53 protein-coding genes and 2 riboswitches (2 of these 55 only partly in view) are annotated in these 57,671 nt (G+C 36.9%); of the genes, 14 read left to right on the forward strand and 39 right to left on the reverse strand.

Annotated features, from left to right (window positions below; all coding sequences use genetic code 11):
- Positions 1 to 222, reverse strand: the beginning of a protein-coding gene (locus tag AC1DS7_RS14885; protein WP_016103218.1) for a M20 peptidase aminoacylase family protein. The gene continues 894 nt to the left of window position 1, outside the view; 222 of the gene's 1,116 nt are visible here — the first part of the coding sequence; its start codon is at positions 220 to 222; its stop codon lies beyond the left edge, outside the window.
- A 289-nt stretch (positions 223 to 511) separates the two neighbouring features.
- Here AC1DS7_RS14885 and nhaC point away from each other — a divergent pair, with 289 nt between their 5' ends.
- Entirely contained in the window at positions 512 to 1,933 is a 1,422-nt protein-coding gene (gene nhaC / locus AC1DS7_RS14890) for a Na+/H+ antiporter NhaC (protein ID WP_016103217.1), read from the forward strand.
- Here the strand turns inward: nhaC and AC1DS7_RS14895 are convergent.
- Positions 1,930 to 3,207 (reverse strand): hypothetical protein, encoded by a 1,278-nt coding sequence (locus AC1DS7_RS14895; RefSeq protein WP_016103216.1) that lies wholly within the window; start codon positions 3,205 to 3,207, stop codon positions 1,930 to 1,932. The genes nhaC and AC1DS7_RS14895 overlap by 4 nt on opposite strands.
- A 93-nt stretch (positions 3,208 to 3,300) precedes the next feature.
- Between AC1DS7_RS14895 and AC1DS7_RS14900 the strand changes: the two genes are divergently transcribed.
- Together AC1DS7_RS14900 and AC1DS7_RS14905 are read left to right on the forward strand one after the other, a co-directional pair.
- Positions 3,301 to 4,410 (forward strand): mandelate racemase/muconate lactonizing enzyme family protein, encoded by a 1,110-nt coding sequence (locus AC1DS7_RS14900; RefSeq protein WP_016103215.1) that lies wholly within the window; start codon positions 3,301 to 3,303, stop codon positions 4,408 to 4,410.
- 14 nt (positions 4,411 to 4,424) lie between these two features.
- Complete coding sequence (locus tag AC1DS7_RS14905) at positions 4,425 to 5,120, forward strand: hypothetical protein (protein WP_016103214.1); 696 nt, start codon at positions 4,425 to 4,427, stop codon at positions 5,118 to 5,120.
- Between the two features lie 69 nt (positions 5,121 to 5,189).
- Here the strand turns inward: AC1DS7_RS14905 and AC1DS7_RS14910 are convergent, their stop codons facing one another.
- From AC1DS7_RS14910 to rlmD, 5 genes are all read right to left on the reverse strand, one after another.
- Positions 5,190 to 5,897, reverse strand: coding sequence for a M48 family metallopeptidase (locus AC1DS7_RS14910; protein ID WP_016103213.1), 708 nt, complete (start codon positions 5,895 to 5,897; stop codon positions 5,190 to 5,192).
- 94 nt (positions 5,898 to 5,991) lie between these two features.
- Entirely contained in the window at positions 5,992 to 6,510 is a 519-nt protein-coding gene (locus AC1DS7_RS14915; protein WP_002029506.1) for a YehS family protein, read from the reverse strand.
- A gap of 375 nt (positions 6,511 to 6,885) precedes the next feature.
- Positions 6,886 to 8,892 (reverse strand): GAF domain-containing sensor histidine kinase, encoded by a 2,007-nt coding sequence (locus AC1DS7_RS14920; RefSeq protein ID WP_215588692.1) that lies wholly within the window; start codon positions 8,890 to 8,892, stop codon positions 6,886 to 6,888.
- A gap of 214 nt (positions 8,893 to 9,106) precedes the next feature.
- Positions 9,107 to 10,096, reverse strand: a complete 990-nt coding sequence (locus tag AC1DS7_RS14925; RefSeq protein WP_002091313.1) for a tRNA dihydrouridine synthase — start codon at positions 10,094 to 10,096, stop codon at positions 9,107 to 9,109.
- Between the two features lie 202 nt (positions 10,097 to 10,298).
- The gene (gene rlmD / locus AC1DS7_RS14930) at positions 10,299 to 11,675 is read right to left on the reverse strand and encodes a 23S rRNA (uracil(1939)-C(5))-methyltransferase RlmD (protein ID WP_002140209.1); all 1,377 of its coding nucleotides are present in this window, start codon (positions 11,673 to 11,675) and stop codon (positions 10,299 to 10,301) included.
- Between the two features lie 121 nt (positions 11,676 to 11,796).
- Positions 11,797 to 11,898: riboswitch (purine riboswitch) on the forward strand.
- Between the two features lie 197 nt (positions 11,899 to 12,095).
- Between rlmD and AC1DS7_RS14935 the strand changes: the two genes are divergently transcribed.
- Complete coding sequence (locus AC1DS7_RS14935; RefSeq protein WP_002010061.1) at positions 12,096 to 13,292, forward strand: NupC/NupG family nucleoside CNT transporter; 1,197 nt, start codon at positions 12,096 to 12,098, stop codon at positions 13,290 to 13,292.
- 45 nt (positions 13,293 to 13,337) lie between these two features.
- Here the strand turns inward: AC1DS7_RS14935 and AC1DS7_RS14940 are convergent, their stop codons facing one another.
- The gene (locus AC1DS7_RS14940; RefSeq protein ID WP_002124912.1) at positions 13,338 to 14,045 is read right to left on the reverse strand and encodes a hypothetical protein; all 708 of its coding nucleotides are present in this window, start codon (positions 14,043 to 14,045) and stop codon (positions 13,338 to 13,340) included.
- A gap of 504 nt (positions 14,046 to 14,549) precedes the next feature.
- On the opposite strand from AC1DS7_RS14940, the gene AC1DS7_RS14945 reads away from it, so the two are divergent.
- Together AC1DS7_RS14945 and AC1DS7_RS14950 are read left to right on the forward strand one after the other, a co-directional pair.
- A complete protein-coding gene (locus AC1DS7_RS14945; protein WP_016103211.1) occupies positions 14,550 to 15,626 on the forward strand; it encodes a polysaccharide deacetylase family protein in 1,077 nt (358 codons plus the stop codon).
- 116 nt (positions 15,627 to 15,742) lie between these two features.
- Positions 15,743 to 16,972 carry an aminopeptidase gene (locus tag AC1DS7_RS14950; RefSeq protein WP_002029496.1) on the forward strand — a complete coding sequence of 410 codons (1,230 nt, stop codon included), beginning with the start codon at positions 15,743 to 15,745 and terminating at the stop codon, positions 16,970 to 16,972.
- 40 nt (positions 16,973 to 17,012) lie between these two features.
- Here AC1DS7_RS14950 and AC1DS7_RS14955 read toward each other — a convergent pair whose 3' ends face one another.
- The 11 genes from AC1DS7_RS14955 to AC1DS7_RS15005 all read right to left on the reverse strand — a co-directional run bounded on the left by AC1DS7_RS14955 (position 17,013) and on the right by AC1DS7_RS15005 (position 27,972).
- Positions 17,013 to 17,336, reverse strand: a complete 324-nt coding sequence (locus AC1DS7_RS14955) for a DMT family transporter (RefSeq protein WP_002029495.1) — start codon at positions 17,334 to 17,336, stop codon at positions 17,013 to 17,015.
- Between the two features lie 47 nt (positions 17,337 to 17,383).
- Positions 17,384 to 18,835: an NADP-dependent succinate-semialdehyde dehydrogenase gene (gabD, locus tag AC1DS7_RS14960; RefSeq protein WP_002191777.1), complete on the reverse strand. Its 1,452-nt coding sequence runs from the start codon at positions 18,833 to 18,835 to the stop codon at positions 17,384 to 17,386.
- Positions 18,828 to 20,195: a sigma-54 interaction domain-containing protein gene (locus AC1DS7_RS14965; RefSeq protein WP_016103210.1), complete on the reverse strand. Its 1,368-nt coding sequence runs from the start codon at positions 20,193 to 20,195 to the stop codon at positions 18,828 to 18,830. Before AC1DS7_RS14965 ends, gabD begins: the two co-directional genes overlap by 8 nt.
- Before the next feature lie 118 nt (positions 20,196 to 20,313).
- Entirely contained in the window at positions 20,314 to 20,481 is a 168-nt protein-coding gene (locus tag AC1DS7_RS14970) for a hypothetical protein (protein ID WP_154214165.1), read from the reverse strand.
- A 20-nt stretch (positions 20,482 to 20,501) separates the two neighbouring features.
- Positions 20,502 to 21,866: a 4-aminobutyrate--2-oxoglutarate transaminase gene (gene gabT / locus AC1DS7_RS14975; RefSeq protein WP_016103209.1), complete on the reverse strand. Its 1,365-nt coding sequence runs from the start codon at positions 21,864 to 21,866 to the stop codon at positions 20,502 to 20,504.
- A gap of 155 nt (positions 21,867 to 22,021) precedes the next feature.
- Entirely contained in the window at positions 22,022 to 22,768 is a 747-nt protein-coding gene (locus AC1DS7_RS14980) for an HAD family hydrolase (protein WP_016103208.1), read from the reverse strand.
- Between the two features lie 194 nt (positions 22,769 to 22,962).
- Complete coding sequence (locus AC1DS7_RS14985; protein ID WP_002010051.1) at positions 22,963 to 23,868, reverse strand: diacylglycerol kinase; 906 nt, start codon at positions 23,866 to 23,868, stop codon at positions 22,963 to 22,965.
- Between the two features lie 521 nt (positions 23,869 to 24,389).
- Positions 24,390 to 25,817, reverse strand: coding sequence for an Asp-tRNA(Asn)/Glu-tRNA(Gln) amidotransferase subunit GatB (gene gatB, locus AC1DS7_RS14990; RefSeq protein ID WP_002010050.1), 1,428 nt, complete (start codon positions 25,815 to 25,817; stop codon positions 24,390 to 24,392).
- Between the two features lie 14 nt (positions 25,818 to 25,831).
- Positions 25,832 to 27,289: an Asp-tRNA(Asn)/Glu-tRNA(Gln) amidotransferase subunit GatA gene (gene gatA / locus AC1DS7_RS14995; protein WP_002010048.1), complete on the reverse strand. Its 1,458-nt coding sequence runs from the start codon at positions 27,287 to 27,289 to the stop codon at positions 25,832 to 25,834.
- 14 nt (positions 27,290 to 27,303) lie between these two features.
- The gene (gene gatC, locus AC1DS7_RS15000; protein WP_000086999.1) at positions 27,304 to 27,594 is read right to left on the reverse strand and encodes an Asp-tRNA(Asn)/Glu-tRNA(Gln) amidotransferase subunit GatC; all 291 of its coding nucleotides are present in this window, start codon (positions 27,592 to 27,594) and stop codon (positions 27,304 to 27,306) included.
- Between the two features lie 141 nt (positions 27,595 to 27,735).
- Entirely contained in the window at positions 27,736 to 27,972 is a 237-nt protein-coding gene (locus AC1DS7_RS15005) for a YiaA/YiaB family inner membrane protein (protein ID WP_002029490.1), read from the reverse strand.
- Positions 27,973 to 28,202: 230 nt separating this feature from the next.
- On the opposite strand from AC1DS7_RS15005, the gene AC1DS7_RS15010 reads away from it, so the two are divergent.
- The 4 genes from AC1DS7_RS15010 to AC1DS7_RS15025 all read left to right on the forward strand — a co-directional run bounded on the left by AC1DS7_RS15010 (position 28,203) and on the right by AC1DS7_RS15025 (position 30,825).
- Entirely contained in the window at positions 28,203 to 28,685 is a 483-nt protein-coding gene (locus tag AC1DS7_RS15010) for a MarR family winged helix-turn-helix transcriptional regulator (RefSeq protein WP_002140201.1), read from the forward strand.
- Positions 28,686 to 28,913: 228 nt separating this feature from the next.
- On the forward strand, positions 28,914 to 30,095 hold the full coding sequence (locus tag AC1DS7_RS15015; protein ID WP_002140199.1) for an ArsA family ATPase: 1,182 nt from the start codon (positions 28,914 to 28,916) through the stop codon (positions 30,093 to 30,095).
- Complete coding sequence (locus AC1DS7_RS15020; RefSeq protein ID WP_002091335.1) at positions 30,088 to 30,279, forward strand: DUF3926 domain-containing protein; 192 nt, start codon at positions 30,088 to 30,090, stop codon at positions 30,277 to 30,279. Before AC1DS7_RS15015 ends, AC1DS7_RS15020 begins: the two co-directional genes overlap by 8 nt.
- Before the next feature lie 63 nt (positions 30,280 to 30,342).
- On the forward strand, positions 30,343 to 30,825 hold the full coding sequence (locus tag AC1DS7_RS15025; protein ID WP_002091337.1) for an HXXEE domain-containing protein: 483 nt from the start codon (positions 30,343 to 30,345) through the stop codon (positions 30,823 to 30,825).
- 167 nt (positions 30,826 to 30,992) lie between these two features.
- Here the strand turns inward: AC1DS7_RS15025 and AC1DS7_RS15030 are convergent, their stop codons facing one another.
- From AC1DS7_RS15030 to AC1DS7_RS15040, 3 genes are read right to left on the reverse strand one after another with little or no spacing between them, the layout of a single operon-like run.
- Complete coding sequence (locus AC1DS7_RS15030) at positions 30,993 to 31,847, reverse strand: MetQ/NlpA family ABC transporter substrate-binding protein (RefSeq protein ID WP_002029488.1); 855 nt, start codon at positions 31,845 to 31,847, stop codon at positions 30,993 to 30,995.
- Positions 31,848 to 31,868: 21 nt separating this feature from the next.
- Positions 31,869 to 32,534 carry a methionine ABC transporter permease gene (locus tag AC1DS7_RS15035; RefSeq protein WP_002091343.1) on the reverse strand — a complete coding sequence of 222 codons (666 nt, stop codon included), beginning with the start codon at positions 32,532 to 32,534 and terminating at the stop codon, positions 31,869 to 31,871.
- Complete coding sequence (locus AC1DS7_RS15040) at positions 32,524 to 33,543, reverse strand: methionine ABC transporter ATP-binding protein (RefSeq protein ID WP_002029486.1); 1,020 nt, start codon at positions 33,541 to 33,543, stop codon at positions 32,524 to 32,526. Before AC1DS7_RS15040 ends, AC1DS7_RS15035 begins: the two co-directional genes overlap by 11 nt.
- Before the next feature lie 125 nt (positions 33,544 to 33,668).
- Positions 33,669 to 33,773: riboswitch (SAM riboswitch) on the reverse strand.
- Between the two features lie 241 nt (positions 33,774 to 34,014).
- Here AC1DS7_RS15040 and AC1DS7_RS15045 point away from each other — a divergent pair.
- Complete coding sequence (locus AC1DS7_RS15045; RefSeq protein ID WP_002091344.1) at positions 34,015 to 34,560, forward strand: cysteine hydrolase family protein; 546 nt, start codon at positions 34,015 to 34,017, stop codon at positions 34,558 to 34,560.
- A 312-nt stretch (positions 34,561 to 34,872) separates the two neighbouring features.
- Here the strand turns inward: AC1DS7_RS15045 and pruA are convergent, their stop codons facing one another.
- From pruA to pcrB, 6 genes are all read right to left on the reverse strand, one after another.
- The gene (gene pruA / locus AC1DS7_RS15050) at positions 34,873 to 36,420 is read right to left on the reverse strand and encodes an L-glutamate gamma-semialdehyde dehydrogenase (protein ID WP_002029484.1); all 1,548 of its coding nucleotides are present in this window, start codon (positions 36,418 to 36,420) and stop codon (positions 34,873 to 34,875) included.
- Between the two features lie 153 nt (positions 36,421 to 36,573).
- Positions 36,574 to 37,344 carry a TSUP family transporter gene (locus AC1DS7_RS15055; protein WP_002029466.1) on the reverse strand — a complete coding sequence of 257 codons (771 nt, stop codon included), beginning with the start codon at positions 37,342 to 37,344 and terminating at the stop codon, positions 36,574 to 36,576.
- 94 nt (positions 37,345 to 37,438) lie between these two features.
- Positions 37,439 to 38,635, reverse strand: coding sequence for a CamS family sex pheromone protein (locus tag AC1DS7_RS15060; protein ID WP_002029467.1), 1,197 nt, complete (start codon positions 38,633 to 38,635; stop codon positions 37,439 to 37,441).
- Positions 38,636 to 38,651: 16 nt separating this feature from the next.
- Positions 38,652 to 40,661, reverse strand: coding sequence for an NAD-dependent DNA ligase LigA (ligA, locus tag AC1DS7_RS15065; protein WP_002010032.1), 2,010 nt, complete (start codon positions 40,659 to 40,661; stop codon positions 38,652 to 38,654).
- A gap of 15 nt (positions 40,662 to 40,676) precedes the next feature.
- The gene (pcrA, locus tag AC1DS7_RS15070; protein ID WP_002010031.1) at positions 40,677 to 42,908 is read right to left on the reverse strand and encodes a DNA helicase PcrA; all 2,232 of its coding nucleotides are present in this window, start codon (positions 42,906 to 42,908) and stop codon (positions 40,677 to 40,679) included.
- A gap of 12 nt (positions 42,909 to 42,920) precedes the next feature.
- Positions 42,921 to 43,610 carry a heptaprenylglyceryl phosphate synthase gene (gene pcrB / locus AC1DS7_RS15075; protein WP_002029470.1) on the reverse strand — a complete coding sequence of 230 codons (690 nt, stop codon included), beginning with the start codon at positions 43,608 to 43,610 and terminating at the stop codon, positions 42,921 to 42,923.
- Between the two features lie 482 nt (positions 43,611 to 44,092).
- Here pcrB and AC1DS7_RS15080 point away from each other — a divergent pair, with 482 nt between their 5' ends.
- From AC1DS7_RS15080 to AC1DS7_RS15090, 3 genes are all read left to right on the forward strand, one after another.
- Complete coding sequence (locus AC1DS7_RS15080) at positions 44,093 to 44,476, forward strand: YgaP family membrane protein (protein ID WP_002140195.1); 384 nt, start codon at positions 44,093 to 44,095, stop codon at positions 44,474 to 44,476.
- 220 nt (positions 44,477 to 44,696) lie between these two features.
- Complete coding sequence (locus AC1DS7_RS15085; protein WP_002063557.1) at positions 44,697 to 45,542, forward strand: SPFH domain-containing protein; 846 nt, start codon at positions 44,697 to 44,699, stop codon at positions 45,540 to 45,542.
- A gap of 15 nt (positions 45,543 to 45,557) precedes the next feature.
- Positions 45,558 to 45,722, forward strand: coding sequence for a type II toxin-antitoxin system antitoxin (locus AC1DS7_RS15090; protein WP_001085171.1), 165 nt, complete (start codon positions 45,558 to 45,560; stop codon positions 45,720 to 45,722).
- 37 nt (positions 45,723 to 45,759) lie between these two features.
- Here the strand turns inward: AC1DS7_RS15090 and purD are convergent, their stop codons facing one another.
- The 11 genes from purD to purK all read right to left on the reverse strand — a co-directional run.
- Entirely contained in the window at positions 45,760 to 47,031 is a 1,272-nt protein-coding gene (purD, locus tag AC1DS7_RS15095; RefSeq protein ID WP_002140194.1) for a phosphoribosylamine--glycine ligase, read from the reverse strand.
- 378 nt (positions 47,032 to 47,409) lie between these two features.
- Complete coding sequence (gene purH / locus AC1DS7_RS15100; RefSeq protein WP_002140193.1) at positions 47,410 to 48,945, reverse strand: bifunctional phosphoribosylaminoimidazolecarboxamide formyltransferase/IMP cyclohydrolase; 1,536 nt, start codon at positions 48,943 to 48,945, stop codon at positions 47,410 to 47,412.
- A gap of 24 nt (positions 48,946 to 48,969) precedes the next feature.
- Positions 48,970 to 49,557, reverse strand: a complete 588-nt coding sequence (gene purN / locus AC1DS7_RS15105; RefSeq protein WP_012260224.1) for a phosphoribosylglycinamide formyltransferase — start codon at positions 49,555 to 49,557, stop codon at positions 48,970 to 48,972.
- The gene (gene purM / locus AC1DS7_RS15110; RefSeq protein ID WP_002010019.1) at positions 49,554 to 50,594 is read right to left on the reverse strand and encodes a phosphoribosylformylglycinamidine cyclo-ligase; all 1,041 of its coding nucleotides are present in this window, start codon (positions 50,592 to 50,594) and stop codon (positions 49,554 to 49,556) included. Before purM ends, purN begins: the two co-directional genes overlap by 4 nt.
- 107 nt (positions 50,595 to 50,701) lie before the next feature.
- Positions 50,702 to 52,117 (reverse strand): amidophosphoribosyltransferase, encoded by a 1,416-nt coding sequence (purF, locus tag AC1DS7_RS15115; protein ID WP_002124870.1) that lies wholly within the window; start codon positions 52,115 to 52,117, stop codon positions 50,702 to 50,704.
- Entirely contained in the window at positions 52,102 to 54,321 is a 2,220-nt protein-coding gene (purL, locus tag AC1DS7_RS15120) for a phosphoribosylformylglycinamidine synthase II (protein WP_002140190.1), read from the reverse strand. The genes purF and purL overlap by 16 nt, the downstream gene beginning before the upstream one ends.
- Positions 54,305 to 54,988: a phosphoribosylformylglycinamidine synthase subunit PurQ gene (gene purQ, locus AC1DS7_RS15125; RefSeq protein ID WP_002140189.1), complete on the reverse strand. Its 684-nt coding sequence runs from the start codon at positions 54,986 to 54,988 to the stop codon at positions 54,305 to 54,307. Before purQ ends, purL begins: the two co-directional genes overlap by 17 nt.
- Positions 54,985 to 55,239, reverse strand: a complete 255-nt coding sequence (gene purS, locus AC1DS7_RS15130; RefSeq protein WP_000278823.1) for a phosphoribosylformylglycinamidine synthase subunit PurS — start codon at positions 55,237 to 55,239, stop codon at positions 54,985 to 54,987. Before purS ends, purQ begins: the two co-directional genes overlap by 4 nt.
- Positions 55,232 to 55,951 (reverse strand): phosphoribosylaminoimidazolesuccinocarboxamide synthase, encoded by a 720-nt coding sequence (gene purC, locus AC1DS7_RS15135; protein WP_002010014.1) that lies wholly within the window; start codon positions 55,949 to 55,951, stop codon positions 55,232 to 55,234. Before purC ends, purS begins: the two co-directional genes overlap by 8 nt.
- An 88-nt stretch (positions 55,952 to 56,039) precedes the next feature.
- Positions 56,040 to 57,347, reverse strand: coding sequence for an adenylosuccinate lyase (gene purB / locus AC1DS7_RS15140; protein ID WP_002139387.1), 1,308 nt, complete (start codon positions 57,345 to 57,347; stop codon positions 56,040 to 56,042).
- Positions 57,344 to 57,671, reverse strand: the end of a protein-coding gene (gene purK / locus AC1DS7_RS15145) for a 5-(carboxyamino)imidazole ribonucleotide synthase (protein ID WP_002140188.1). 824 nt of this gene lie beyond the right edge of the window; 328 of the gene's 1,152 nt are visible here — the last part of the coding sequence; the start codon falls outside the window, past its right edge; its stop codon occupies positions 57,344 to 57,346. The genes purB and purK overlap by 4 nt, the downstream gene beginning before the upstream one ends.

Consider the following 57,671-nt stretch of genomic DNA (forward strand, 5'->3'; position numbering starts at 1 on the left):
TAGTGCATCCATATCAGCACGAATCGCGATAACTGGATTCCCTCTTCCGATTTCAGCAATCACGCCAGGGCAATCATCAAATATTTTATATGAAATTCCTTCTTCTTTTAGAAAGTTAGTAATATAAGCTGTCGTTTCATATTCCTTCCAGCTTACTTCAGGGTTTTCATGTAAATGCTGAAAAATTTCAGTTAAACGCTCTTGTAGTTCTAATGTTTTCAAAGCTTCATTCTCCTTCCCCTAATTACAAACCATTCAGATTAATTATACTTATGAAAAACAGATGTTTTTATGAACATATTGAATTTTAAGAAAAAAGTCAATTGTTTATTTTTAAATACCGTTAATACCCGATTTCAACTCATCTTATAAAGATATCCATACAAATAGAAGATTCGATATTTTCTGTTTTTATATTGACGCTTACATCTATTTTTAGTTATTATAACTTAATAACGTCTATTTTGCGACAATTCTAAAAATACAAACATACATAATGAGGAGGCAGTTTATGAAAAGAGAAATACCTTTTGGCATAGCAATAGTCCCTATTATCATTACAGTTGCAGTTATGATGGTTACAATTGTTGTATTAGAACAAAGCCCTCACGTCCCACTTATTATCGGTACAACCGTTGCTTCGATCGTCGCTTGGCGATACGGTTACAAATGGAATGACATTGAAGAATCGATGTATAAAGGAATTCGCCTTGCATTACCCGCTATCGTTATCATTATTCTTGTAGGTTTAACGATCGGTGCTTGGATTGGCGGCGGAATCGTCGCTACTATGATTTATTACGGCTTAAAACTTTTAACTCCATCACTATTTTTAGTTTCAATTACAATTATTTGTTCTATCGTTGCATTAGCAATCGGTAGCTCTTGGTCTACAATGGGAACAATCGGTGTTGCTGGAATGGGAATTGGCCTAAGTATGGGAATCCCAGCTCCAATGGTTGCTGGCGCTATAATTTCCGGTTCTTATTTTGGCGATAAAATGTCACCGCTTTCAGACACGACAAACTTAGCAGCGGGATTAACAAATACAGATTTATTCACACATATTCGTCATATGTTATTTACTACAATTCCAGGTTTAATTATTACTCTTATCGTCTATGCTTTCTTAGGAAGAAGCTTCGGCGATAACAATATCGATGCAAAAAGCATCGATCAAACGTTACAAGTATTGCAACAAAACTTTGTTATTTCGCCTTTCCTATTAATTATACCCGTAGTCGTTATGGTATTGGTCGCTAAAAAAGTCCCTGCTATACCAGCTATTCTCGTAGGTGTTATTTTAGGATTCTTATCACAAGTCTTTATTCAAGGTGGCTCTGTCTCATCAGCTGTCGGTGCACTCCAAAGTGGATTTGTCATAGACACTGGAAACAAGCTAGTAGATGAACTATTTAACCGTGGTGGCTTAAGCTCTATGATGAATACAGTTTCTATGACAATTGTCGCTATGACTTTCGGCGGAGTACTAGAACATACTGGCATTCTTCGCTCAATTGTAAATCAAATTTTAAAATTAGCGACATCATCAAAAGGACTTATCGCTTCTACCATCGCATCTTGCTTTGCAACGAATCTTACTTGCTCTGAACAATATATTTCGATTGTTGTTCCTTCAAGAATGTATGCAAATGCGTACACAGAAAAAGGACTACATTCTAAAAATTTATCCAGAGCATTAGAAGATGGTGGAACATTAACTTCTGTTTTCGTACCTTGGAATACATGTGGTGTATTTATACTCGCAACACTTGGAGTCGGTGCATTCGAATATGCTCCTTATGCTATATTGAATTTCATCGTACCTATTATCTCAATCATTTATGGTATAACTGGCTTCACAATTACGAAGCTATCTGATATTGAAAAAGCAGACCTACTGAAAAAACAAAAAGCACAACTAGAAGCTTAAAATTTTTGAAACGAATACAACGGTAAACTTAGCTCATATATTGCACGAGGGCGCCCTTGTTGATAGGGCATTTCCTCGCCGCAAATATTGGCATATCTGTAATCAACTAATTTCTTTAACAGCCTTTCCGTCGATCGCCGAGTCACTTGTAAGTACTCAGAAAGATCCGCCGCTGTAAATTTCAATGATGGATGCGATTGACTAAACTGAATAATTTTTGACAAGTTTGCAGGACTAAGCTTCGTTTCCTTCGCTATTTTCATTAATTCAGGATTATCGTTTTTTAAACTTTGTACTCTCTGTTCTTTCGGGAACGGACCAAATAATTCTTTATCACTTGTTAGTATATAAAAGCAGCTTTCTATCGGATTATTCTTTGCGAAACCTCGAGCAATTTTTGCATTTTGTTCCGCTTCATTTACTGTTTTTCCGTAACCAAATCCAATAGATACTGCGCCTTCTATATTCATAAATAAACGATCTATCGTATTTGTTTTTATACTCAATTCAATATCACCACGAGTTGTATACAAAATAAAAGTCATTTCATCAACTTGTTTAAATGAACCACGTAATTCTTTTGAAATTACATTTAATTGTTCAAGCGAGCTTTCTTGTAACTCTATAAAGGATATAATACAAGCACCAACAGTAGCTGAATGGCTTTTTGCTAACTCAGCTTTTATTTTTGCATCTTTTAACCCATGTATAATTGATTGCGTTGGATCTATCATACGCTCTGAAGGAATCCCTATTTTTTGAAGTTCATCGTAGACAGCGTGAATACTAGTTAAAGCTAAATCAACCTCTCCAGATTGATATTTAGCTAAATGAAAATCAATGATTCTCTTAATTTCATCATTACTCCATAACATATTTTCATAATCCATCACTTGCGGCGTTTCTTTTAGACCGATGTCATGGAACACATTTGTAATAAACGAACGATCTACTAAATCAATTGAAATTTTATGAGGTTGAATACTTTGATGGTATATTATAGAAAGGAGTGAAGATGCGACAGTTGTCTCGTCTTGCTGCAAATATACACTTGGAATTGGTAATTGTTCTCTTATTTCTTTTGCCATATAATAAGGTAGGGCACCCGAGAAAAAGATAGCATCACAAGGTTTTAAACGCTTTAATAGTTCAGAAGATTCTGCCGGATGAAGGTAAATATATGGATCAATCTCTATTTCTTCTAGTTTATGAGCAATAGGTAAAAGATTCTCCATAAACTCTTTTGAACCGACAACTGCAATTTTTATCATCATTTTCTCTAACTCCTTATCATTAATTAACGACTATTTAACGTCAACTATATCAAATGTACAAAACCATTGTAAACAGGAAGGGGTCTTTATTCAATGAAAATTACAGCTATTCATCTTTACGCAATTCGTTTACCACTTCGCGATCCGTTTGTTATTAGTTATGGTTCTTATTCTGATATGCCTTCTATTATCGTCAAAATGGAAACAGATGAAGGCATTATCGGTTACGGTGAAGGCGTTGCTGATGATCACGTTACAGGTGAATCATGGGAAAGTACTTTCCATGTTTTAAAACATACACTAGCTCCTGCTCTAATTGGGAAAAATCCAATGAATATCGAGAAAATACACGATATGATGGACAATACGATTTACAGTGTTCCTACAGCGAAAGCTGCGATTGATATCGCTTGTTTTGATATAATGGGCAAAAAATTAAATCAACCTGTATATCAATTAATTGGCGGACGCTATCATGAAGAGTTTCCTGTCACTCACGTCTTAAGTATTGCAGATCCAGAAGACATGGCTGAAGAAGCTGCCTCTATGATTCTAAAAGGTTACCAATCTTTCAAAATGAAAGTCGGTACAAATGTAAAAGAAGATGTAAAACGAATTGAAGCTGTACGTGAACGTGTAGGAAATGATATCGCGATTCGTGTTGATGTAAACCAAGGATGGAAAAATAGCGCAAACACATTAACAGCACTTCGTTCATTAGGTCATTTAAACATCGACTGGATTGAACAACCTGTTGTAGCGGATGATATTGATGCAATGGCTCATATTCGTTCGAAAACAGATCTTCCGCTTATGATTGATGAAGGACTAAAAGGCTCTCGTGAAATGCGCCAAATTATTAAATTAGACGCAGCTGATAAAGTGAATATAAAACTAATGAAATGCGGCGGCATATATCCAGCTGTAAAACTCGCTCATCAAGCTGAAATGGCAGGCATTGAATGCCAAGTTGGATCCATGGTCGAATCATCTGTTGCCTCTTCCGCAGGATTCCATGTCGCTTTCTCAAAAAAAATCATTACTAGCGTCGAGCTAACGGGACCATTAAAATTCACGAAAGACATCGGAAACTTACATTACGACGTACCATTTATTCGCTTAAACGAAAAGCCGGGACTCGGCATTGAAATAAACGAAAATACATTACAAGAATTAACCGTCTTTCAAGACGTTGTACGCTAAAGGAGGACTAACGCATGACGATTCTTTACGAAGGAAAATTAAAACAAAACAACGATTCATTTCACGTTACATTACTATCTTTAGAACATATGGAACAAATTTTATCATTACAAAACGTTATAGTTGAAGTGCTAGAAGATAAAGGTCGTTTACAACCACTCTCGCTAGAAGAATTTCAATACATTCTAGAAGGAAACGGCATGATGATCGGTGCGTTTATACAAAACGAGCTCATCGCATTTCGTGCCCTACTATTCCCTCCTATCGACGATGAACATTTAGGGCTTGATATTGGTCTACCAGAAAGTCAGCTACACCGCGTCATCTATCAAGAAATCTCAAACGTTCATCCAAACTGCCGAGGAAATGGCATGCAAAAAATATTAGCGACAGTCATCATGGATGAATTACAAAAAGAAGACAGCCAGTACGACTATGTTTGCTGCACCGTTGCACCTTTCAACATCCCTAGTTTAAAAGATAAGTTTGCGCAAGGGATGGAAATTGCTGCGCTGAAGGAGAAGTATGGTGGGAGTATGCGGTATGTTTTTATGAAGGAGTTGCGTGGGGATAAGGAAAGAGATTGGTCCGATGTTAAGAGCGTTCCGATGAGTGATGCTGGTGGACAGCAGGCGTTGCTTTCGGAGGGGTATCGTGGGTGTGCGATGGAGAGAATAGACGATACTTTCACTGTGAAGTTTGGACGATAATCTATGTACAAAGAGAACCCTAATTCATTAGGGTTCTACTTTATTTCATTCCACAATCTAAAGTAATAACTAAACCGTCATCTTCCAACTAGATAACGCTAACCAGTTTTCCATTTCCTTATAATCAGGCATTATCTTGCCAACAAGACGCCAAAAAGATCGGTCATGATTTAGATGAACCATATGACACATTTCATGAACAACTACATAATCAATTACTCGCTGTGGTGCCATCGCTAACTTCCAATTGAATGTTAGCTGTAAATTTGAATCACACGTTCCCCATGTGCGGCTACTATCTGTAATACGAATAGAACGCGGCTTTGTTTTGAAGTTACTTTGATGCACTTTAATACTCTTCTCTACTAATGACTTACACTGCTTATAGTAAAATCGTTTTAACGCTTGTTGTATTTTCTCATCCTTAAGTTCATTCACATAAATGTGTAGCTTATCCCCTTCAAAAACTGCATTATCTTGCGTAATACTTGCATCTTGAGAAATCTGTATCGGATACGTATTCCCTAAATACAGAAAGCCCTCTCCTTGATCATAACCCTTTTCCTGTGGTCCAAGCGCTCGCTCCTGCATTTCCTTACGTGTTGCCTGAATCCAATCCCATTTCTCCTCTAACAATTGGACTAAGTATTCAACAGGTGTCCCTTTCGGAGCCTGCACTTCCACATTCCCATACGAATCTACAAAAAGACGCGCCGTCTTTTTCTTCTTATAAGTTATATGAAAATTAATTGTCTCACCTAAATATGTATGTACCATTTCATCACCTAGTGTATTATTTTACAAATAAAAAAGAATAGGACACAAACGCCCTACTCTATCTATTATATCATTTACTGTTTCACCGAACTTATTATCCTCTGTACTTTACACCTAATCCCTTAATGAAATTCCTTGCGTATCTATCGCCGCACTCTTTGTAATGCTTATGGCCTTTCTTTCTTAATAAAGCGCCTAACTCTCCTTTTGTTACGATGACGCCTACGCTATCTAATATATCAAGCACATCTTCACTCGTTAAAGATAGTGCTATTTTCATTTTCTTTAAAAGAAGGTTATTGGCACTCTCCTTGCTCTGTACAGGTGCCGGTTGGCCTGGTTTCGGATCTTGCTTCCCTCTTTTTAAAGTAATAAATCCATTTAAAAATGCCTCTAGCATCATCATGTTGCATGTTAATACGTACTCATCTTCGATTACATCATCATCTTCCGCTTCATGTTGTGGACTTCTCTTTACTTTTGTAAGCATATCAAGTACGTCCTCTTTCGTTACTTCCATCCCGCCAAGTTCAAAGATTTCTACCATATCTATATCTCTTATATCTAAAGCGTATCTTACTCTTTTTAATATATCGTTGTTGCTCATTGCCATTGTATTTCCTCCTGAAATGTTGATTATAGTAATGCTTTTAGCATGTGTAAATTAATATCGTTAAGTTACTACTTTAACATTTTAGAGGTAGGTTTTGTAGTCTTAGGTGGATTAATGCTTTTGGGGATGATTTTAAAACAGCAAAAAGGATGGGATAATCGCGCAAAATTACGGATGGGGATTTACTATTAATTAACACACTTAAAAATGGACTAACCTGATATAGGTTAGTCCATTTCTTTTTATGCAACTCTAATTTAGTGGGCAACTCAAACATGAATGTTACGCAAAATTCAGGTGAAATATATTGATTGTGTTTACTTAGGTTTTCCTTTTTATTTGTGGTACGGTTCACCGTAACTAATCTAAATGAGGTTATTGTTCATTATTTTCATAATTAAATTTAACAAAAAAGGTAGTACCTTCCGAGCCTGTTTGAATTTCTATTTTCGCATTATGCCGGGCAGCAATGGCATAACATATGCCTAATCCCAATCCAGTTCCATTATCTTTGGTCGTGTAAAATGGGGTACCCAGTTTCTCTAATACTTCAGGCCTGATACCTTTTCCTTGATCCCGCACTGCAAGCACCACACAATTTTGACATTCCTTGTAGGTGCTAATGGTTAGAACTTTCCCTGTGCTCATCGCTTCTAAGCCATTACGGTATAGGTTTATTAATAATTGTCGTATCTCATTACGATTTAAAAATAATTCCGGAATGTCATTTGTATCGACTTGAATAGATTTATTTTGATTATACGTATCAATCTTTATTAAAGGAATAATATCGTGGATAATTGAATTTAAATCTAACATCTGCAAATCCGATTTCCTTGTATTACCGATTGAGAGAAATTCAGTAATAATAGAATTGGCACGATCAAGTTCTTCAATCATTAAATTAAAGTACTTATTATGTTTCTCATAGGTGCGCTCTTCTTTTAATAACTGCAAAAATCCTCTTACTGTTGTCATTGGATTTCTAATCTCATGGCTGATACCTGCTGCCATTTGCCCTATTAAATCTATGTTGGATAACCTTTTCAATTCCTGCTCATATTGCTTTTTTTCCGTTATGTTTTTAAAAATACAACAAATACCATCATCATACGGATATGCAATAACTTCGTGCCAATATTCATCAGAGATAGAAAAAAATTCGAAATGAACTGTAATTCGCCCTGACATTGCACGATGAAATTCCTTATACATAACTGCGTCGACGCTACTCGGGAAGACCTCCCATATATTCTTACCTAATACATCTTTTGCTGTTTTTCTTTGTGGAAAATATTGATGCTTATTTACGTACGTGAATTCCCATTTATTATTCAAAGTAAAGAATCCATCCGTAATAATTTCAATCACACTTGTAACTTTTTCATTAGCAGCAGCTAGTTCTCTCGTTCGCTCTTCCACCATGCTTTCAAGTTGATCCATATATAACAAGTTTGAAAACGTAGGAGCTGTGGCATCAACGATAGATTTTGCCAGTTGAATTTGGGAATTATCGTAATTGTGAGCTTTTCCCTCTTTGCCAACGACGATTACCCCTAATACTTCTCCCATTGAAACCAATGGAATCATCAGTAGACCCTTACTATCTATATTTTTTGTTTGAATAACCTCTTGGATCTTGGCTTCATAGCTTTTCTCCATCCAATCCGCTTCTGTCCAATCACAGTCCTTGCTTAACTTCGTTGTTTTGTCTAGCGGGTCTAAAAGGTGGGCAGCCATGTTTTTACTCTCTAAAATCTGTCCTAAGTAAAAAAAACATTTATCAAAACTCTCCTGTATCGAGGAACACATTGATAAATCACGGGTAACATCTAGTAACAGCTGCTTCTCGGCAATAAGGTTTTCCTTTTGTGTTAAATTATTTGCGTTTTGAATTGCGACCGCAGCCATATTTACATAAGCTTCAACACTTTGAATCTCTGAATCTGTTAAGTTCATTGGAACTCCATAATCAAATAAAAAAACCAGACCAAATAACTCTTGTCCAAATGAGATAGGCAGGGCTAATAAGGACTTAATTTTGAACGCATCAACTGGTCTTGGATCCGGCCGATGATCCTTTGAGGTATCAGGGATATAGATGTTTTTTTTTGTTTCAATAACTTCTTTTGCCAGTAAGTCTATTTCAGGATCAATTACCTGAGTATCGAGCGTTACGCCATTTATGGTCTCTGGTTTCCCTGCAAACCCTCTAAATGTTCCATCTTCCTGGGGTAAATAAATTCCAACAGCGTTGCACCTAACAATCTCCTCTGATATCGCCATTGTTACACGCTGCAATACTTCACGTAGTTCTAATTTTGTATTTATTATTTTTGTTATATTCGCGAGCCTAGAATATCTCGTCTGATCACTTAACATTCACATAGCCTCCAAGTTATAGGCATAATAAAATAAACATGATAATATCAGTGAAAATCAAGACCAACCTGCCATTTTCAATTTTCTCCTGTATTCTTTTCTTACCCTTGTTTTACATAGAATACCTCACTTACTTATGATACGGTTCACCTTAATTAAAATGAAACAAACACTCATAAAATTGCTACACCCTATCCCCTCTAACTTTCAAAAGTTACACTGTTTCACTATCTCCATCCTTATCAACACTCGCCTCAAACTTATCAAGCAACGCACGCACTTCATCAGTTGATTTCGTGTTCATCAATTGATTTCTTAGTTCAGCAGCTCCAGGGAATCCTTTTACATAAATTTTGAAAAAGCGATGAAGCCCTGTGATTGAGCGTGGTAGTACTTCTGCATATTGATCTTGAAGATCAAGCTGTAGTCTTAGAAGATCAAGGTGTTCTTTACTGCTATGTTCTCTTGGCTCTTTTTCAAAAGCAAATGGATTTTTAAAGATACCTCGTCCAATCATAACGCCATCAATACCGTATTTTTCAGCAAGTTCCATTCCAGTTTGACGATCAGGAATGTCTCCATTGATTGTTATTAGCGTATTTGGTGCGATACGGTCACGTAATTTTTTAATTTCCGGAATTAGTTCCCAGTGCGCATCTACTTGACTCATTTCTTCTCTTGTACGTAAGTGAATAGAAAGGTTCGCAATATCTTGTTTGAAAATGTGCGTTAGCCAATCCTCCCACTCACTTAACTCTTTAAAGCCAAGTCGTGTTTTTACACTGACAGGTAGTCCACCCGCTTTTGCTGCTTGAATAAGTTCTGCCGCAACGTCTGGACGTAGAATAAGACCACTACCTTTTCCTCTTGATGCTACGTTCGGTACAGGGCAGCCCATATTAATATCGATACCTTTAAATCCTAGCTCTGCCATACCAATACTCATTTGGCGGAAATATTCAGGAGTATCTCCCCAAATATGTGCGACTATCGGCTGTTCATCTTCTGTAAAAATTAAACGGCCACGTACACTTTTCATACCTTCTGGATGACAATAGCTATCCGAGTTTGTAAACTCTGTGAAAAATACATCTGGGCAACCAGCTTCACTTACTACGTGACGAAAAACAACATCTGTCACATCTTCCATCGGTGCAAGTACAAAAAACGGTCGTGGTAAATCATTCCAAAAATTATCTATCATTTCAAATTCAAATCCTCTCACTATGAATACATCTTCAAACTCTCAATTAAAAAATATAAATCCAAATAACACCAGTACATTTGGGCATTTATAATTTGTGAAAATCAGTAATATTTATTTTAACTAAAATCGTTGCTGAATGGTATTTTTATAAACCAAAAAGCAGATGGTATAGATTTTTTCTATATCAACTGCTTTTTTATTATACCAACTTAAGCCAAGCCACACACTCCACATGCGTAGTATGCGGGAACATATCAACAGGTTGTACTTCCTGCGTTTTATATCCGCCTTCTTCTAGCACTTTTAAGTCGCGTGCTAATGTTGCTGGGTTACACGATACGTATACGACGCGCTTTGGCTTCATGTCGATGATTGTGTTTAGTAATGCTTCGTCACAGCCTTTACGCGGTGGGTCTACGACCATTGTGTCGGCGATTACGCCTTCTTTGTACCATTTTGGAATGACTACTTCTGCTTCTCCTACGCCAAATTCAGCGTTTGTCATGTTGTTTAGTGCTGCGTTTCGGTTTGCGTCTTCGATTGCTTCTGGGACGATTTCAACGCCGTACACTTTTTTCGCTTTTTGTGCTAGGAATAAGGAGATTGATCCAATTCCGCAATAGGCATCAATTACTGTTTCGTTACCATTTAATTTTGCGTATTCTAACGTTTTATCGTATAGCACTTTCGTTTGTTCTGGGTTTACTTGATAGAATGAACGTGCTGAAATCGCAAATTTAATGTCACCGATAAAGTCATAAATATATTCTGATCCGTACAGTACTGTCGTTTTGTCTCCGAAAATAACGTTTGTACGTTTCGTGTTTACGTTTTGAACGATTGATTTTACTTCTGGGAATTTCGCTGCGATTTCTTCAATGATTGCTTCTTTATTTGGCAATTCAGCTGTACGTGTAATGAAGACAAGCATAATTTCCCCTGTTACTTGTCCGTAGCGAGCCATTACGTGGCGAAGTGTTCCTTTGTTACGCTCTTCATTGTAAGCCGAAATACCGTGCTTTTCACAAATACGTTTTACTTCTTGAATTAATGTATCGTTTTCTTCCGCCTGAATTAAGCATGATTCCATATTAATGATGTCATGCGTTCCTTGACGATAGAAACCAGCTACAAGTCCACCTTCACGTTCTCCAATTGGCACTTGTGCTTTATTGCGGTATACCCACGGGTTTTTCATGCCAAGTACAGGATGAACAGGAACATCACTTAATCCACCGATGCGCTGCATAACGTCACGTACTTGTTTTTCTTTCGCTTTTAATTGTCCTTCATATGTTAAGTGCTGAAGTTGACAACCTCCGCACTCGTTGTACACGGGGCATTCTGCATCTTTACGATATGGACTTTCTTGATGAAGCTTCATTAAACGACCGAACGCGAAGTTTTTCTTCACTTTAATAATTTTAATTTGCGCTTCTTCACCTGGTAATCCGTTTTTTACGAAAATAGGATATCCCTTCACTTTCGCAACACCGGCACCATCATGTGTTAAATCTTCAAACACTACATCTATAAACTCGTTTTTTTCAACTGGTGGCGTCATTTTTATACTCATTTTCCGACCTCTCTTTTTCATAACACTGCGTTACATTTTATCATACTTATATGGTCTATTTCTATTGGAAGAAAAAAAGCTATTGACGATAGTTCTCTAGTAATGTTACGCTACTACTAATTTAATACGGACGATGTTACCTCATATATAGTCGATAATATGGATCGAGAGTTTCTACCCGGCAACCTTAAATTGCTGGACTATGGGGAAAACTAATGAATATTAGCCTATGTATAAAAAAGACTCCTATTGATTAGCTTTCTCTCATAGATGAAAGTGAATCCATAGGGGTATTTTTTTTATTTTTCAAAAAGGTCAGACATCTTACGTATGACATGAAACTTCCATTACTTTATTTTTAGTAATATAACGAGCGTTTTATGTAAAAACTTTATACGAACTTCTGAAAGGGGCAACTACATGCAATATGTAATGAGCATTATCGGTATTCTTGTCGTTTTAGGTTTATGCTTTGCTTTGTCAAACAATAGAAGTAAAATCAACTTCCGTGCAATTGCTATTATGATTAGTTTCCAAATTTTAATCGGTTGGTTTATGTTTGGCACAAAGATCGGACAGCAAATTATCATCTTCATTAGTAAAGTTTTCAACAAACTAATTAAACTTGGTACGACAGGTGTCGATTTTCTCTTTAATGGAATTCAAAGAGATTTTGTTTTTTTCTTAAACGTATTACTAATTATCGTATTTTTCTCAGCACTACTTTCTATCTTTAGTTATTTAGGTGTTTTACCATTCATCGTTCGTATTGTCGGCGGTGCACTTTCAAAAATTACTGGTTTACCACGCGTTGAATCATTCCACGCAGTAAATTCTGTATTCTTTGGTTCAAGTGAAGCGTTAATCGTTATTAAAAATGATTTACAACATTTTAATAAAAACCGTATGTTTATCATTTGTTGTTCTGCAATGAGCTCAGTTTCTGCCTCTGTAACAGCATCATACGTTATGATGTTAGATGCGAAATATGTATTAGCGGCTCTTCCGCTAAACTTATTCTCAAGCTTAATCGTTTGTTCATTATTAACACCAGTTGATACGAAAAAAGAAGACGAAGTGGTTCAAAAATTTGATAGAAACCTATTCGGAGATAGCCTTATCGGCGCTATGATTAACGGTGCGCTTGATGGTTTAAAAGTAGCTGGTATCGTTGCTGCGTTAATGATTGCCTTCATTGGTGTTATGGAAGTTGTAAACTACGTAATTAGCGCTGCTTCAGGTGCAATGGGATATGCTGTTACTTTACAACAAATCTTCGGTTATATACTTTCTCCATTCGCATTCTTAATGGGTATTCCAACTCAAGATATTATCCCAGCTGGTGGTATTATGGGTACGAAGATTGTATTAAACGAGTTTGTAGCAATCCTTGATTTAAAAGGCGCTACTGCAACATTAGCTCCACGTACAGTTGGAATCGTTACAGTATTCTTAATTAGCTTCGCAAGTATTAGCCAAATTGGTGCGATTGTTGGTACAATCCGTGCCCTTTCTGAAAAACAAGGAAGCATCGTATCAAAATTTGGTTGGAAAATGCTATTTGCATCAACACTTGCTTCTATTTTATCTGCAACAATCGCTGGATTGTTTATTTAATAAAAAATCACCTTACTTGTTTAAGTAAGGTGATTTTTTGATTCTTTATGAAACCGAGTGAAATTCGACCGCTTCTTCTGTATTGATAATCCTATCTTTATATATACCTTTTATTGAAATATAAATGATAGATTTGTTTATGTTTTTTAACTTTCCTAATGAAAAATGATAAAGTAATCCATCGCTTTTTAAGGTCCACATCTTCCCACTCCATGGCCCAGTAGCTTTTTGTTCATCCGATGCCTTTATTTCACCTTCATATTCACACTCTCCAAAAGGAGTTTTAATTGTATTCTTCTCTGTATCAATTCGAATATTTTTAATTAGTTTCAAATTCTCATCAGAGAGAATTTGAATTTCATGGTCTTTCTTTTTAAAAAAGAGTTTTCCGTCTTTTGTATTTATATATTCTGCATTATTCATTTCATCTATCATAAAATCATATTCTTCTTTTGTAATACCCAAGTTTTGATGATAAGGAAAAGTTTTTTTCGGGATAATTTCTTCTTCTGCATACTTCAAATACCAATCTAAATTATTTGTAATGCTAGCGCTCATCTTATTTCCGATTTTCTCCAATTTCTCTTTTATCCCATAAGGAAATTCTAGCGTCATAATATCCGCCGTAACTTCCGCATTCATAAGGCGTGATGGAATATACTCCTCCACACTATTCGCTTTACTCACTTCACTTTGACAACCGACTATGAATAGCGATATGAAAAGGATATATACTAGTTTTTTATATTTCATTTCTGTTCTCCACTCCGTACATCATTCTTACTTACATTTATAGCGGTTCTTATTATAGTCCAAGATCCTGATATTTTAATAGAAACTACTCTAAATATGCAAAATTGCATATTAATAAACCTTTCTCTTACTTTAAAATTAACTTAAATTATTTACCAAAATATACAAATTGCAAATTTAAAATGTTATAATTTGTAAAAATATATTGGAGGATATTATGAAAGCTCACGCCCTTTTCGACTTCTTACACTTACTAGTTTTAAGCATGAAAAGCTATTATGTATGGGGAATGCCAATCTATGTATTCATTATCCCTCTTATTTTTGTAGTAGGTTATATCATTATCAAATCAAATAAGAAACGCAAGAATACCTCTATTCAAAGTCACTAACCTACCATTCACCTAAAAATGATATGATGAGCAAGGGTAAATCCCCACCTCTCTTATAGCGGTGGGGATTTTAATGTAAGCATGCAACATAATACACAATAGAAGGTGATTTTATGAGAAAATACGCAGCGATTGCTTTATGTACATCTGCCATTCTAGCAGGATGTAATACTAGCAATGTAGAGCCTAAAAAAGAAAAACAGGTTCAAGAGGTTAAGAAACAAGAAGAGACGGTGCGGGAACAAGGTAAAATTTCTTATAATCCAATTACGCACGAATCTACAAACGCAAATATTCATATTACAGACATAAAAGATTCTTTAACCGAAGTACAATATAAAATTTGGCGCACTGCTGATGGAAAGGAAAGTGCTAAATCTTTTTCTTCTAAAGAGAAAGATCAACAATTTACACTTCCCTTTGATATAAAAGAATTTGAAGGAAAACGCGGTGAATATCAAATTGAAGCTACAGGAACAACAGAGGGCGGAAAAACTATTCCACTTACGAAATCTACTATTACTTTCGAGCAAAAAGTTCCTGTTCTTATGTACCACGCAATTGATGATTATCATGGACAAGGTATTAAAGATTTATTCGTATCGCCTGCTAACTTTGAAGCACAAATGAAGTATTTAAAAGAAAATGGTTATACTTTGTTAACGTTTGAACGCTGGGGCGATATAAATAAAGTAAACAAGCCGATTTTCGTTACATTTGATGACGGTATGAAAAATAATATGAATGCATTTCATGTTTTACAAAAACTAAAAGACGATACATTTAAACCAGCGGCAACAGAATATATGATTGTTGATAACGTTGATGTAGAAGGAGCTCTTTCTACATCTGAAATAAAAGAAATGGTTGATTCAGGTATTTTTTCTGTACAATCTCACACAGCAACACACGCAGACTTGCCGAAAATTACAAACTATGATGAAGAGTTAAAAGGATCAAAAGAAAAGCTAGAGAAAATAACAGGTAAGCCTGTTATCGCAATTGCTTATCCATTCGGTCATGTAGATGATAAAGTTGTCGCAGAAACAAAGAAACACTATCAATTTGCAACAACAACGAAGCCTGGACAATTCATTACGAAAGGTGAACCTGATGAGTTGTTAAAAATGAAGCGTGTTCGCATACACCATACGACGACTGTAGAACAATTTGCTTCTTCGATTAAATAACTATTAGAGCTCAATACATTTTGAGCTCTCTTTTTACGTTATATTTATATATATTTTTAGAATTTTCTTGTATTATATATAGTAAGAAATCTTTCAAACTAAAGGAGATTATACATATGTCATTTGAACAAACGTTAGAGAAATATGCTGCCCTTGCAGTCAATGTTGGTGTTAATATTCAACCCGGACAAACTTTATCAATCAGTGCACCTCTTGAGGCTGTACAGTTTGTACGCCTAGTTACAGAAAAAGCATATAAATCTGGTGCAAAACACGTATATGTTGATTGGAATGATGAGACGTTAACACGCTTAAAGTTTGATCTAGCTCCTGAAGAAGCTTTCTCTGAATTCCCTTCTTGGAAAGCAAATGCTCGTGAAGAATTAGCAAAAGAAGGCGCTGCATTTATGTCCATCTATGCAGAGAATCCTGATCTATTAAAAGGTGTAGAACCAAAGAAAATTGCAACAGCTCATAAAGTAGCTGGAGAAGCGATGAAAGTATACCGTGATTATGTACAAGCAGATAAAGTAAGCTGGTGCGTAATTTCTGTTCCTACGAAAGAATGGGCTGCAAAAGTATTCCCTGACGTAGCGCCAGAAGAACAAGAAACAAAGCTATGGGATGCTATCTTCAAAGCTACTCGTGCTGATTTAGAAAATCCTGTGGAAGCATGGAAAGAACATGATGAAACACTACATACAAAAGTAGATTACTTAAACGAAAAACATTATAAAGCTCTTCACTATACAGGCCCTGGAACAGACTTAACAATCGAACTTCCAGAGAAGCATGTATGGGCTGGTGCTGGTAGCTTAAATGAAAAGAACGTAGCATTTATGGCTAACATTCCAACTGAAGAAGTATTTACAATGCCTCTTAAAACAGGTGTGAACGGCCAAGTATCTAGCACAAAACCGTTAGCATTTGCAGGTAACATTATTGATAACTTCACGTTAACATTTGAAAACGGACGTATCGTAGACTATAAAGCTGAATCTGGTGAAGAGGCTTTAAAACATTTAGTAGAAACAGATGAAGGTTCTCACTTCTTAGGCGAAGTAGCTTTAGTACCTCATGATTCACCAATTTCAAACACAAATATTTTATTCTACAATACGCTATTTGATGAAAATGCATCTTGCCACCTTGCAATCGGAAATGCTTATGCATTTAACTTAGTTGGCGGAAAAACAATGTCTAAAGAAGAACTTGCTGAAAATGGCGCAAACGCTAGTATTACACACGAAGACTTCATGATTGGATCAGCTGAGCTTGATATCGACGGCATTACAGCTGATGGAAGACATGAGCCGATCTTCCGTAAAGGTAACTGGGCGTTTTAATAAAAATAAAAGGCTATCTTCCACGCTGGAAGATAGCCTTTTATGATGCTGATGACACTTTCAGTCCAATTACTCCTAAAACAATAAAGAGAATACAAAATGCTTGGAATAAATTAATATGCTCTTTAAAAAAGTACACACTAATGATTGTAATAAGTAGCGTTCCCACACCAGACCAAATTGCATAAGCAATGCTTAAATTAATCTTTTTAACAACGATAGCAAACACGCTGAAACAAATTCCATAGAATACGAAAATAAGTACACTTGGAACAAGCTTTGTTAAACCGTTCGATAACTTCATCGCAATCGTTCCAGCTACTTCAAAAATAATTGTTACGAGTAATAATAGCCAATATACCATACTAGAATCTCCTTCTCTGTTACCTTATAGAGATTCTAGTATACTACTTATAGTCCTAACGAAATATATTTAATTTCTAAATATTCCTCGATACCGAAATGGCCTCCTTCACGGCCGATACCACTTTCTTTAAAGCCTCCAAATGGTGCTTGTGCAACTGATGGAAGGCCATCGTTTAAGCCGATAATTCCGTACTCTAACGCTTCACTAATTTGGAATGCTTGGCTAATATCTTTTGTAAAAATATAAGCAGCCAAGCCATATGGTGTATTATTTGCTCGTTCGATTACTTCTTCAACTGTTTTAAATTTCGCAACTGGTGCAACCGGTCCAAATGTTTCTTCATTCATACAAAGCATCTTGTCATTTGCCAATCCAATTACTGTTGGCTGAATGAAATAACCATCTAACTCTGCAAATTTATGGCCACCATATAAAACTTCTCCGCCCTTTTGAATTGCATCTTCAATATGTTCTTGTACTTTCGAAACTGCATTCGCATCAATAAGTGGACCTACCGTTGTTCCTTCGCCGAATCCATCTCCGACTTTAAGCTGCTCTACAGCTGTTGTGAACTTCCCTGCAAATTCTTCATACACTTCTTCTTGAACAAAGATGCGGTTTGTACATATACACGTTTGTCCTGCGTTACGGAATTTCGAACCAATTACCGCTTCTACCGCCTTATCTAAATCAGCATCATTCATAACAATAAATGGAGCGTGACCACCTAATTCAAGCGAAACCTTTTTCATCGTTTGCGCAGCGCTAGCCATTAATTCTTTTCCAATTTCAGTTGATCCTGTAAAGGAAACTTTTCGAACGCGCTCATCTTCCATCCACGTATCAGCAATTGCTTTTGCACTACCTGTTACAATATTTATTACACCTTTTGGAATATCTGCTTCATGTGCTAATTCAACTAACTTCAATGCAGTTAATGGCGTTTGACTCGCTGGTTTCACAACTGCCGTACAGCCTGCTGCAAGTGCTGGAGCTACCTTTCTCGTAATCATAGCAGCCGGAAAATTCCAAGGCGTAATAGCTGCCATAACCCCAACTGGTTGCTTCATAACTAAAATACGCTTATTCGGATGAGAAGCAGGAATCATTTCACCGTATATTCTCTTTCCTTCTTCTGCGTACCATTCAACAAAACTATTTGCATAATTCACTTCACCAAGTGCTTCTGCAAACGGCTTCCCTTGCTCTCTCGTCATGATTGCTGCAATTTCTTCTTTATTTTCATCAATGAGCGTGAACCATTTTTTTAACTTTACTGCGCGATCCGCTGCCGTTAATTTTGACCATAATTTAAAAGCTTCATGTGCAGCATCAACTGCTTGCTTTGCCTCTGTAATCCCGCCCTTTGGTACGGTTGCAAATACTTCCTTTGTCGCTGGATTATTCACTTCGATTTGTTCTTGCAGTGTAATCCACTCACCATTTATATACATCGCTTTTTTCTCTAAGTTTACGAACGTCGCTTTTTTATCCAATGTTTTCTTCCTCCTCTATGAACTTCTTAATCTTCCTAGTGGCAGCAGATTGACTTATTTGTAAAAACTCAGCCACTTTATAACTTGATCCATACGTTTTATACGCTTTAAGAATAATATTTCTCTCTACCTCTTCCAGCATTCTATAAAGACTTTGTCCGGATTGTTCAACTGTGGCCTCTTGCATAGATAGTGGCAAATCTTCTACCGTTACAAAATCATCTGCAGTGATAACAATTCGTTCAATTACATTTTCAATCTCTCTATTATTTCCTTCCCAAGGGTACCCTACAAATATTTGTAACGTACTAGGAGCTAACTTTACATCACGTCCGTACTTTTTATTAAAATGCTGTAAATAATGATAGATGAGCGGCAATATATCTTCTGTTCTCTCCCGAAGTGGCGGAATTGAAATTGGAATGACATTCAGACGATAGTATAAATCTTTCCGGAATGTTCCTTGTTTCACCATCGTACTTAAATCTCTATTTGTTGCCGCTACAATTCTAACGTCCACCTTTTTTAATTCTCTTCCACCTATAGGACGAAACGTTTTTTCTTGCAATACTTGCAAAAGCTTCGCTTGAATTTCAAGCGGCATTTCACCAATTTCATCTAAGAAAAGAGTTCCTTTATGCGCTGATTCTAATAGCCCCTTTTTCCCTTCACGATTTGCACCTGTAAAAGACCCACCTGAATATCCAAAAAGCTCAGATTCGATTAAATTCGTCGGCAATGCCGCACAATTAATTTCATAGAAACTTTCATTCTTCCGGTGACTCACTTCATGCAAATGGCGTACTAATCGGCTTTTTCCCACTCCAGTCTCACCTAATACGAGAACAGTACTATCTACTACTGATACTTTTTTTATTGTTTCGATTATTTTTTGCATAGCGATACTTTTAAAAATAAGTCCTTCGTGTTCATATGTTTCTCTTAATTCTTTTTTATATGTTTTTAACTGATTATCCATTTCCTCTACCTTTTGACGTAATTGATAGAGTTCTGTAAGATCACGAGAATAACTAATCACTCTTCTTAAATTTCCCTCATCATCAAAAACAGGCCTTGTACGAACATGCAAATACTCTCCTGATTTCGTTGTTTGAACAAGTTCAACTGGCCTTTTCTTTTCAATTACTTCTAACGTTGCAGACGGATAAAAAATCCCTTCTTTTTGTAGTTCTTTTACATGCTTTCCTACTAATTCCTTAGCAGAGAGCTGGTAATGTCTTTCACACATGCTATTTACACGTACAACGATTCCTTTATCATCCGTAACAAAAATTTCGTCAAATGCATATTCAAATACATCTTGTAAATCCATCAACACTCGTTCCTTTTCTGCAACCATCCTAGCCACCCCTTACTTTAAATCCATCGATTCACTTCACTATCTTTATTATAAAGTGAATTTTCTGCATTTTATATAGAGTAAGCTAGAATGTTTTCAATTTGTTATTTATACAAATCTATTTATATTTTTCAACACATAATTCGCTGCCTTGAAAAATACAGAATGCCATCGCAACCACACCCTCACTTTGTTTTAGCTTGGCATGGGGCAGGAAAAGGGGCTGATCGATTATATATATGACCAGATGCTCTCTTCCGCCTAAAAAGAAAAGCTTTATGCCCATTTTTAAGTTATCCCAATTCTTTAAACACGAGCGATATTTGCTTGCTCATAACAAGCTTGCAATGATTCTTCAATTATTGTTAAACCTTCCTCAAGTTGCTCATCTGTAATCACTAATGGCATTAAAACACGAATAACATTTCCATATGTTCCTGCTGATAGTAGAAGTAATCCATGCTTATTTGCTTCTGCACATAAATTAGACGCTAATGTTTTATCAGGCGCTTTCGTCTTGCGATCTTGAACGAGCTCGAATGCACACATTGCCCCTAAGCCGCGCACATCACCGATGCAATTATATTTGTTTTTCATCTCTTGGAATCGGTTCATTACGACTTTCCCTACTTCTATCGCTCTATCATTTAATTTCTCTTTTTCTATTACATCAAGCACAGCTAATGCAGCCGCACATCCTAGTGGGCTTCCTGCATACGTTCCGCCCAGTTCTCCCGGTGCAGACTCATTCATAATTTCTTTACGTCCAATCACGCCACTTATCGGTACACCAGCACCTAATGATTTAGATACCGTAATTAAGTCTGGAACGACATCATAATGATCAATTGCAAAGTATTTTCCGGTACGACTAAAGCCTGTTTGAATTTCATCAGCTACAAATAAAATACCGTGCTCTGAACAAATGCTGCGTACTTCTTGAACGAATTTCTTACTTGGAACGATAAATCCGCCTTCCCCTTGAACAGGTTCCATTACAACTGCTGCAATTGTTTCTGGTGCTACTTCTGATATGAAGAAGTTCTTAAACTCTTCAATGATAAAGTCATCATACTGCTCTTCTGTTAACCCCTCTGGGCGACGGTATTCATATGGGAATGGCGCTTTATATACTTCTGGAGCAAATGGGCCAAATCCAAATTTATATGGTTTTACTTTACTTGTCATCGTCATTGTCATTAATGTGCGCCCATGAAATCCTTTAGAAAATGCGATAATTCCAGGTCTCTTCGTATATTTACGAGCAATCTTCACTGCATTTTCAACCGCTTCTGCCCCACTATTTAAAAACAGCACTTGTTTATCGAAATTACCTGGTGCTACTGCGGCAAGCTTTTCCGCTAATTCAATATATGGCTCATACATCATCACATTAAATCCAGTATGAATATATTGATCTACTTGTTTATGAAGCGCTTCTTTAACGGCTGGATGACAGTGTCCTACATTAATTGTCCCAATTGCTCCTGCGAAATCAATGTACTGATTTCCATCCACATCTGTTACGAGTGCACCATTTGCAGACTGTACAAATGTTGGAATACCATTACTTACTCCTTTTGGTACTATATTTTGGCGGCGTTCTAATAAAGACGCTGCTTTCGGTCCTGGAATTTGTTCATTTACTTTAGCAAATTTTTTTGTGTTCATTGTGTACCCCATCCTTTTCTATACAATGTTTTCTCTTTATATTGCAAGATGTATGCCAACTTCCTCTTTCTAGTACTCATCCCATTCTCTTACTATCTCGGCATAAAAAAATAAGTCTATAAAGACTCATATAGAGTCCTTATAGACTTATTCATTTATACATTAGACTTTCCTTGTTCCCAAATAAACTCACCTGAATGAGAAATTAAATCTTCAACAGATTGTAATACTAAATCTGCAAGTGGTTCTAACGTTTGACGATCACCCGTACCAGATAGTACGCCAATCGCATAACAGTCGCCACCATTTTTCGCTAAATGTAAATCCGTCGGTGTATCCCCGACGACTGCTACTTCACATGTCTCTAAATTAAATCTCTCACAAAACGACTCTACAATTTTTTTATCTGGCTTCTGTGCTGGAAATGTATCTGAAGCTATAACACAATCAAAAAAAGCTTCCAATTGATATTGCTTTAAAAATAATTCTGTCGGCGCGAAATCATCAGCTGTAACGACACCTAGAATAAACCCTCTATCCTTTAACGCTTGTAAAACTTTCGGTAAATCTGCCGTCATTCTCATATGTGAACGATGCTCGTACATAAGAGCAAACAACTTTTCACTCACCCATTGATGCATCTCTTCTTCTCTAGATGATGCAATATACTTACAAAGCCCCTTGGCCACATCAAGACTCGTTCCAGCAGCGAGCGCACTACGCGGGTGAACAAATGCTCCATCTACGCCAATCTCTTTTAATAAAGCCTGCTGCATTGACTGTGGGAGTTGATATAATTTTATACATTCAGCGACAAGCTCTTCAGCTACTTTTATCCAAATTGAATGAAAATCCATTAATGTCCCGTCTTTATCAAATAATATTGCTTTTACCTTCTCCATAGCATCCTACCTCTCATTTCTTATCTCTTCCAGTGTAGCAATAAAATATGGATATAAAATAAACGAATTGTAAAAATACCATAAAAATCAAACTAACTTACAATTTACAATTCATCTGCACATAGAGAAACTTTAATCAGTGGGGGAATCTTATTGCTCGCAAATAGTGAGGTGAAAGCAAAAAAAAGATGCCTTTACAGGGCATCCTCTTGATGTTCAGGAACAAATAGTTCCAGACAATGATATATATTTTCAAATTCCATTGGTGCATCTCCGCCATATTCACCATCTAAGTTGATCATTAATTTATCAGGTGAATGCACTTTAATACGATTCGCTTGTGTATATAGTACTTTCGGATTGTTAATATGTTCCCCACGCTGCGCTTGTGTTGCTGCTTTAATTAAATCAGCGATAGAACCTTTTTTCAGTACTAATAAATCAAATAATCCATCGTTAATAGATGCATATGGTGCTACTTTTTCGAATCCACCAACTGAACGAGTATTCGTAATTAAAAACATCGTAATTTCTTCTTGTAGCAACTTCCCATCATACTCAATTTCAACATATGTTGGATGTAATGATGGTAACATTTCGATTCCTTTTAAATAGTAAGCAAGTTGGCCTAATACCGTTTTTAGCTTGCTTGGTACTTCATATGTTAATTCTGTAATACGACCGCCACCAGCGATATTAATGAAATATGTATCATTCGCTCTACCAAGATCTAACGGTACCGTTGTTCCTTCACAAATAATATCCGCAGCCTCTTCAATAACACGAGGTACACCGATCGCACGCGCAAAATCATTTGTCGTTCCAACTGGAATAATTCCAAACTTTGGACGATGCTCATGTCCTACTAAACCGTTCACTACTTCATTTAACGTACCATCACCACCAGCTGCGATAACAACATCAAACTTACGATCCGCAGCTTGCCTCGCTGCCACAGTCGCATCTCCAGGACCAGTTGTCGCATGACAAGACGCTTCATATCCAGCTTGTTCTAATTTTTGTAATACTTCTGGTAAGCTCTTCTTAAATAGCTCGCGCCCAGAAGTAGGATTATAAATAATTCTTGCTCGCTTCATCATTTATTAGCACAGGAAATTCCTTATTCATTGAAAAACGAATACACCGAACCCTTATTCAGTATCCCTATGCTTACCTCCTCTCATCTTCCTATCCTTCTTTAATTCCGCTCAAACAGGCAGTAAGAACCCGATTCGTGTAGCCCATCAAAAGTAACTATTCACTCCTGATAGTTTTTCTTTATTTAACCAAGAAATTTATCCCGCTATTTACGGGCAGTAAAACTCTCACATCAATTTACATATAATGAATAATAATTATCTATTATTTCATGAGATGAAAAAACTCTCTATGTCTAGATTTATCATTATTCCCACCTTTTTGCAACTATCATACCATAGTTGCTATACAAACATTTTTTCACTTTTGACAGTTAATCAAACGTTTGTTTAAATTATTTTTCACCATTTAAACAAACGTTTGATTAACTCAGAAAAAACACCCAAATACGGGTGTTTTTTCTGTTTAATCTTTAAGAATCTATACTATTTTAGCGTTCAAAAATAAGAATTCTTCTCTTTTTTTAGCGCTTATTAATCTCTTCAAGTAAGATTTTATTAACAAGCGGTGGATTTGCTTGTCCTTTTGTAGCTTTCATAATTTGACCAACTAAGAAGCCAATTGCACGGTCTTTACCGTTTTTAAAGTCTTCAATAGATTGCTCATTATTATCAAGAATTTCTGTTACAACCTTACGAAGTGTTCCTTCGTCAGAAATTTGAACAAGACCTTTCGCTTTAACGATTTCTTCTGGGTCTCCACCTTTTTCAATTAATTCATTAAATACTTTCTTCGCGATTTTAGAAGAAATTGTACCTTTTTCAATTAATTGAACCATTTTAGCTAAGCCAGCTGGCGTTAATGCAACGTCTTTTAATTCTTTTTGTTGTTTGTTTAAGTATGCAAGTACTTCACCCATTAACCAGTTTGATGTTAATTTCGCATCAGCACCGTCTGCAACTGTTGCTTCAAAGAAATCAGACATCTCTTTCGTTAATGTCAATACATGCGCATCATAAGCTGGTAAGCCAACTTCTTCAACATAGCGAGCTTTACGTGCATCTGGAAGTTCTGGAATAGAAGCACGAATTTCTTCTTTCCACTCATCGTCGATGTAAAGTTCAACTAAGTCTGGCTCTGGGAAGTAACGGTAATCGTCAGATCCTTCTTTTATACGCATTAAGATTGTTTTCTTCGTTGCTTCATCATAACGACGTGTTTCTTGTTGGATGATACCACCAGATAATAATTCTTTTTCTTGGCGCACTTGCTCATGCTCAAGACCTTTTTGCACGTAAGTGAAAGAGTTTAAGTTTTTCAGTTCTGCTTTTGTACCGAACTTCTCTTGTCCAACTGGACGAAGTGAAATATTCGCATCACAACGAAGAGAACCTTCTTCCATCTTACAATCAGATACACCTGTATATTGAATGATTGATTTTAACTTCTCTAAGTACGCATATGCTTCTTCTGGAGTACGCATATCTGGCTCAGATACGATCTCGATTAAAGGCATACCTTGACGGTTGTAGTCTACTAATGAACCGTCAGCTGCATGCGTTGATTTACCAGCATCTTCTTCTAAATGAAGACGTGTAATACCGATACGTTTCTTTTTACCGTCTACTTCGATTTCAATCCAACCATTTTCACCAATTGGCTTATCAAATTGAGAGATTTGGTAAGCTTTCGGATTATCTGGGTAGAAATAGTTTTTACGGTCGAACTTCGTTTCCGTTGCGATTTCACAGTTTAATGCCATTGCGGCTTTCATTGCAAAGTTAACTGCTTCCTTATTTAAAGTAGGAAGTACCCCCGGGTATCCTAAGTCAATTACACTTGTTTGTGTATTTGGCTCCGCTCCGAATTCTGTTGGACTCGCAGAGAAAATTTTCGAATTTGTTTTTAACTCAACGTGAACCTCTAAACCAATAATTGTTTCTAAATTCATCTATGCTCGCCTCCTTACAGACTTGCTTTTTTTGTATGATAGTCTGTTGCTTGCTCAAACGCATGTGCAACGCGGTAAATCGTCGTTTCATCGAAGTGTTTACCAATGATTTGTAGACCAAGTGGCATGTTGTTAGCACCGAATCCACATGGAACAGAAATCGCTGGAACACCCGCTAAGTTTACTGGAATTGTTAAAATGTCATTTGCATACATTGTCATTGGATCGTCCACTTTTTCGCCCACTTTAAATGCTGGAGTTGGCGTTGTTGGTCCAATAATAACATCGTAGTTAGCAAATACATTTTCAAAGTCATTTTTAATTAATGTACGTACTTGTTGTGCTTTTTTGTAATATGCATCATAGTAACCAGAGCTAAGAGCAAATGTACCAAGCATAATACGACGTTTTACTTCATCACCGAAACCTTCGCTACGTGTGTTTTTGTAAAGATCTAATAAGTTATTTACATTATCAGAACGAACACCGTAACGTACGCCATCAAAGCGTGAAAGGTTCGCAGATGCTTCAGAAGAAGATAATAAGTAATACGTTGCTAGAGCGTATTTAGAGTGCGGAAGAGATACTTCCTCCCAAGTTGCGCCCATACCTTCTAACACTTTTAAAGCAGCTAGTACTGACTCACGAGCTTCTTCGCCAACACCTTCGCCTAAGTATTCTTTCGGTACAGCAATACGTAAACCTTTAACATCGCCTGTTAAACCAGCTAAGTAGTTTCCTACTTCAACGTTTGCAGAAGTTGCATCCATACGGTCAATACCTGAAATAGCTTGTAATAAGTATGCATTGTCTTCTACTGTACGTGTAATCGGTCCGATTTGGTCAAGTGAAGATGCGAATGCTACTAATCCGTAACGAGATACGCGTCCGTAAGTTGGTTTTAAACCTACAACGCCGCAATATGCAGCTGGCTGACGGATAGAACCACCCGTATCAGAACCTAGAGAGAATAATACTTCTCCTGCTGCTACTGCTGCTGCAGAACCACCACTAGATCCGCCTGGAACGTAATCTAAGTTCCATGGATTTTTTGTAGCGTAGAAGCCTGAGTTTTCATTTGAAGAACCCATTGCGAACTCGTCCATATTTAATTTACCGATTGTAACTGTGTCAGCAGCTTTTAGCTTTTGTACAACTGTCGCATCGTAAATTGGATCGAAGTTTGCTAATATTTTGCTCGCACAAGTTGTACGAAGACCGTTAGTTACAATGTTATCTTTTACACCAATTGGCATACCGAATAATAAACCATTATCCTCAGCACCAATCTTTGCATCTAATTCTTTCGCTTTCGCGCGTGCATTTTCTTCATCTAATGTAAGAAAAGCTTTTACGTTATCTTCAACATCCGAAATACGTTTGTAAGATTCTTCTACTAAATCCGTAACGGAAATTTCTTTGTTGTTTAACTTCTTATGTAACTCTGATACAGAATGATCAAATAATGACATCGAAATTCCCTCCTCTATTCTAATACTGCTGGAACACGGATTTGATTATCTTTGTGATCCGGTGCATTTTTTAATACTTCTTCTACTGGTAAACCTTTTTCTGGCACATCTTCACGCATAACATTTTTCATAGTTAATACATGAGTTGTTGGTTTTACATCAGTTGTATCTAATTCATTTAACTGTTCTGCAAATGTAACAATTGCATCTAGTTGTTTTTGAAATTTTTCTGCTTCTTGATCAGTAATTGCAAGACGTGCTAAATGTGCTACGTGCTTTACATTCTCAACGGAAATTCTTGACACGGCTAGGCCACCTCCATAATATATCGTTCAATCTACAATACTATTGATGATACCAAATTTCCAGTACTTCAAGCAAGTCAACACACGGCACTTACGGTATTTTTACATAAAAAAAGAAAGGCAAATGCCTTTCTTTACAATTTACTCTTTATCTAACGATTTATTTTTCGGAAATCTCTCGTTATCTTCTTCATTATCACGAATTGTTTTTTGTAATACAAAACAAGACATCGTTAAAAATAATGTTCCAATTAAATAGTATCCTTTTACACTAAGCGTTTCATCTAGCGTATAAATCCCAATTAGCATTCCTGAAAGCGCACAAACAAATGAAGTCCATGCTAAAAACGTGAACGCTTGCGTATTTCGTCTTCTCATCGTTCTCCCCCTCGTTAGCTGTACACCTATTATAGATAAATATATTTATCACAATGGGTTTTTATGTAAAATCATTTTTCTATTTATTAATCTATCACAAAAAATTTCTATTTTGAAGATAATTTTCTTTTAAATCTGAAAAAACAGTTAAAAACATTGACATTTATTTCAATTCCACATAAAATAAAAACAAATATTACGAACCTCGAAATATACGGGAGTGGAAATAATTGTTACAATATGAACATTTTTTAGACTTACTGCTAGATAACGCCAAGAAACTTTTCTATCCTGAAGAATGGGTAAGCCTTGATTTAACACTTTCCAAGACAGAAGTATTTTGTTTACTTTGGATGGAGCGAAATACGGATATTACAATGACAAAAATTGCTGATCTTCTTGATATACCGATGAGTACAACAACGGGCGTTGTAAATCGCCTTGTAAAAAAGGGATATATTGAACGCTACCGGAATGAAAGCGATCGACGCATTGTATTAATTCGTTTAACAGAAAACGGCGTAATGCTCGTTCAAGAAGTAAAACAAAATGCGGCCCATTACTTTAGCCTAGTGACAGATGCATTGTCAGAAGAAGAAAAAGCATTCTTACTACAAATATTCCAAAAGATCATGAATCACATTGCTACGTCACAGCAAAAAACAGAAGAAAAGATTTCTACACCTAAAATGAAAAACATTCCGATTGAATAAAGTGAAACTTTAATCAGTGGGGGTTTTTCTCATCCCTCACTGATTATTAGTTGAACCAATCGGGCATTTACGGACAGTTGACCTCCCACCTAATTTGTTTGCTCCAGTCGAATTTTTGGGCGGGAGTCTTACTGCCCGTTAATGCGGGATAAGACCCTAGTTGGGTTTTTATTCAATTAAATATTTCGACACTCGTAATATTCGACATTCGAAACAAAGGGGATATTAATGATGAGAATTATTCTGTATACAGGTAAAGGCGGCGTAGGAAAAACTAGCATTTCAGCAGCAACAGCAATCCAAAGTGCAAAACAAGGATTAAAAACATTAGTAATGAGTACAGATCCTGCTCATAGTTTAGGGGATTCATTTGGCATAAAACTATCTTCTGAGCCACTAGAAATTCGCGAAAACTTGTGGGCACAAGAAATTAACACTATTTATGAAATGGAAAAAGGCTGGGGGAAATTGCAGAAATACATTACACTACTCTTCACTTCAAAAGCAGCTGATGATATTACAACAGAAGAATTAACGATGTTCCCTGGTATGGAAGATTTAATTAGCTTACTTCGAGTACTCGATTACTATAAACACAACACTTACGACGTCATCATTATTGATTGCGCACCGACTGGAGAAACTTTAGCAATGCTTAGCTTTCCAGACATGCTCGGCTGGTGGATGGAAAAACTCTTTCCTATTAAAAGGAAGATTTTAAAAGTTGTTCGTCCTGTAGCTCAACCACTTCTTGGTGTCCCCCTTCCAACTGATGATATTATGGACGAATTAACGAATACGCTTGAACAGCTCGGAGAAATGAGAGATATTTTATCAAACCGAAAAGTAACGAGTATTCGCGTTGTTGTAAATCCTGAAAAAATGGTCATTAAAGAAGCTCAGCGTAGTTTTACTTATTTAAACTTATACGATTATAACGTAGATGCCATTATGATTAACCGCGTCATCCCTAACACTGTTACCGACCCTTACTTTCAGGCATGGAAAGATACACAAAAGAAATATAAGGCGTTAATTAAAGATAGTTTTCAGCCACTTCCTATTTACGAAGCTCCCATGTTTGAACAAGAAGTTGTTGGTTTAGCTATGTTAGAGCGTGTAGGAAATGCTTTATTTAAATCAGACCCTTCTCCTACTGAAGTGAAATTTAATGGCCGCACACAATATGTAAAAAAAGATGGCGATGAGTATATTTTCGTTCTGTCCATTCCCTTCTCAAACAAAAGTGAACTTTCATTAAATCAAAAAGGTGATGAACTTATTATTCGAGCCGGCTCTATGAAGCGAAATATCACCTTACCAAAAACATTAACACACCTTTCTATTCAAGGAGCTAAGTTTGAAGATGATGTACTAAACATTCGGTTTGGAGGTGTAGTACATGCATGATGAATTACTAAGAAAGGTAATTCGTACAAAAATAAAAATCGGTATGCGTATATTAGAAGAGCTACCGAATCCGATTCAGCAATCAGCTAAGCACGCACTAAATATTTTGCAAGAGGAGCTCTCCTCCTATGCTGAAGAACAACCGCAACCTGAGAGTAATTTAAAAAGCATCATAATTGAATAACTATACCCTTGTAGAAAGCCTTTTCTTATAGGCTTTCTATCCCTTTATTGGAGCTGATATAAGTTGATAAAAACATCTTCAACAAGACATTTCACCACTAATACAATCTGGCTAATCCCCCTTCTATTCTTTTTTCATAACCTTGAAGAAGCTTTCCAAATGCCACAATATATCGCTAATCGATTTTCGATCCATTTTATAACTAACAAACAATTTTTCATTGCAATTTCCATATTAACAACCTTCGTCTTACTCATAGTCATTCTATATCAATTAAGCATCATATCTTCTATTTATTTGATCATTTTTATACAGGGCTGTATCTTCTTTAACGCCGTTCAGCATATTATCTTGTATTTCATTTATCGTTCTTATAATCCAGGAGTAATCTCAGCATCTATCATTATCCTATTTTCTCTTTTCTTATTTTCATCAAAGAAACTATTAATCCCTAAAAAGAAATTAGCAAGTACACTCATTTTTAGTTTAATCTCTTACCCAATCATAATTTGGATTTCCTTATTATTAGCCAGCTGCTTTAATTAAAAAAAGACCAGGAAAACTCCTGGTCCATCACTCTACTTAACAAACATTGGATTCTATGTTATACAAAATTAGAAGGTACAGAATTAGGGTTTTGTTTGTTAAGTAGATTATATGTTGAACGAGCTAACAGCGGAGGGGTTCCTACTGTTAGTCGTTAAACTCAATAATTATTTTACGATTTTTTCAAGCTCATCAAGTGAAAGATCTACTGAAATTGAACCATCATTTGTTTCTTTCTTAATTGCATCTGTTACTTCTTTTGAATGGTATAACTCAATTACTTTTTTCAGTGTTGGATCATTTTTATCTTTCGTACGAGCTGCGAAAATATTAATATAGGCCTTTGCATTTTCATTATTTGGATCTTCTAAGAAAATTGGATCCTTCGCTGGGTCTAATCCAGCTTGACCAGCAACACCGTTATTAATAACTGAAGCCGCTACATCTTTTAACACACGAGGTGTTTGCTGTGCGATAACCGGTGTAACTTTTAGCTTCTTCGGATTTTCAGCGATACCGCTTGGATCCCCAAATAGACCAAAATCTTTCTTAAGCTTTAATAATCCAGCTGCATCAAGAAGTTTTAATGCACGTGCTTGGTTCGTTGGATCATTCGGAATAGCAATTTCCGAACCATCTGGGATTTCATTTGCTTTCTTATATTTTTCAGAGTATAAGCCCATCGGTGCAATTTGCGTTGTACCAACAGCTGTAATATCTAACTTATGCTCCTTTTTAAATTGCTCTAAGAAAGCAATGTGCTGGAATGAGTTTAGTTCAATATCTCCATCAGCTAACGCTTTGTTGGGTGTTGTGTAATCAGAGAACTCAACCAGTTTAATTTTAATCCCTTCTTTTTCAGCTTTTTTCTTTAAAATTTCCCAAACGTCTCCATCTGTTCCAGTTACACCGACGCGAACTACTTTCTCTTTCGCTCCTGCACCTGTGTCTCCACCTGAGCAGCCGCTTAATGCTGTAATTCCTACGATCGCTGATAATGCAAATGCTAAAATTTTCTTCATTTTCTTTTCCCCTCTTCCTTTTTATGATCTGCGTAAAAAGACTTTCGCAAAGTAGTTCCCTAAATTTTGAGCCACCTGTACAAGAATAATAAGTAAAACAACCGTTACAAACATAACTGACGTATCAAAGCGTTGATAACCATATGTCATTGCTAAGTCACCAAGACCGCCACCACCGACAAGTCCTGCGACTGCAGAAAATTCAATTAAACCGACCGTCATAAACGTGACACCTAGGATCAATGGTGCTAAAGCTTCTGGTACGAGGATTTCAAAAACAATTCTAAGTGGTGAAGCGCCCATTGCTTGTGCTGCTTCAATTACTCCTTTCGGAACAGAAACAAGATTGGTTTCAACCATTCTAGCAATACCAATTGATGCGACTAACGTCATTGGGAAGATTGCTGCAGCCGTTCCAATCGTCGTTCCAATAACACTTCTTGTTAGTGGGCTTAAAGCTACTAAAAAGATAATGAATGGAACCGGACGAATTGTATTAATTATGATATTAAGAATAGAAAAGACCCATTTATTTTCTAAAAAATTCCCTTTTCTCGTCACATACAATAGTAAACCTAGAGGTATACCAAGAATTGTAGCAAATATAAGGGTTACAATTACCATTAAGAGGGTATCCCCCGTCGCATCTAATATGCGAGGCCAAAATATACTCCAATCAACTCGCATGAGCTTCTACCTCCTTCAGCTGCACTTGCAGTCTTAGATGTTGTAATGCTTTTTGAATTTCTTTCTGTTCACCTTGTAGTTCTACAAGAAGATTTCCAAATAGCACATTTTGGAGTTCAATAATATTTCCATAAAGAACATTTACATCGACGTTATAGTTTTTCGCAATATATGATAGTACAGGCTGTCCTGTCTCTTCCCCAGTAAAAGTCAGGCGATAAATCTGACCTCCGTTTTGAATTTTCGCTAGAACACTTTCTGGTAAGTGATCATTAATAACAGAGCGTACAAAATTTTGAGTGGTCTTTGTTTTTGGTTGTGTGAAAACGTCAAACAGTTTTCCTTCCTCAATTACTTTTCCTTTTTCCATAACGGCTACACGGTGACAAATTTCTTTCACAACGTGCATTTCATGTGTAATAAGTAGGATCGTTAAATTGTACTCTCTATTTACTTTCTTTAATAAATTTAAGATTTCTGTTGTTGTTTCCGGATCTAAAGCTGATGTTGCCTCATCACATATGAGAATATCCGGTGATGTCGCAAGTGCTCTTGCAATCCCAACACGCTGCTTTTGTCCACCTGATAACTGTTCTGGATAATAGTTCGCTTTATCTTCTAAACCAACAAATTTTAGTAGTTCATTCACTCTTTCTTTTATCTCATTCTTCGGCAATTTCGCTAACCTTAATGGATAAGCAATGTTCCCAAACACCGTTCTTGAATTAAATAGATTAAAACTTTGGAAAATCATCCCAATTCTTTGTCTTAGTTTCCGTAATTCTTTCGCCGATAATGATGTAATATCTTTATCATCTATTGAAATTGTTCCTGCAGTTGGTCTTTCTAACATATTTACTAAACGTAATAGCGTACTCTTTCCAGCACCACTAAATCCGATAATGCCAAAAATTTCGCCCTTTTCAACTGACAGCGTTACATCCTCAACCGCATGAACAGATTGCCCACCTGATTCATATACTTTACTTACATTGTTAAAAGAAATCATTTTCTTCCCTCCTATATGCTGTAAAACTTGAAGTAGAGCTTTCGAGGTAAAATAAAAAGTGCTCTCCTTCTTATCAGTAATAAAAGATAAGAAGGAGAGCACTTTTATATGTACTCATTCACATCTTCTCATCTTCCAAGCCTTTATAGGCTTGCTGGAGTTAGCACGGTATTAAAAAACCCGTTGCTGAGGTATCGTAGGGCCAGTCCCTCCACCTCTCTGGATAAGAGTGTATCGATTTAATTGTCGTTTAATTAAGTCTTATTATAGAACTCAGAATAATGAGAGTCAATACATTTTTCGGAAAAATATTAATTATTTCTCTATTTGAATTTTAAAATAAGAAGTAACAATACAATAGTGATTTTTAAAGTTATGTAAAATCCTTCTCACTCATACTTTTAAAAAGGAGAATCTTCTCTACTCATTGAATAACATTATTTGAATATGAAATCGGAGGAAGATAGATATATGAAAACAGCTCTTTTGCTCGTCGACATTCAAAATGATTATTTTCCAAGCGGAATGATGGAATTACGTAATCCAGTAGAAGCAAGTGAATATGCTAGTCAGCTACTACAACATTTTAGAATAAGAAACGAACCTATTTTTCATATCCAACATGTAGCTATAAAAGATAGCGCTACTTTTTTCCTACCCAATACAGAAGGTGTCCATATTCACGAAAATGTCCGTCCACTTAGAGAGGAAACCGTTATCCTTAAACATTATCCAAATAGCTTCCGAGAAACTGATCTTCTAGAACAATTACAACGTTCAGGAATTGAGCACGTCGTAATATGCGGGATGATGACCCATATGTGTATTGATGCTACAGTAAGAGCTGCTTTTGATTTTGGCCTTCACTGTACCGTAATACACGATGCTTGTGCTACAAAAGATCTTTCATTTAAGAATGCTACTATACCAGCTGTTTATATTCATAATACAATTTTGGCGAGTTTAAATGGAGTATACGCAAATATAATGAGTACAGAAGAGTTTTTAGCGACCTAAAAAAACACTCCTTTCAGTTAGCAAAGCCGAAAGGAGTGTTCTCTTGTCTAACCATAGATTTTCTTTCAAATTGTATTATACAGGAAATCCTCAAAATGAATACTAAAAAATATGACTAATAAGTCAATTTTTCTCGCTGTTTTGTTTCTATTTTCATGTTTATCCCGATATTAATAGGGTTTAACTAATTCAAAAGAACAAATAGTAATATTTGGCAACCTTTTCTTGATTGAAATTAACTAGCTTCTATTATAGAGAGTTTCTCAAAAAGAAAAGATCTTCACAGTCTGTGAAGATCTTTTCTACTATTTCTTATAAAGTTTCAGAAGTAGTTTTTGCTTGCATGTGAAGTGCTAAGTAGTCAGGGCCACCAGCTTTAGAGTCTGTACCAGACATGTTAAAGCCACCGAATGGTTGGTAACCTACGATTGCACCAGTACATCCACGGTTGAAGTATAAGTTACCAACGTGGAAGTCTTCGCGTGCTTTTTCAATATGGTCACGGTTGTTAGAAAGAACTGCTCCTGTTAAACCGTATTCTGTATTATTTGCAATTGCAAGTGCATGATCAAAGTCTTTTGCTTTACAGAATGCTACTACTGGTCCGAAGATTTCTTCTTTCATTAAACGAGCATCTTCTGCAACGTCAGCAACGATTGTTGGTTGGATGAACCAGCCTTTAGAATCGTCTCCTTCGCCACCTGATACGATTTTACCTTCTTCCTTACCAATTGCAACATAGCTCATTACTTTATCGAATGCAGCTTGGTCATTAACAGGTCCCATGTTAATATCTTTTGCATCTGGGTTACCTACTGTTAATTCTTTTGTTAATTCAACAGCACGATTTAATACATGATCGTATACATCTTCATGGATTACTGCACGAGAACATGCAGAACATTTTTGTCCTGAGAATCCGAATGCTGATGCAACGATAGATTTAGCTGCTAATTCAAGATCTGCCTCTTTATCAACAACGATTGTATCTTTACCGCCCATTTCAGCGATAACACGTTTTAACCAAATTTGTCCTGGGTTTACTTTTGCTGCACGTTCGTAAATACGAATACCTACATCGCGAGATCCAGTGAAGCTAACGAAACGTGTACGAGGGTGATCTACTAAATAGTCACCAACTTCAGAACCATTACCTGGAACGAAGTTTACTACGCCAGCTGGTAAACCAGCTTCTTCTAATACTTCCATAAATTTCGCTGCTACTACAGGAGTTGTACTAGCTGGTTTTAGTAATACTGTGTTACCAGAAACTACAGCAGCTGTTGTCATACCTGCCATAATTGCGAATGGGAAATTCCAAGGAGAAATGATAACACCTACTCCTAATGGAATGTAAGAGAAACGATTATATTCAATTGGACGGCTTTCTACTGGAATACCGTCTTTTAATTTCAACATTTGACGAGCATAATATTCCATAAAGTCGATTGCTTCTGCTGTATCAGCATCTGCCTCATTCCATGGTTTACCTGCTTCTTTTACAAGAATAGCAGAGAACTCATGTTTTCTACGACGAACGATTGCTGCAGCACGGAATAAAATATCTGCACGCATTTCTGGTTTTGACTTTCTCCAAGTTTGGAATGTTGCATCCGCTACTTGCATTGCTTTTTCAGCTAATTCACGGCTTGCTTTTGAAACACGACCAACAAGTTCCTCTTTATTTGCAGGGTTTACAGAAACAATTTTGTCTTCTGTAGTGATTTTTTCTCCCCCGATAATTAATGGATAGTCTTGTCCAAGATAAGATTCTACTTTCTTTAAACCCTCTTCAAACGCTAATTTGTTAGCCTCTACTGAAAAATCTGTAAATGGCTCATGTTTGTATGCTACTACCATCTTTTTAGCCTCCCCTTAGAAAAACGTTTACATTTTACAACATTATTCTACACGATAATTTAGATTTATTCAAATATTCCTAGACTTATATTTTAAAAATTTATTAATTTTTAAAATATAATAAAAAAAAGAGATTCATACATACGTATGAATCTACAAAATATGAGTATATTCCAAAACATTTTTCCCGATTAATAAAATAGTAACTAATAAAAATAAAGTCCTTACATATCCAACACCTTTTTGAACCGCAAACTTCGATCCAAAATAAGCACCTAAAATCATTGATAAGCCCATAATTATACCGTATTCAAAATGAATCACATCTAAAAATAAAAAAGTAATTAAAGATACGATATTACTAACGAAGTTCAAAAGTTTTCCAGATGCTGCCGCTTGAATAAAATCCAAACCAATTAATAAAAATGCAAAAATTAAAAAGGATCCTGTCCCTGGTCCAAAAAATCCATCATAAAATCCTATCATTAAAATAACAAAGAAAAACATTAATGTTTTTCCTTTTGTCATCTTTTTATAGGTAGATGCACTTCCCCAATCTTTTTTCGCAATAATATAAATGGCAATAAAAACCAACATTACGAGCACTAGTGGACGCAAAATATCAGGCGGAATAAACTTTACTACTAAAGCCCCTGCGACTGCTCCAATAATAGTTAACGGGATTAACTTTCCTACAATCCGAAAATTCACCTTACCTGATCGAATAAAATAAATTGTGCTCGTAAGCGTCCCCATCGTTGCAGCTAATTTATTCGTTGCGATTGCCGAAGCTGGTGATAAACCAACAAACATAAGTGCAGGAAGCGAAATTAACCCTCCCCCTCCAACAACCGAATCAATAAAAGCAGCTAAAAATCCGAATGCAATTAATAAAATAATGACTTGAAAGCTTAGTTCTTCCATGAATTTGCCCCTTACCCCTTTATTTGTAACATTTAAAATTATAACAAAATTTTTCAAGAAAAAAAGCTGTTCCTTTATGGAACAGCTCTCATCTTTAATCTAAAATTTTCACAAACGGTTCATCTTGCTTCGCTTCACGTATAATAATTGCTTCTGGGCGTTCTACAGATTTAATTGTTACTTGTACTTTCATATAATTCGGGAAGTATTCCATAACAAGTCCAGCTACATATTGTGTAAAACCAATCACTTCAGCTTTCCCATTGAATTGGACAGGAATATCGAGCTTCATTTCTCTTAATTCATCATCTCTATACATTCCAGTACCGATAACAGCTGTATAATCTCCTTGGAAATACTCACTTAATTTTGCTTTAAAGTTTGACACCCTCGCAAGATCTTCACGTTTATTATCCGCTTTCGCTTGTTCAGATGGGAATAAATAGTATTTCTCATTGATCGGCTTCCAATCCTCAACCGTTTCACTGCCTTTTTCTACCTTAGCATAAGAAACAAAATTCCCTGGTACAAGCGAAGACTTTGGACCTTGACGATAAATCGCAAATGTAACCGGAATATTTTTTATTTCAGGCTTTTTTTGCTGCATTACTTTCAAGATTTCTTGGGCCATCCTTTTCCCTTCAGCTAACATTTTCACATCTGGAATTGCAGCCTCACGCGGATAACCATGCTCTTCCTCATAATATTGAACAGAATTCATCGCTAATCCAACTACAATGCCATCAGGTTCATTATCGTTCCCACCTTTTTGCACGTAGTAATCATGCTCTAAAATGTTTGAGATATACATTGGATGTTTTTTATTTTTCACTTCTAGTGACTCCGAACCTTCACTTAAGGCTGGATTCAGTCCGATATTTGGAAATTTAACTGCATCTTTTTTCAACTTATCCTCTAGCTCTTTTTGTTCAGCATCTGTACGCTTTCTTTTTACAAGCATTTGTATATCTTGAGCCTCTAGAAACTTTCCGCCTTTAAAGAAATAATCTTTCGTACTAAACGATTCTTTGGCAATGCGCATTAATCCTGTTTCAAATTCATCTACATCTAGACGACTATTTAAACCTTGTACAACTAAACCACGCGCCTTACCTGGATCAAATTGAACCGTTGTCTTATAATATTCATCCGAAATGGAGTATTTCGGGATAACTGCTTGTTCTTTCGCTTTCCCCGATTTCTCAACTGCTTTTTCATCTTTATTGGAACCAATGCTACACCCACTTACAAGTAGGCTAAGACTTAATACTGCTAACGCTATTTTTTTCATCGTAAGTTTGCACCTCTTACTTATTCAGCTCTTGTAAGAACCTCTCTTCATTCCAAACTTCAACATTGTGCTTCTCTGCTTGCGCTAATTTCGAGCCTGCAGCTTCACCAGCAACAAGTAAATCCGTACTTTTACTAACACTTCCTGTTACTTTTCCACCTAATGCCTCAATTTTCTTCTTCGCTTCACTGCGGCCCATAACTTCTAATTTCCCTGTTAAGACGACAGTTTTTCCTGCGAAGTACGATTCAACATTTTGTAAATCAGCAATTTTTATACCTTTGTATGCCATGTTCACGCCATACTCTTTAAATTGTTGTAATAGCTCTAATACGTCTTCATTATCGAAATACGTTACAACGGATTGAGCCATTTTTTCACCAATCTCATTAATTGTTTTTAATTCTTCTTCCGTCGCTTTCACAAGCTCATCCATCGTTTCGAAATGCTCAGCAAATGTACGTGCCGCTTTCGCACCGACATGACGAATACCAAGACCGAATAATAATCGCTCTAATGAGTTTTCCTTAGAATTCTCAATTGCTTGGACTAAATTTGTTGCTGATTTTTCACCGAAACGTTCTAGTTCTAATAATTGCTCTTTCGTCAATGAATATAAATCAGCAAACGTACGAATATAATCCGCATCAAAGAGTTGTGTAATTACACGTTCTCCAAGTCCATCAATATTCATTGCATTTCTTGAAACGAAATGGATTAATCCTTCACGAATTTGAGCTGGGCAAGTCGGATTTATACATCGAAGTGCTACTTCTTCTTCTAAACGAACAAGTTCACTCTCACATGCTGGACAATGCGTTGGCATATGATATTCTTCTTCCTCACCAGTACGCTTATCAAAAATAACGTTCACAACTTCAGGAATGATATCTCCAGCCTTTTTCACAACAACGTAGTCACCAATTCGAATATCCTTTTCACGAATTAAATCTTCGTTATGTAAAGAAGCACGACGGACAATAGTTCCGGCTACTCGCACTGGCTCCAGCTCTGCAGTTGGTGTTACAACTCCTGTGCGGCCGACACTTAATTCAATCCCTGTTAATCTCGTCACAACTTCTTCAGCTGGGAATTTATAAGCTATTGCCCATCTTGGACTCTTTGCTGTAGTTCCTAAGCTTTCTTGAATAGCAACATCGTCTACTTTTATAACGATTCCGTCAATCTCATAATCAAGATGCGGGCGTTTTTCTTGCCACTCTTCTACATAGGCTATTACGTCTTCAATTGTTTCACATGTACGACGATTTGGATTCGTCTTAAATCCAAGCTCACCTAAGAAATCCAGTGATTCACTGTGGGATGGAATTGTTTTTTCTTCTACATTAGCAAGACCATACACAAACATAGATAAGTTACGCTTCGCTGCAATTTTCGGATCAAGTTGGCGTATCGATCCTGCTGCCGCATTACGTGGATTCGCAAATACATCTTCACCATTTTGTTCTTTCTCTTCATTCAATTTAACGAATGAACGCTTCGGCATATAAGCCTCGCCTCGTGCTTCTAACGTTACTTCTTCATTTAAACGCAGCGGGATAGCTTTAATCGTTTTTAAGTTTTGGGTAATATCTTCACCCGTTATACCATCACCACGTGTTGCTCCTTGAATGAAGCGTCCTTTTTCATAATGAAGTGAAACAGCAAGTCCGTCAATTTTTAATTCGCATATATATCTTACATTCGCATCATCAATTCCCTGATGTACTCTTCGATCAAAATCACGCAAATCTCCTTCATTAAACGCGTTTCCTAAACTTAACATTGGTGATTTATGCGTTACCTTTTCAAATATATCAAGAACAGTCCCCCCAACGCGAATGGAGGGCGAGTCTTCACTCATAAACTCTGGGTTCTCTGCTTCTAATTTTATAAGCTCCTGCATATCACGGTCATATTCCGCATCAGAAACAGAAGGATTGTCTAATACGTGATATTGATAGTTAAATGTATTTAACAAATCACGCAATTCTTCTATACGTTTTTTGGCTATCTCTTTTGACATATCCTCAGTCCTTTCCTATTGTTTCGTCACAGGTGCAAATTTTGCTAATAAACGTTTAATACCAATTGGGCTTGGGAACGCAATATCTAATTCTTTTGAATCTCCTTCACCCTTTACACTTACAACTGTACCGACTCCCCACTTCTGGTGAGCAGCTTTATCGCCTATTCCCCAGCCAATTTGCTCGCCACCTGTCGTCTTAACAGCCGGACGCGCGAAAGCTGAACGAGAACGTGTTGTAGTTGCGCTTGTCGTTCTTCCTTTTGCACCAAACGAAGTTTCACGCTTCGGTGCTGTTTCGTTTAATGGTTCTACTAATTCTGCCGGAATTTCTGTAATAAATCGAGATGCTGCATTCATACTTGTTCTACCAAATAAAGTACGCATTTGAGCATTGGATAAGTATAGCTCTTCTTCTGCACGAGTAATACCTACATAGGCAAGACGACGCTCTTCTTGCATTTCATCCTCTTCCATAAGAGAACGAGTATGCGGGAATATCCCTTCCTCTAAGCCAACAATAAAGACAACTGGGAACTCTAATCCTTTTGCTGAGTGCATCGTCATTAAAATAACTTCTTCACCAGCAGTTGGATCTTCATCTACACGATCAATATCAGCAACAAGAGCTAAGTCTGTTAAGAATGCAACAAGGCTCTTATCTTCGCTTTGGGATTCAAATGTTTGTGTAACAGATAAAAACTCGTCTAAGTTTTCTAAACGACCTTCTGCTTCTAAAGAACGCTCATTTTTCAACATATCACGATAGCCTGTCTTCTCAATAACTTCTTCTACTAATTCTGTAACAGATAAATACTCTTGCATATTTACCCAGTTGTGTAATAAACTTGCGAATTCTTTTACTGCTTTTGTTATTTTTGCACTTACACCAACATGCTCAATCTCATCAAATACAGCAGTTAATGAGATTCCGTTTTGCACACCATAATTAATAATTTTATCGATAGAAGTCGCACCAATCCCGCGCTTTGGCATGTTTATAATACGTCCAAAACTAATCTCATCATCTGGATTCCCAATTAAACGTAAGTACGCCAAAATGTCTTTAATCTCTTTACGGTCGTAGAACTTAGTACCTCCGACAATTTTGTAAGGGATATTAGATTTTAGGAAAATCTCCTCAATCATACGAGACTGGGCATTTGTACGATATAACACTGCAAAATCAGTATATTTTCGGTTCCCCATTTGAATATCGTCACGAATTTTTTTCGCAACAAAATACGCTTCGTCCTTTTCGGTTGCAGCACGATAATACGAGATTTTGCTTCCAATTTGATTTTCTGTCCATAATTTCTTCGGTTTACGGTTTGAATTTTTTTCAATTACAGCATTAGCTGCATTTAAAATATTTTGTGATGAACGATAGTTTTGTTCTAACAGAATAACTTGTGCATTCTCATAGTCTTTTTCGAATGACAAAATGTTAGAAATGTCAGCCCCGCGCCAGCGGTAAATAGACTGATCCGAATCACCAACAACACAAAGGTTTTTAAAACGTGATGCCAAATGTTTAACAAGAAGGTACTGAGCTTTGTTCGTATCTTGATACTCATCAACGTGAATATATTGGAATTTACGCTGATAAAACTCTAGTACTTCTGGAACACGTTCAAATAGCTGAATCGTCGTCATAATTAAATCATCAAAGTCTAATGAGTTATTTTTCAAAAGACGTTTTTGATATTCTGTATATACATCGCTCGTTAATTTTTCATATGGATCAGCGGTTGTAATTTTTTTTGCATATTTATCTGCAGATAACAGTTCATTTTTCGCATTGCTAATACCCGCTAAAATAGAGCGCGGCTCAAACTTCTTCGGGTCAATATTGCGCTCCTTCATAATTTTTTTTACTACAGTTAACTGATCACCTGAATCTAAGATTGTAAAGTTACGATTAATACCAATGCGGTCAATATCACGTCGTAAAATACGTACGCACATAGAGTGGAACGTAGAAATCCAAATATCTTCTGCTTCTGGTCCAACAAGTTTATCAATACGCTCACGCATTTCACGAGCAGCTTTATTTGTAAAGGTAATTGCTAGTACATTCCATGGCGCCACACCTTTTTCACCAAGTAAATATGCAATACGGTGTGTTAACACACGTGTTTTCCCACTACCTGCGCCTGCCATTAATAGAAGTGCTCCATTTGTTGTTTGTACTGCTTTTTGTTGCTGCGGATTTAAACCATTTAATAACTTATCTGTCGTACTCATATGTGCCTGCACCTACTCTCCTTTTACTGCTTTAACTGTTTTTAATGCCGATTTTATATCATCATAAATAATATTTCCAACAACTACTGTATCAGCATACTGTGCCATTTCTTTCGCTTGTTCTGCATTAGAAATACCACCGCCATAATATAGCTTAGCTTGTTTCAATTCTGCTTTTACATTTTTAACAAGCTCAATGTCTCCATACGTCCCGCTATATTCTAAATAGAATATAGGTAAATGTAATAGCTTGTCTGCTAAACGCGCATATGCAATAACATCATCTTCTGTTAAATCACATTTTGCATCTGTAAGCTGGGCTACTTTCGCTTCTGGGTTTAAAACACAATACCCTTCCATGTAAATTTCGTCCCAGTCCATAATATCCCCAAATTCTTTCAATGCCTCATGATGAACACCTGTTACCCATTCTACTTTTCGGCTATTTAAAACACTTGGGATGTAATAAAAATCAAATCCTGGTGTAATTGCCTCCACATCAGAAACCTCTAACACACAAGGCACTGCATATCTACGAATGCTAACTAGCATGTGTAATACGTTATCAATTGTTATACCGTCACTTCCGCCTACAATAACAGCATCCGTTCCAGATTCACAAATCATTTCTAAATGTTCGTCACTTAACTCCTTATTTGGATCAAGCTTAAATACATGTTTCCATTTGGAAATATCGTACATGAAAACACCCTTTCTTTTCTCTAGTTATATAATTTCTGTTCAAAATAACAGTTAATTTTTATCAAGATTTTTTACATTCCTTGCTATATCTTTACCGGACTGGCGTATGCAACGATGAAATGCGACAGCTATCTTTACCGGACTTTTTGAACTTCCCTACTATATTTGTTCAAAAAGGAGGATATAGAGAGCCGAGCAGATCGAGGCGTATTCGCCAGGAGGAACGGAATGTAGTTTTCCCTACATGAGTACCGGACTGGCGTATGCAACGATGAAATGCGACAGCTATCTTTACCGGACTTTTTGAACTTCCTTTTACGCATTCTTTCATTATAACAAAAAAAACTACCTACACACACGCCCAATCCAACATCTTTTTCAACGTCAAATGTTGGATTACATATCAAAAAACTTATACGGAATACTAACAAATGAAATAGTATTTTCTATTTCGAAGTTAATTAAAAAGGAGTGTTTTTCTAATGAAGCAAAACATCGGCACAATTAGTGCTCTAATTCGAATTACACTCGGACTCATCCTCTTCGGTTGTAGTACAGCTAAACTCGTACGTAAACCTTGGTGCACTTGGTCTAAAGTTTTGCTATGGATTGGTGCCATGAAAATTGCGGAGGGGATCGTTTGTTTCTGCCCTATTGTTGAAGCCTGTAAGTTTGGAAAATATATGAATATGAGCGCATTTAAAATGCCTAGCATGAATTTCACTGAAAAAGGACATAATAAAGAAGAAGTTAATTCAGCTTCCAGTCATGACAAGCCAAAGGCAAAGTCAGATGGAAGTTATGACACTTCTGACAAAGAGATTGAGTCAGCGATTGAAGAATTAATCCTGGCAAAACCGCTTTGAATCATTTGTCACGATGCAAGATGCTCTCAAAGGGACTTAGCTGCTGCAGTGGGCAGCTAAGTCTTCTTTATTTCACCACGAAACAGAACGTACATTCTTGTTTTTACCCTTAAAACGTACATAAAAGATATCAAACAATAAAATTCAGAAAATTAGGTGTAACCCTCTTGCATGTAATGATATAAAAGTGATATCATTTTTATATCAAGGAGGCGATCATATGAAAGAAAAACAAGTATTTTATGTTAATGGATTTCTCGGCGTTATTGGAATTTTAGTTTTAGCCGCTATCGGTGTATTTTGCCTTGTACAAGAAATGTTTGTAATAGCTATTTTAGCTCTCATATTAGCATCTGTTTTAGCTACAGGTATCGGTATCGTTCAACCGAATCAAGCGAAAGTTATTACGTTCTTCGGTAGTTATTTAGGAACAATTCGTCAAAATGGTTTATTTTTAACAATTCCATTCGCTTTTCGTCAAACTGTATCTTTACGTGTTGAAAACTTTAACAGTAAGAAATTAAAAGTAAACGATGTTGAGGGCAATCCAATTGAAATTGCAGCCGTTATCGTATATAAAGTTGTTGATTCCGCAAAAGCAATGTTTGGTGTTGAGCATTACGATCGATTCGTAGAAATTCAAAGTGAAACAGCAATCCGCCACGTTGCTACAAAATATCCTTATGATAATTTCCAAGATGAAACTTGCATCACGTTACGAGGAAATACTGAAGAGATCTCTGAAGAATTAAAGCGTGAGTTAGAAGCACGACTTGAAATCGCTGGCGTAGAAGTATTAGAAACTCGTTTAACACATTTAGCTTACGCAACAGAAATTGCCCATGCAATGCTCCAGCGTCAACAAGCAAAAGCAGTATTAGCTGCTAGAAAAGAGATTGTTGAAGGTGCTGTGAAGATGGCGAAAGATTCAATCCATATGTTAGATGAAGAAGGCGTACTGGAACTCGATGACGAGCGTAAAGCAAATATGGTGAACAATTTATTAGTTGCCATCGTTTCAGATAAAGGTGCGCAACCAGTTATTAATACAGGAAGCCTATACTAAAGGTTGTAAGTGATTATGGCCAAAAAGAAAAGCTTTCCATTACGTATTGATCCTGAATTACACGCAGTCATCGAAAAATGGGCGAATGATGAGTTTCGTAGCGTCAATGCACACATCGAGTATTTACTTCGAGAAATGGCAAAGCAAAAAGGGAAATTAAAAAAAGATAAAGATGCATAAAAAATCCCGCTGAGAAATCAGCGGGATTTTTTATATATTAGCTTCTCGTCATCTCATGCCCAATTGCACGATATCCTATATCACTTCGGTAAAATAAACCATCACTCTCAATTTTACCGATTTCTTTATAGACCTTATCTTTCGCTTCTTGTAAATTATTCGCCTTACAAGCAACAAATAATACACGGCCACCGTTTGTTACAAAGTCACCATGTTTCATCGCTGTACCCGCATGGAAAACTATTACATCTTGCAGTGCATCTAATCCGTTAATAATTTCACCTTTTTTATATGCTTCTGGATATCCTTTCGAAGCAAGTACGACACCAATAACTGCTTCCTTTGACCATTGTAACGTTAATTCACTTTCATCTAATACAGCGTTACATACATCAACTAAATCATTTTCTAAGCGTGGTAATACAACTTCCGTTTCAGGATCGCCAAAGCGTGCATTGAACTCAATTACCTTTGGACCATCATTCGTTAAAATAAGCCCCGCATATAAAATTCCTGTAAACGAACGATTTTCTTGGATCATCGCTTTAGCAGTTGGATGTAATACTGTTTGAATCGCTTCTTGAACCGCTGATTCCGGAATTTGTGGTACTGGGGAATATGCACCCATTCCGCCTGTATTAGGACCTTTATCAGCATCAAAAGCTCGTTTATGATCTTGAGCAATTACCATTGGATGTACGGTTGTTCCATTTACGAATGCCATTAATGAAAATTCTTGTCCATCTAGAAACTCCTCAATAACGACCTTCTTGCTTGCTTCACCGAATTTCACATCTTGCAGCATTTCTTTCACAGCTTGCAATGCCTCTTCAAGCGTCATTGCTACCGTTACACCTTTACCAGCAGCTAAACCATCTGCCTTAATTACAATCGGTGCACCAACTTTTTGAATATACTTTACTGCTTCTTCATAGTCTGTAAAAGTTTCATATGCCGCAGTTGGAATATCATACTTTTTCATCAATTCTTTCGTAAAAGCTTTACTACCTTCAATAACAGCAGCCGCTTTATTAGGTCCAAATACACGAAGTCCCTCTTCCTTAAAGCGATCAACGATTCCATTCATAAGTGGAATTTCTGGTCCAACGAAAGTTAAGCCTACATTGTTTTCTTTTGCGAATAAGACTAATGCATCAAAATCATTCTCATCAATATCAACTGGTGTTGCAACGTCTCGCATACCTTCATTACCTGGCGCTACATATATTTTTTCTACCTTTTCAGATTGTGCAAACTTCCAAGCTAAAGCATGCTCACGTCCACCACGGCCAATTACTAAAACATTCATATTTCATCCCCCAATAATTAAATAAGTACAAACTAGAAGCTATGCTCCTAGTTTGTTTTCATATCAATAAAAGTTTAAAAAGGAGGATCAAGAGAACCGAGCAGGTCAAGGCGCATTYGCCAGGAGGACACGGAGTGTAGCTTTCCTACATGAGTACCGCACTGGCTATGCAACGACGACATGCGACAGTTATCTTGACCGGACTTTTTAAACAACCGTATCAATAGAAAGTTAAAAAGGAGGATCAAGAGAACCGAGCAGGTCAAGGCGCATTCGCCAGGAGGACACGGAGTGTAGCTTTCCTACATGAGTACCGCACTGGCTATGCAACGACGACATGCGACAGTTATCTTGACCGGACTTTTTTAACATCCTCTATTAGTGTTTGAAATGACGTACGCCAGTGAACACCATAGTAATCCCATACGCATCTGCCATTTTAATAGAATCTTCATCACGAATCGATCCGCCTGGTTGGATGATTGCTGTAATTCCAGCTTTTGCTGCTTCTTCTACTGTATCTGGCATTGGGAAGAAAGCATCAGATGCAAGTGCGCTACCTTGTGCTTTTTCGCCAGCTTGTGTAATTGCGATTTTTGCAGAACCTACACGGTTCATCTGTCCCGCGCCTACACCAACTGTCATGTTATCATTCGCTAAAACAATTGCATTTGATTTCACATGTTTTACAACTTTCCAAGCTAGTTTTAAATCTTTCCACTCTTGCTCTGATGGTTCACGTTTCGTTGGAATTGAAATTGTACTTTCATCTAATGATAACGTATCTTCCTCTTGAACAAGAAGTCCACCTTGTACAGAAGTTAGCTTTTTACTTGCGCTTGTTGCTTTTTCAATATTTACAGTTAGTAAACGTAAATTTTTCTTACTTTGCAATACTTCTAAAGCTTCTTGTGAGAAAGAAGGTGCGATAACAATTTCTAAGAAAATTTCGTGTAACTTTTCTGCTGTAGCTTTATCAATTTCACGATTCGCTGCAATAATGCCTCCGAAGATTGATACTGGATCTGCTTCATAAGCGCGTGTGTATGCTTCATGAATATCCGTACCCACTCCAACACCACATGGATTCATATGTTTTACCGCTACTACTGCTGGTTCTGTAAATTCTTTCACGATGCTAAGTGCTGCATCCGCATCGTTGATATTGTTGTAAGATAATTCTTTACCGTGTAATTGTTCTGCATATGCAACAGAAGAAGTTGCTGCGAATGGCGCTTTATAGAATGTTGCTTTTTGATGTGGATTTTCGCCATAGCGTAAATCTTGTTTTTTCTCAAATGTCACTGTTAATGTTTCTGGGCTTTCTTCGCCCATTTGCTCTGTTAAGTAGTTAGAAATTAACGCATCATATGCCGCTGTATGACGGAATACTTTCGCTGCTAATTTACGTTTCGTTTCCTCTGTTACTTCACCGTTCTCTTTCAGTTCCGCTAATACAACATCATAATCTACTGGATCTACAATTACCGATACAAATTTATGATTTTTCGCAGCAGAGCGAATCATTGTTGGGCCACCGATATCAATATTTTCAATTGCATCAGCAAATGTTACATCAGGCTTAGCGATTGTTTCTTTAAATGGGTATAAGTTAACAACAACAAAGTCAATTGGCTCCATACCTAATTCATTCATTTGCGCTACATGCATTTCATTATCACGAACTGCTAATAGACCACCATGAATATTTGGATGTAATGTTTTTACACGACCATCCATAATTTCTGGGAAACCAGTTACTTCAGAAATACCAATTACTTGCAAGCCGTTTTCTTCTAATAATTTTTTCGTTCCACCTGTTGAAATAACTTCAATCCCTTGTTCAAGTAAACCTTTAACAAATTCTACTACTCCTGTTTTATCTGAAACACTTACTAATGCACGCTTTTTCATTTATCCTTCACCCCTGGTTGTATGTTAGTTAACAGTTGGTTTTTTCACAGACTGAACAATTTGATTCACTGTATTTACGTATAATTTATGTTCAACTTGTTGAATTTTCTTTTGTAAGCTTTCTCTCGTATCCCCTTCAGAAACAACTACTGCTTCTTGCGCAATAATTGGACCTGTATCCATACCTGCATCTACATAGTGAATCGTTACTCCGGTTACTTTCACACCCGCTTCTAACGCTTGACCAACAGCATCTTTCCCTGGAAAACTCGGTAGTATTGATGGATGAATATTAATAATTTTCCCGCCGTACGCTTCTAGTAAAGTCGTTCCAATTAAACGCATATATCCAGCTAAAATAACATAATCAATTTCATACTCTTCTAGCTTTTTTAATATCTCTTTTTCAAATGCTTCTTTTGACTCATATGCTTTCGCTGAAAAGGAAAAACACGGAATATGGTGATAGTGTGCCCGTCCAATAGCGCGTGCCTCTGGTTTATCACATACTAATAAACTAATATCTGCATCCAATATTTTGTCTTCTACCGCATTAATGAGAGATTGAAAGTTAGAGCCGCTCCCAGAAGCAAAAACTGCTAATCTACTCATACTTCTGTTCCCTCAATAAAGGTAACACCAGACCCTTGTACAGTATGTCCAATAATATGAGCTTTCTCGCCTTGTTCCTCAAGAAGACGAACAATATCTTTTGCCTCTTCTTCCTTTACTGCTACTACCATACCAATACCCATGTTAAAAATATTGAACATTTCTTTCTCTTCTAGTTTTCCAACTTCTTGAAGTAAACTAAAAATCGGTTGAACTTGCCAAGATCCTAATTCAATTTCCGCACCGATTCCTTCTGGCAACATACGTGGAATATTTTCAATGAATCCACCACCTGTAATATGTGCCATACCGTATACTTCATGTTTCTTCAATAGTTCTAAAATAGGTTTGACATAAATTTTCGTTGGTTTTAATAATTCTTCACCAAGAGGTAGTTCTAAGCGTCCGTAAATACGATCTAAAGATAGTTCTCCATCTTCTAGTAGCACTTTTCTTACTAAAGAATAACCGTTACTATGAATACCGCTAGATGCTAAGCCAATTAATACGTGACCAGCTTCAATTTTTTCACCTGTTACAATTTTCTTTTTATCAACAATTCCAACTGTAAAACCAGCTAAATCGTATTCTTCCGTAGAATACATTCCTGGCATTTCAGCTGTTTCTCCACCAATTAATGCACAACCAGCTTGGCGACAGCCCTCTGATATACCTTTGACGATGTTTTCAATTTTACTAGGTTCAGCTTTACCACAAGCAATATAATCAAGGAAGAAAAGCGGCTCTGCTCCTTGGACAACAATATCATTTACACACATTGCTACTGCATCAATACCAATTGTGTCATGTTTATCTGCCATAAAAGCGAGCATCAATTTCGTTCCCACGCCATCTGTTCCAGATACTAATACAGGTTCTTCTAATGCAAATTTTGATAGATCAAACATACCTCCAAAACCGCCTAAACCGCCTAGCACTTCTTTTCTCATTGTTGTTTGTACGTGTTTTTTCATGCGAGATACCGCTTCATATCCAGCTTCAATATCTACTCCTGCTTGCTTATATGCATTCGCCATCGTTATTTACACCTCGTCTTTTAATTTCTCCCCATCCAGGGCGGCCGTTTTAAGAAAGAAGCTAGCTTCTACATCAAAAGAAGTAGAAGCTTTTTTCTTTTTTCTTCTTATTTCATACTTTCTAAAAGCTCTTGCTCATAATCATAAAGAGCTGTTGGATAGTCTCCATTGAAGTAAGCCATACATAGACCACCGTATTTTCCTTCATATGGGCGTCCAATTGCATCTACTAATCCATCTTCACTTAAAAATGTTAGTGAATCTGCTCCGATGATTTGACGGATTTCTTCTATTGAATTATTTGCTGCGATTAATTCTTTTCTCGTTTGAATATCAATGCCATAGAAGCATGGATACTTAAGAGGTGGTGAAGCAATTCTTACATGGACTTCTGTCGCTCCAGCCTCGCGAAGCATACGAACAATTCGTTTACTTGTCGTTCCTCTTACGATAGAATCGTCAATCATAACAACTCGTTTTCCTTCAACTACGCCTCTTACTGCTGAAAGCTTCATCTTAACTCCTTGCTCACGCAGTTCTTGAGAAGGTTGAATAAACGTACGTCCAACGTAACGATTTTTAATTAACCCTAACTCATACGGAATTCCTGTCGCCTCCGCATAACCAATTGCTGCTGAAATACTAGAGTCTGGTACACCAGTAACAACATCAGCTTCAATAGGAGCTTCCGCCGCTAAACGTTTCCCCATGTTTTTACGTGCTGCATGAACATTAATACCAGCTATATTAGAATCTGGACGTGCAAAGTAAATGTATTCCATACTGCAAATCGCGTGGTCTACTTCATTTGTAAAACGATCTACGTGAATTCCTTCATCATTGATAATAAGCAATTCACCAGGTTCTACATCACGAATGTATGTTGCACCAACTACATCGAAAGCACATGTTTCCGATGCTACAACGTAAGCATCCCCCATCTTTCCAATTGAAAGAGGACGGAATCCATTTGGATCTAGCGCAACGATCATTTCATTTCCAGTTAGTAAAAGATATGCAAACGCACCTTTCACTTTATTTAGAGCCTCTTTTACACTATCAATTAAAGAATCTTTTGTACTACGCTTAATGAGGTGTAAAAGTACTTCTGTATCTGAACTTGTTTGAAAAATACTTCCCTCTGCCTCTAATTCACGACGAAGCATTTTTGCATTAATTAAATTTCCGTTATGAGCTAACGCCATACTATGATCGGAAAAACGGAATAATAATGGTTGAACGTTAGCAACTTCACTTCCACCAGCTGTTGCATATCGTACGTGTCCAATTGCTGATTTCCCGTTTAATCCCTCTAGCTCACCTCTTGAAAACACTTCTGATATTAAACCTAACCCCTTGTGACCGATGATTTTTTCCCCATTATTTACAACAATGCCTGCGCCCTCTTGCCCACGGTGCTGCAAACTGTGCAATCCGTAGTACGAAACTTGTGCTGCATTTTCATGCCCCCAAATTCCAAAAACGCCACATTCTTCATTTAACCCCTTTATTTCAGCAAGCATGGGATTGCCCCTTTCCAAGCCTTTCTCATTTCATCTACATTTGCTGTAAGTAATACTTCATTTTCTTCATTATGAATTGTTACTTCATTTGTATTTGTCACTTCTCCAACTTGAATTGCTTCAACCGCTTTCTCAAATGCTTCTTTATTTTCACGTTTTACAGTTATAACGAAGCGAGATTGTGATTCTGCAAATAATACTGCTGTTGCTTCCCCATCTAATTTCACAGTAGCACCTAAACCGTTAGCACCAATTGCACTTTCAGTAATTGCAACTGCTAAACCACCTTCTGCAACATCATGTGCAGATTGAACAAGGCCAGCTTGAATTGCTGCTAGTACTTGCTTTTGGCGTTTTAATTCTACATCTAGATCGATGCTTGGTGATTGACCGAAAATCTTTCCGTAGATCATTTTCTGTAATTCACTTCCACCAAACTCAGCTTTCGTCTCTCCAATTACATAAACTAAATCGCCAGCTTGTTTAAATTCTTGTGTTGTTACGTGTTTTAAATCGTGTACAAGTCCAACCATCCCAACAGTTGGTGTTGGATATACAGCTTCACCACTACGCTCGTTATACATTGATACATTCCCGCCGATAACTGGCGTTTGTAACTTGCGGCAAGCTTCACTCATACCGTCTACTGATTTCTCAATTTGCCAGAAGATCTCTGGTTTTTCTGGGTTACCGAAGTTTAAGCAATCTGTAATTGCAAGTGGCTCCCCGCCAGAACATACGATATTACGTGCTGCCTCTGCTACTGCAATTTTACCGCCCACTTCTGGATCTAAATAAATGTAGCGAGAGTTACAATCTGTCGTCATTGCTAATCCTTTTTCTGTACCGCGTACACGTATAACCGCTGCATCTGAACCTGGTGTAACGATTGTGCTAGTGCGCACTTGATAATCATATTGATCATATACCCACTCTTTACTTGCAATCGTTGGTTGTTGTAATAAAGATAATAACGTTTCTTTATAATCTTCTACTTTTGGTGTTTCCATTTTCATCTGCTGGAACTCAGCAAAGTATGCTGCTTCTTTTGACGGTTTATGATAAATTGGTGCTTCTTCTGCAAGAGCATCCGCCGGTACTTCCGCTACCATTTCGTCTTTATGGAATAGACGAAGCATTTTATCTTCAGTTACTTTCCCCATCGTAACTGCTGCAAGACCATACTTCTCAAATAAATCTACTATTTCTCGCTCTCTACCTTTTTTCACAACGATTAACATACGCTCTTGTGATTCAGATAACATCATTTCATATGGAGTCATTCCTGTTTCACGCTGCGGTACATCATCTAAGTACATTTCAATACCCATACCTGCTTTACTTGCCATTTCTGCAGAAGATGATGTTAAACCAGCAGCTCCCATATCTTGAATTCCAACAAGTGCATCAGACTGAATAAGTTCTAAACATGCTTCAATAAGAAGTTTCTCCATAAATGGATCCCCTACTTGAACTGCCGGACGCTTCGCTTCTGAGCTTTCAGATAACTCTTCAGATGCGAATGTTGCACCGTGAATACCATCACGACCAGTTGATGCTCCTACGTACATTACTGTATTACCAGCACCATGTGCTTGCCCTTTTTTAATATCTTCATGATTAATTAGGCCTACACACATTGCATTTACAAGTGGATTTCCTTCATAACATGGATCAAACTGTACTTCGCCGCCAACAGTAGGAATACCAATGCAGTTACCGTATCCTGCGATTCCTGCTACTACTTCTTCAAATAAATATTTCACGCGTGGTGATTGTAATTCACCGAAGCGAAGTGAGTTTAATAGAGCTACCGGACGTGCTCCCATAGAGAATACATCGCGAATAATACCACCGACACCTGTCGCTGCCCCTTGATATGGCTCAATTGCAGAAGGATGGTTATGACTTTCCATTTTAAATACAACCGCTTGATTATCACCGATATCTACAATTCCAGCGCCTTCTCCAGGTCCTTGTAAGACACGCTCACCTGTCGTTGGAAACTTACGAAGAACTGGCTTTGAATTTTTATAACTACAATGTTCAGACCACATAACAGAGAATAGTCCCGTTTCTGTATAATTCGGCAAACGGCCTAAAATCTTTTCAACCATGGCAAACTCTTCGTCTGTTAGCCCCATTTCCGCATATATACGCTCTTCTTTAATTTGTGTTGGATTTGGCTCAAGCATTAACGACATATGTTTCCCTCCACTGTTTTAAGATAGATTGAAAGACTTTTAAACCTTCAGCACCGCCAAGTAATTCATCTACAGCACGCTCTGGGTGTGGCATCATACCAAGAACATTTCCTTTTTCATTTACAATACCTGCAATATCTGAAACGCTTCCATTCGGATTTTCTACGTAACGGAATGCGATTTGATTATTCTCTTCTAATTGTTTAAGAGTTGCTTCATCACAATAGTAATTCCCCTCACCATGTGCAATTGGAATATTGATTACTTCATTTTTTTCATATTGTGATGTAAACATAGTTTCATTATTTTCAACACGTAACTGAACCGTACGGCACATAAACTTTAAGTTTTCGTTTCTCATTAATGCTCCTGGTAGTAATCCTGATTCAACAAGAATCTGGAATCCATTACACACTCCTAAAATTGGCTTTCCTTGCTCAGCAGCTTTTTGCACTGCTTTCATTGCGTTAGCAAAGCGAGAAATAGCACCACATCGTAAGTAGTCACCGTAAGAGAATCCACCTGGTAGTAAAATTGCATCATATTCATCTAAATTCTCTCTATCGTGCCAAACGTAATCTACTTCTTCACCAAGCTCATCTTTAATTGCATGGAACATATCGACATCACAGTTCGAACCTGGGAATACTATGACTGCAAATTTCACTGTGCGACAACCTCCTCAACTTCATAACGGAAGTCTTCCATTACAACGTTTGCTAATAATTTTTCACACATTTCTTTTACCTTGCTATCCAGATCAGATACTGATTTATCAATTGTTAATTCCATATATTTTCCGATTCGAACGTCTTGTACTTCTGTAAATGAAAGACTATGAAGTGCTCCCTTTACCGCAGTTCCTTGTGGATCTAATACACTTTCTCTTAACGTTACATATACCTTAACTTTATACATGTGAAGCTCCCCCTAAACGTTTTAAAATTTCTTCATATGCTTCTGTTAAATTCCCAAGATCACGACGGAATACATCTTTATCAAATTTTTCATTGCTCGTTTCATCCCATAAACGGCAAGTATCTGGTGAAATTTCATCTGCTAATATGATTTCCCCTTCTTCTGTTACGCCAAACTCTAATTTAAAATCTACTAATCTTACACGACAGCTTGCGAAATGCTCAATCAACACTTGATTGATTTGTAGAGCTGCATCTCGTAATACGCTTACTTGCTCTGGTGTTGCAACATTTAACAAACGAATATGATCTTCCGTTACAAGTGGATCTCCTAAATCATCATCTTTGTAGTAAAATTCTACGATTGGTGTTGTAAGAGCAGTTCCTTCTTCCATTCCTAGTCTTTTTGAAAGACTACCTGCAATTACGTTTCTTGTGACAACTTCTAATGGAATAATACTCACCTTTTTGACAAGTTGTTCTGTATCAGATAACTTCTCCACAAAGTGTGTTTTAATTCCAACTTCTTGTAACTTTCTGAACAATAAAGTTGTAATCTCATTGTTCAAACGACCTTTTCCTGTAATTGTCGCTTTTTTCTCCCCATTGAAAGCAGTCGCACTATCTTTGTACTCTACCCAAACCATATCTGCTGCTTCTGTACGATAAATTCTTTTTGCCTTACCTTCATACAGCAATTCTAGCTTTTGCATTTCGCAAGCCCCCTGTAGTTTGAAAAATGTGAATAATGTTTTTATAAAGAATGGCACAGAATGACTCTATTCTGTGCCATATGAAATTTTACGCTTCGTTTAATCCAAGGCGTTCAAAGATTGTATCAACGTGTTGCATATGATGTTCATAATTGAAACATTCGTTAATTTCTTCTTGCGTTAACTTACTTGTAATACGCTCGTCAGATTCTACAAGCTCTTTAAATTGTACTTGTGTTTCCCAAGCTTCCATTGCTTTAGGCTGTACGATATCATAAGCTTCTTCACGTACCAGACCTTTGTCAATTAGTGTAAGCATTACGCGCTGAGAGTAAATTAAGCCGTATGTTCTTGTCATATTGCGTTTCATATTCTCTGGGAATACAGTTAAGTTTTTAACGATATTACCAAAGCGATTTAACATGTAATTTAACGCGATTGTAGCATCTGGTAAAATTACGCGTTCTGCAGAAGAGTGAGAGATATCACGTTCATGCCATAACGGAACATTCTCGTAAGCTGTCATCATATAACCGCGGATAACACGAGCTAAACCAGTCATATTTTCAGATCCAATTGGATTACGTTTATGCGGCATTGCAGAAGAACCTTTTTGACCTTTTGCGAAAGCCTCTTCAACTTCACGTGTTTCACTCTTTTGTAAACCACGAATCTCAACTGCCATCTTTTCAACAGATGTTGCGATTAGTGCAAGTGTTGACATGTAATGTGCATGACGATCACGTTGCAATGTTTGTGTTGAAATTGGTGCTGCTTCTAATCCTAAGTTTTCACAAACATACTTTTCTACGAATGGATCAATATTTGCATATGTACCAACCGCACCAGATAACTTACCAACGCGAACTGTATCAGCAGCTTGTTTGAAACGCTCTACGTTACGTTTCATTTCTTCATACCAAAGACCAAGTTTTAAACCAAATGTTGTTGGCTCTGCATGTACACCGTGTGTTCTTCCCATCATGATCGTGTATTTATGCTCTTTCGCTTTATTAGCTAAAATACTAACAAAGTTTTCTAAGTCTTTTAACAAGATTTCATTTGCTTGTTTTAAGATATAAGATAACGCTGTATCTACTACGTCTGTAGATGTTAAACCGTAATGAACCCATTTACGTTCCTCGCCTAATGTTGGTGTTTCTGATACAGCACGAGTGAAAGCAACTACGTCATGACGTGTTTCTTTTTCAATTTCATAAATACGATCAATATCAAATGATGCATGTTCACGAATTTTTTTCACATCTTCTTTTGGAATATCGCCAAGCTCAGCCCATGCTTCACACGCTAAAATCTCAACTTCTAACCACGCTTTAAATTTGTTCTCTTCCGTCCAAATCGCACCCATTTCAGGGCGTGTATAACGATTAATCATCTTTTTCCCTCCAACAGTTGTTCTTGATGGTCCCAAATATGCAAACTCTTCGCTTTTTCTAGAGCGACTTCAATATTATCATTTAAAATATTAACATGCCCCATTTTCCGCTGTGCTTTTGCTTCTTCTTTTCCATACAAGTGTAAATAGCACCCGGTTAGTCTATTCACTTGTCCTAGGACCCCTTCTATATGTTCGCCTAAAATGTTAACCATGACAACTGGTTTTAACAAATTTGTTTCTCCAAGAGGTAAATTACAGATTGCTCGAATATGTTGACCAAATTGACTCGTTTCACATGCATCCTGTGTATAGTGTCCTGAA

This window comes from Bacillus sp. P4_E1, from assembly GCF_056401715.1.

Bases quoted from the DNA above. Each gene is read 5' to 3' on its own strand.
- nhaC (WP_016103217.1), top strand. From the start codon at position 512: ATGAAAAGAGAAATACCTTTTGGCATAGCAATAGTCCCTATTATCATT.
- AC1DS7_RS14895 (WP_016103216.1), bottom strand. From the start codon at position 3,207: ATGATGATAAAAATTGCAGTTGTCGGTTCAAAAGAGTTTATGGAGAAT.
- AC1DS7_RS14900 (WP_016103215.1), top strand. From the start codon at position 3,301: ATGAAAATTACAGCTATTCATCTTTACGCAATTCGTTTACCACTTCGC.
- AC1DS7_RS14905 (WP_016103214.1), top strand. From the start codon at position 4,425: ATGACGATTCTTTACGAAGGAAAATTAAAACAAAACAACGATTCATTT.
- AC1DS7_RS14910 (WP_016103213.1), bottom strand. From the start codon at position 5,897: ATGGTACATACATATTTAGGTGAGACAATTAATTTTCATATAACTTAT.
- AC1DS7_RS14915 (WP_002029506.1), bottom strand. From the start codon at position 6,510: ATGGCAATGAGCAACAACGATATATTAAAAAGAGTAAGATACGCTTTA.
- AC1DS7_RS14920 (WP_215588692.1), bottom strand. From the start codon at position 8,892: ATGTTAAGTGATCAGACGAGATATTCTAGGCTCGCGAATATAACAAAA.
- AC1DS7_RS14925 (WP_002091313.1), bottom strand. From the start codon at position 10,096: ATGATAGATAATTTTTGGAATGATTTACCACGACCGTTTTTTGTACTT.
- rlmD (WP_002140209.1), bottom strand. From the start codon at position 11,675: ATGAGTATAAAAATGACGCCACCAGTTGAAAAAAACGAGTTTATAGAT.
- AC1DS7_RS14935 (WP_002010061.1), top strand. From the start codon at position 12,096: ATGCAATATGTAATGAGCATTATCGGTATTCTTGTCGTTTTAGGTTTA.
- AC1DS7_RS14940 (WP_002124912.1), bottom strand. From the start codon at position 14,045: ATGAAATATAAAAAACTAGTATATATCCTTTTCATATCGCTATTCATA.
- AC1DS7_RS14945 (WP_016103211.1), top strand. From the start codon at position 14,550: ATGAGAAAATACGCAGCGATTGCTTTATGTACATCTGCCATTCTAGCA.
- AC1DS7_RS14950 (WP_002029496.1), top strand. From the start codon at position 15,743: ATGTCATTTGAACAAACGTTAGAGAAATATGCTGCCCTTGCAGTCAAT.
- AC1DS7_RS14955 (WP_002029495.1), bottom strand. From the start codon at position 17,336: ATGGTATATTGGCTATTATTACTCGTAACAATTATTTTTGAAGTAGCT.
- AC1DS7_RS14965 (WP_016103210.1), bottom strand. From the start codon at position 20,195: ATGGTTGCAGAAAAGGAACGAGTGTTGATGGATTTACAAGATGTATTT.
- AC1DS7_RS14970 (WP_154214165.1), bottom strand. From the start codon at position 20,481: ATGGGCATAAAGCTTTTCTTTTTAGGCGGAAGAGAGCATCTGGTCATA.
- gabT (WP_016103209.1), bottom strand. From the start codon at position 21,866: ATGAACACAAAAAAATTTGCTAAAGTAAATGAACAAATTCCAGGACCG.
- AC1DS7_RS14980 (WP_016103208.1), bottom strand. From the start codon at position 22,768: ATGGAGAAGGTAAAAGCAATATTATTTGATAAAGACGGGACATTAATG.
- AC1DS7_RS14985 (WP_002010051.1), bottom strand. From the start codon at position 23,868: ATGATGAAGCGAGCAAGAATTATTTATAATCCTACTTCTGGGCGCGAG.
- gatB (WP_002010050.1), bottom strand. From the start codon at position 25,817: ATGAATTTAGAAACAATTATTGGTTTAGAGGTTCACGTTGAGTTAAAA.
- gatA (WP_002010048.1), bottom strand. From the start codon at position 27,289: ATGTCATTATTTGATCATTCTGTATCAGAGTTACATAAGAAGTTAAAC.
- AC1DS7_RS15005 (WP_002029490.1), bottom strand. From the start codon at position 27,972: ATGAGAAGACGAAATACGCAAGCGTTCACGTTTTTAGCATGGACTTCA.
- AC1DS7_RS15015 (WP_002140199.1), top strand. From the start codon at position 28,914: ATGATGAGAATTATTCTGTATACAGGTAAAGGCGGCGTAGGAAAAACT.
- AC1DS7_RS15020 (WP_002091335.1), top strand. From the start codon at position 30,088: ATGCATGATGAATTACTAAGAAAGGTAATTCGTACAAAAATAAAAATC.
- AC1DS7_RS15030 (WP_002029488.1), bottom strand. From the start codon at position 31,847: ATGAAGAAAATTTTAGCATTTGCATTATCAGCGATCGTAGGAATTACA.
- AC1DS7_RS15035 (WP_002091343.1), bottom strand. From the start codon at position 32,534: ATGCGAGTTGATTGGAGTATATTTTGGCCTCGCATATTAGATGCGACG.
- AC1DS7_RS15040 (WP_002029486.1), bottom strand. From the start codon at position 33,543: ATGATTTCTTTTAACAATGTAAGTAAAGTATATGAATCAGGTGGGCAA.
- AC1DS7_RS15045 (WP_002091344.1), top strand. From the start codon at position 34,015: ATGAAAACAGCTCTTTTGCTCGTCGACATTCAAAATGATTATTTTCCA.
- pruA (WP_002029484.1), bottom strand. From the start codon at position 36,420: ATGGTAGTAGCATACAAACATGAGCCATTTACAGATTTTTCAGTAGAG.
- AC1DS7_RS15055 (WP_002029466.1), bottom strand. From the start codon at position 37,344: ATGGAAGAACTAAGCTTTCAAGTCATTATTTTATTAATTGCATTCGGA.
- AC1DS7_RS15060 (WP_002029467.1), bottom strand. From the start codon at position 38,635: ATGAAAAAAATAGCGTTAGCAGTATTAAGTCTTAGCCTACTTGTAAGT.
- ligA (WP_002010032.1), bottom strand. From the start codon at position 40,661: ATGTCAAAAGAGATAGCCAAAAAACGTATAGAAGAATTGCGTGATTTG.
- pcrA (WP_002010031.1), bottom strand. From the start codon at position 42,908: ATGAGTACGACAGATAAGTTATTAAATGGTTTAAATCCGCAGCAACAA.
- pcrB (WP_002029470.1), bottom strand. From the start codon at position 43,610: ATGTACGATATTTCCAAATGGAAACATGTATTTAAGCTTGATCCAAAT.
- AC1DS7_RS15080 (WP_002140195.1), top strand. From the start codon at position 44,093: ATGAAGCAAAACATCGGCACAATTAGTGCTCTAATTCGAATTACACTC.
- AC1DS7_RS15085 (WP_002063557.1), top strand. From the start codon at position 44,697: ATGAAAGAAAAACAAGTATTTTATGTTAATGGATTTCTCGGCGTTATT.
- AC1DS7_RS15090 (WP_001085171.1), top strand. From the start codon at position 45,558: ATGGCCAAAAAGAAAAGCTTTCCATTACGTATTGATCCTGAATTACAC.
- purD (WP_002140194.1), bottom strand. From the start codon at position 47,031: ATGAATGTTTTAGTAATTGGCCGTGGTGGACGTGAGCATGCTTTAGCT.
- purH (WP_002140193.1), bottom strand. From the start codon at position 48,945: ATGAAAAAGCGTGCATTAGTAAGTGTTTCAGATAAAACAGGAGTAGTA.
- purN (WP_012260224.1), bottom strand. From the start codon at position 49,557: ATGAGTAGATTAGCAGTTTTTGCTTCTGGGAGCGGCTCTAACTTTCAA.
- purM (WP_002010019.1), bottom strand. From the start codon at position 50,594: ATGGCGAATGCATATAAGCAAGCAGGAGTAGATATTGAAGCTGGATAT.
- purF (WP_002124870.1), bottom strand. From the start codon at position 52,117: ATGCTTGCTGAAATAAAGGGGTTAAATGAAGAATGTGGCGTTTTTGGA.
- purL (WP_002140190.1), bottom strand. From the start codon at position 54,321: ATGTCGTTAATGCTTGAGCCAAATCCAACACAAATTAAAGAAGAGCGT.
- purS (WP_000278823.1), bottom strand. From the start codon at position 55,239: ATGTATAAAGTTAAGGTATATGTAACGTTAAGAGAAAGTGTATTAGAT.
- purC (WP_002010014.1), bottom strand. From the start codon at position 55,951: ATGCAAAAGCTAGAATTGCTGTATGAAGGTAAGGCAAAAAGAATTTAT.
- purB (WP_002139387.1), bottom strand. From the start codon at position 57,347: ATGATTAATCGTTATACACGCCCTGAAATGGGTGCGATTTGGACGGAA.